Raw genomic sequence first — 57,671 nt, forward strand, 5'->3', positions numbered from 1 at the left:
CGCCGCTCGCCGGATCGCTGCTGATCGGGGGTTCGGGCCGGGTGGTGGAACCGCTGCGCGCCGCCCTCGCCGACGACTATGACGTCGTCTCCGACAACATCGGCGGACGGTGGGCCGACTCGTTCGGCGGGTTGGTGTTCGACGCCACCGGCATCACCGAACCGGCCGACCTCAAAGAGCTGTACAAGTTCTTCACCCCGGTGCTGCGCAACCTCGGCGCCTCCGGCCGGGTCGTGGTCGTCGGGACCGAGCCCTCGGCATCGCTGTCCGCCCACGAGCACATCGTGCAGCGCGCCCTGGAAGGCTTCACCCGGTCGCTGGGCAAGGAACTGCGGCGCGGCGCCACCGTATCGCTGGTCTACCTGGCCGCCGACGCCGACGCCGGTGCCTCCGGCCTGGAATCGACGCTGCGCTTCATCCTGTCCGGCAAGTCCGCATACGTCGACGGGCAGGTGTTCCGGGTCGGCGCGGCCGCCTCGCAGGCGCCCGCCGACTGGGACAAGCCGCTGGCCGGCAAAGTCGCCGTGGTGACCGGTGCCGCCCGCGGTATCGGCGCGACCATCGCCGAGGTCTTCGCCCGCGACGGTGCCGCGGTGGTGGCCGTGGACGTACCGCAGGCCGAAGAGGCGCTGAAGGAGACCGCGGCCAAGGTCGGCGGCACCGCATTGGCACTCGACGTCACCGCCCCCGACGCGGTGGACCAGATCGTCGCGCACCTGGGCGAGCACCATGGCGGCACGGTCGACGTGCTGGTCAACAACGCCGGCATCACCCGCGACAAGCTGCTCGCCAACATGGACGAGCCGCGCTGGGATTCGGTGATCGCGGTGAATCTTGTTGCGCCGCTGACCCTTACCGAAGGCCTGGTGGCCGCCGGCGCCCTGTCCGAAGGCGGCCGGGTGATCGGCCTGTCCTCGATGGCCGGTATCGCGGGCAACCGTGGCCAGACCAACTACGCCGCGACCAAGGCCGGCATGATCGGCATCGTCGAAGCCCTCGGGCCTACCCTGGCCGAGAAGGGCATCACCATCAATGCCGTCGCCCCCGGTTTCATCGAGACCAAGATGACCGAGGCCATCCCGCTGGCCACCCGCGAGGTGGGCCGCCGGCTGAACTCGTTGTTCCAGGGCGGACAGCCCGTCGACGTCGCCGAGACCATCGCCTACTTCGCCAGCCCGGCGTCGAATGCGGTCACCGGCAACACGATCCGGGTCTGCGGCCAAGCCCTGCTGGGGGCGTGATGAGCCAGCCCAACGGTCTGCTGAACATGGCCCGCGCGGTCGCCGGCGCGCTGCCGTTCGTACCGCGTTCCGGCGGCCTCCCCGACCGCACCGTGCACGTGCCCGAACTGCGGATCGACCCCGCCAACGTCGCCGCGTACGCCAACGTCACCGGGTTGCGTTTCGACAATGCCGTGCCCCTGACCTACCCGTTCGCGCTCACCTTCCCGACCATGATGTCGCTGGCCACATCGTTCGATTTCCCCTTCGCGGCAATGGGTTCGGTGCATACCGAGAACCACATCACCGCGCACCGCCCGATCACCGTCAGCGATGCGCTGGACGTGGCCGTGCACGCGGAGAACCTGCGCGAGCACCGCAAGGGTCTACTGGTCGACCTGGTCACCAACATCAAGATCGGCAACGACCTTGCCTGGGAGCAGACCACCACCTTCCTGCACCAACAGCGCACCAGCCTGTCCGATGCGCCACGGCCGGAGCCACCCAAACAGCCGAAGCTGCCGCCACCCAACGCGGTACTCACCTTCACCGCCGGCCAGATCCGCTCGTACGCCTCCATCGGCGGTGACCACAACCCCATTCACACCAGTTCGATCGGCGCCAAGCTGTTCGGCTTCCCGACCGCCATCGCACACGGGATGTTCAGTGCGGCAGCCGTGCTGGCCAATATCGAGGGCCAGCTGCCCGATGCGGTGAAGTACTCGGTGCGGTTCGGCAAGCCGGTACTGCTGCCGGCGCGCGCCGGGCTGTACACCGACCGCGTCGACGGCGGCTGGGAGTTGGCGCTGCGGCACCTGAAGAAGGGATATCCGCACCTTACGGCGTCGGTGACCGCGCTCTAAACTGCGGGGATGGCCGCCACCCGCGTACCTCCCGCCAGCCTCATCCGCGCCGTGGACCGGGTCCGCGACGGCCTCGGCCGGTTGCGCCGGCGCAGCGCTCCCGGGCCCGCGGTACTGCTGGAGCTGATCCTCGGAGCGTGGGTGTCCCAGGGCATCACGGTGGCCGCGGACCTCAAGATCGCCGATGCGCTGGCCGACGGCCCGCTGCGCACAGACGAATTGGCCAAGCGGGTGGGCGCCGACCCGGACGCACTGGCGCGGCTGATGCGCGCGCTGGTCAGCGCCGGGGTGTTCACGGTGCGCCGCGGTCGGTATGCGCTCAATCCGGTCGCCGATGCGCTACGCACCGATGCGCCGGTGTCGATCGCGGCGATGGCCCGGTTCGTGGGTTCGCCCCAGCACCGTGAGCACTGGACCCACTTCACCGAGGCGGTCCGCACCGGGCAGTCGGTGATCCCCACCCTGCGCGGCATGCCGGCGTTCGAATACCTGCACAGCGAGCCGCCATTGGGTGCGGTCTTCAACGACGCGATGACCAGCATGTCGGAATTCGCCATCGACCCGGTGGTCGCCGCCTACGACTTCACCGGGTACGCGACGATCGCCGATGTCGGCGGCGGTCACGGCCGGTTGCTGGCGGCGATCCTCAACGCCGCCCCCGCCGCCCGCGGTGTGCTCTACGACCTGCCGGAGGTCGTGGAGGGTGCACCGGCGGTGTTGGCCCGTTTCGGTGTCACCGAACGGGTGGCGGTGGAGTCGGGATCGTTTTTCGACGCGGTGCCGGCGGGCGCCGACATGTACGTGATGAAGAACGTCATCCACGACTGGGCCGACGCCGAGTCCGTCGCGATCCTCACCAGCGTGCGGGCGGCCGCTCGACCGGGCGCCAAGCTGTTGCTGCTGGAGGCGGTGATCCCCGAACACCACCGCGAGTTCCTGCCCAAGTGGCTGGACATGGAGATGCTGGTGTCGGCCGGTGGGCGCGAACGCACCGAGGCCGAATACCGAGCGCTATATCAGCGGGCCGGGTTCCGGCTGGACCGGGTGGTGCCGACCGTGACACCGTTCAGCCTGATCGAGGGCGTGGCGGTCTAGCGGCTCGGCGGTTCACACCTTGTCACTGGGCTTGCCCTTCAGGCCGCGCCAGAACAGGTTGATCATCAGTTCGGTGGCATCTTGGACGTCGGCGTCACCGGTGCTGACCCGGTCGGCGATGGCCTCACCGGCACCCACCAACGCGACGGCCATCATATTGAAATCGGCGTCCGGTTCCGGGTTTCGGGTACCGGACTGCAACAGCCTGCCGACCAGTTCGATGATCCGCTCGCGACCTTCGCGCACGGTGTGCGCGAAGGCCTGCGAGCTGGTGGCCTGGCTGTACAGCACGATCCACGATGCACGGTTGCTGTCGATATAGCCGAGGAACGCCCCCACGGCGTTGGTCAGCATGTCCTTTGGACTCTGGGTGAAGTCGATCCGGCCGCGCACCTCGTCGACGAACCGGTTCAGCTCACGGTCCAGGCAGGCGCCGAACAGGTCTTCCTTGGAACCGTAGTAGAGGTAGAGCATCGGTTTGGAGATCTGCGCCTCGGCGGCGATCGCATCCATCGACGTCTCGTGATAGCCGTTGATGGAGAACATCTGCACGGCGGCGTCGAGCATCTGCTGCTCGCGCACCGCGCGCGGCAACCGCTTGGTTCCACCGGCCATCGGCACAGAGTACGGGTGATCAGCGACCGCAGTTGGGATTAGGCCCCTTCGAGGCCGCCACCCGCTGCACCGACGCGTCCACCGCGCCCTGGGACAGCTCTCCGGACGCAACCGCCTGCTCGAGGCGGTCCAGCACGGCGGGCACCTCGGCGGTGGTGATCCACAGCGCGATATCGGCGCCGGCTTGCAAGGATTTCAGCACCGCCGCCGCCACTCCGTACTGCTGGTTGATGGCGGCCATGCTGGACAGATCGTCGGTGTACACCACACCGCCGAAGCCGAACTCGGTGCGCAACAGGTTGTAGGCGGCGGGACTCAGGCTGGCCTGCTCACCGCCGGTCAGCCCCGGAACGGCCATATGACCCACCATGACCGCCACCGGCGGCTGGTTGACCAATGTGCGGTAAGGCACCAGATCGCTGGTCTGCAGTTCGGCCAGCGGCGGGGTCGACACGGCGCCGGTATGGGAATCACCCGCTGCGCGACCGTGACCGGGGAAATGCTTGAGCACCGGCAGTACCCCGGCGTCGCGCAGGCCGCGGGCGTAGGCGCCGGCGTACTCGGTCACCGTCTGCGGATCGTCACCGAACGAGCGGTCCCCGATCGCGGCGCTTTCCTGCGTCAGGTCGACGACGGGGGCGAAGTCCACGGTGATACCGAGGCCACGCATGGCCCGGCCACGCTGCAACGCGATCCCGTAGACCTCGTCGGGGGTCTTGGTCTCGGCCAGCTCCCGTGCCGAAGGCTGGCTGCCGATCACACCCGCGAGCCGGGACACCCGGCCACCCTCCTCGTCGACGCTGACCGCCAGCGACAGCGGGCCCGACTGCGCCGCGATATCGGCCAGCGGTGCACCCAGCATCGACTTGTCGGTCCAGCTGCCGATCATGATGCCGCCGACATGCTGATCGGCGACCACCGCGCGCGCGTCGGCCGCGTCGGAGACCCCGACCATCAGCAGCTGCGCGAGCTTGTCCCGGGTCGACATCGTGGCGATATCGCAGGACCGGGGCGCCGGGGCGGCCGGCAGCGGATGGTCGAAGGACGCGTTCGTCGGAACGGCCGGGCCGCTGCTCACCGGAGCCGGTGGGGCGGCCGCTTCCTGCGGCCCGGCCGGCGAGCAGGCCAGCAGGAGACCGGACAGCGCGGTCAGGGCACCGAGTGCGCGCGATATCGACATGGGTCTCGAGACTAGCGGTCCGCGTCCGTCGGGCAGCCGCTCACCAGGTCTGCAGATCGCAGGGAACCCCGCGCGAGCACAGCCAGCTGCGCTCGCCGACGGCCATGATCTCCTCCACCGCGGCGCACAGCGCGTCGAGCACATCGGCGTGCGGGCCGACCCCGAGCGCGGCCCGCACCGCGGGCAGGACCTCCGGTCGGACCGTGACGAGATACTCGTATCCGCCCAGGTGGGCGCGATCGTACCCGGAGAACACCAGCGCACCCGTGCGCTCGTGACGCACCCGCACCGTGCACGTCGCCGAGCGCCAGAACTCCCGCTCCGCTGCACTCACCGCCCCATTCTGACGTGCTAGGTTGGCGGGCATGGAACGGTTCGTCGTGCCCGCAGCGGCCAGCATCGTGGTCGGACTGCTGCTGGGCGCAGCGGCGATCTTCGGCGTGACGCTGATGGTTCAGCAGGACACCAAGCCACCGGTGCAGTCGGGCGACCCCGCGTCCTCGGTGCTCAACCGCGTTGAATACGGCGACCGGGCCTGACCCGGGCGCGCAGTCGGCCGAAGGAACACTCTCACGGCGTTGGCTGTGGCTGGTCGGGTCCGCCGCCCTGATCCTGGCGTTCCTCCAGTCCCCCGGCCTCATCTCGCCGGACACCAAGCTCGATCTCACGGCGAACCCGTTGCGCTTCCTTGCGCGCGCCGCCGACCTGTGGAACAGCGATCTGCCCTTCGGCCAGGCACAGAACCAGGCCTACGGCTATCTGTTCCCGCACGGAGCGTTCTTCCTGGTTGGTGACGCGCTGGGCCTGCCCGGATGGGTGACCCAACGGTTGTGGTGGGCGCTGTTGCTCACCGTCGGGTTCTGGGGTCTGTTGCGGGTGGCTGAAGCGCTCGGTATCGGAAACACCAGCGCACGGGTCATCGCCGCCACCGCGTTCGCGCTGTCCCCGCGGGTACTGACCACGCTGGGCGCCATCTCCTCGGAAACCCTGCCGATGATGCTCGCGCCGTGGGTGCTGCTGCCGGTCATCCGCGCGATGCGCGGCGACGACCGGATCCGCCTGCTGGCCGCCCGCTCGGCGGTTGCCGTCGCCCTGATGGGTGCGGTCAACGCCGTCGCCACCCTGACCGGCTGCCTGGCCGCGATCATCTGGTGGGCCGCCCACCGCCCCAACAAACAGTGGTGGCGCTTCACCGGCTGGTGGGCGCTGTGTACGGCGCTGGCCATCGCGTGGTGGTCGGTGGCCCTGATCATGTTGGGCCGCATCAGCCCTCCTTTCCTGGACTTCATCGAGTCCTCCGGCGTCACCACCCGATGGCTGTCGCTGACCGAGGTGCTGCGCGGCGCGGGCGCCTGGACGCCGTACGTCGCGCCGACCGCCACCGCCGGGTCGACACTGGTCACCAGTTCCGTTGCGGTGCTGGCCACCACACTGGTCGCGGCGGCCGGACTGGCCGGGCTGGCCATGCGCTCCATGCCGTTCCGGGGCCGGCTCATCCTGATCCTCTTCGTCGGCCTGACACTGCTGGCCGTCGGCTACTCGGGCGGGCTGGGTTCCCCGTTCGCCACCGGTGTGCAGTCGTTCCTCGATGCCGACGGCACCCCGCTGCGCAATGTGCACAAGCTTGAGCCGCTGATCCGGCTGCCGCTGGCACTGGGGTTGGCACACCTCCTGAGCCGGATACCGTTACCCGGCAGCGTCTCCCGACCAACCTGGGTGGGTGCCCTCGCGCACCCCGAACGTGACAAGCGGGTCGCCGTCGGTCTCGTCATCCTGACCGCGCTGGCCGCGGGCACCTCGCTGGCCTGGACCGGGCGGCTGACACCGCCGGGCAGTTTCGCGGCGATCCCCGGGTATTGGCACGAGACGGCGGCGTGGCTCGATGCACACAACACCGACCGTGGCCGGGTGCTCGTCGCGCCGGGAGCCCCGTTCGCGACCCAGGTCTGGGGTAACAGTCACGACGAGCCACTGCAGGTGCTGGGCGGCAGCCCGTGGGGGGTGCGCGACTCGATTCCGTTGACCCCACCGGAAACCATCCGCGCCCTCGACGCCGTGCAACGGCTTTTCGCAGCCGGTCAACCCTCGGCGGGCTTGGCCGATACGCTTGCTCAGCAAGGCATTTCGTTTGTCGTGGTACGCAATGACCTGGACCCGGACACCTCCCGGTCGGCACGACCCATCCTGGTACACCGCGCCATCGACGGGTCGCCTGGCCTGACCAGGGTCGCGGAGTTCGGCGATTCCATCGGGCCGGGAACCCTGGACGGGTTCGTCACCGACAGCGGTCTGCGCCCGCGGTATCCGGCGGTCCAGATCTACCGGGTCGACAACGCCCAGCCGGGGCCGTACCTGACCGATCTCGCCGCGATGGCCCGCGTGGACGGCGGCCCGGAAGCCTTGCTGCGCCTTGATGAACGACGTCGGCTCACCGGCCGCGAACCGCTCGGACCGATGCTGCTGACCGCCGATGCGCAACGCGCCGGTGTCGACGCCCCGCTGGTGACGATCACCGACACCCCGCTGGCCCGGGAGACCGACTACGGGCGCGTGGACAACCACTCCTCGGCGGTGCGCACCCCCGACGAACGTCGGCAGACGTTCAACCGGGTGATGGACTACCCCGCCGGCACCGACCCGCTCTACGCACGGTGGACGGGCGGCAAGATCAGTGTGTCCAGCTCGGCGTCGGATTCGACTGCGCTACCCAATGTCTCGCCGTCCTCCGGGCCGGCGGCCGCCATCGATGCCGATTCGTCGACCAGCTGGGTGTCCAATTCGCTGCAGACCGCCGTGGGCCAGTGGATGCAGGTCGACTTCGATCATCCGGTGACCAATGCCGCGGTCACCATCACACCGAGTGCCACCGCCGTCGGGGCGCAGGTGCGCCGTATCGAGGTGTCGACGGTGAACGGAACCACCACCCTGCGTTTCGACGAGCCCGGCAAACCGCTGTCCGCGGCGCTGCCGTTCGGCGAGACACCGTGGATGCGGGTCACCGCCGTGGGCACCGACGACGGCTCACCGGGGGTGCAGTTCGGCATCACCGACCTGTCCGTGACCCAGTACGACGCATCGGGTTTCGCCCACCCGGTCACGCTGCGGCGCACCGTGGACGTGCCCGGCCCGCCGGCGGGATCCGTGGTCGCGCAATGGGATCTCGGCTCCGAGCTGCTGGGCCGCCCGGGGTGCGCGGACGCCCCCGACGGTATCCGCTGCGCGGCCACCATGGCGCTGGCCCCGGAAGAGGCCGTGAACATGAGCCGTACGCTCACCGTGCCGGAGACCACCACCGTGACGCCGACGGTGTGGGTGCGGGCCCGGCAGGGGCCGCGGCTGGCCGATCTGATCAGCACACCCGCGACGGTGCGTTCGGTGGGCGATTCCGATCTGATCGATGTGCTCGGCTCGGCGTACGCCGCCACCGACGGCGACGTACGTACCGCGTGGACGGCGCCGCAAAGCGACGTGCAGTTCAAGAAGCCGCCGACCCTGACGGTGAAACTCCCGGCACCGACCGAGGTCGCCGGAGTGACGCTGACACCGAGTTCCACCGTGCTGCCCGCGCATCCGACGATGGTCGCGGTCGACCTCGGTGCCGGACCGCAGGTCCGCAGGATGAACGGCGACGGCCCGCAGACGCTCGATCTGTTCCCGACCGTGACCGATACGGTGCAATTGTCGATCCTGGACTGGACGGACGTGATCGACCGCACCGCACTGGGTTTCGATCAACTCAAGCCCACCGGTCTGGCCGAGGTGACCGTGCTCGACGGCGCGGCCAACCCGATCGCGGCTGCCCGCCCGAGTGACCGTGACCGACCCGTCACGCTGCCCTGCGGGCGGGGACCGATCATCGGGGTGGCCGGGCAGTTCATCCAGACCTCGGTCACCACCACCGTCGGTGCGCTGCTGGACAACGAGCCGATCGCCGCGAAGCCCTGCCTGCCGGAACCCATCACGTTGCCGGCGGGCCAGCAGGAACTGTTGGTCAGCCCGGGTGAGGCCTTCGTGGTCGACGGTGTGCAGCTGGCCGCTGCCCGTGCCGCAGAACTGCGGCCCGCACCGGTGGTACCGGCGGACATCGGTCAATGGAGCTCGGACCGCCGCGAGGTGCGGGTGGAGTCGGTGGACCACGACCGGGTCATCGTGGTCCCCGAGAGCCGCAACCCCGGCTGGGTCGCCCACACCGCGGACGGCACCGGACTGCGGGCGATCACCGTCAACGGCTGGCAGCAGGGCTGGGTGGTCCCCGCGGGCACCGGCGGCATGGTGAGCCTGACGTTCCCGTCGAACCTGACCTACCGGATCGGGCTGTTCGGGGGGCTGGCCCTGCTGCCGCTACTGGCTTTGCTTGCGCTGCTACCGATCCGGCGGAAGGTCATCGGAGAGCCGGTACGTCCCTGGGCCCCGTCACCGTGGCTCACCGGCGCGGCGGCGCTGGGTGCGGGCGCACTGATCAGCGGTCTCGTCGGTCTGTTGGTGGTGGCGGGGGCGATCGGCGCCCGGCATCTGTCGGCGGGCTGGGGCCTCTCGGAGAAACTCACCATCGGGTTCACCGCAGGTGGGCTGATCGCCGCCGGAGCCGTGCTGTCCCGCGAACCGTGGCGTTCGGTCGACGGCTACGTCGGCCACTCGGCCGGCGTGCAGTTCCTCGCCCTGCTCTCGGTGGCCATGCTGGCCGCCAGCACGGTGGTTACAGATCGAGTACGAGACGCGAAGTGAGCGAACGGGATACACATGTCAGCATCGAGGTTTCGCGTTCCTCGGCGGTGAGCCTGTTCTCGCGATGGTCGGGGGTACCCGCCAACACCGCCACCCGACAGGTCCCGCAGAAACCCTGCCGGCACGAGTAGGCGGTCTCGGGGCGATGCCGTACCAGGGCGTCGAGCACGGACTCGTCGGCGGCCACATCGAGCACGTCGCCGGTGCGCGCCAGCTCGATCTCGAACGGCGTGCCGTCACGCACCGGTGGGGCGCTGAAACGCTCGAAATGCAGCGCGGCGGCGCCGGATCGATCGAAGTTCAGGCGCACCGTCTCGATCATCGGCGGCGGTCCGCACACATAGACCGCTCCCCCGGCCGGCGCCTGCCCCAGCAGGTCGTCGGCCGTCGGCACACCGTGTTCGTCGTCGAGGCGGATGGTGACCCGCGTCGGGTCCCAGGAGGCGATCTCGTCGAGGAACGGGATGGTCTCCGCGCTGCGCCCGCAATACACGAAATGCCAGTCTGCGCCCAGTCGTTGCGCCGCCCGCACCATCGGCAGGATCGGGGTGATGCCGATGCCACCGGCGATGTAGAGCGCCCGTTCGTACGGGATGAACGGGAAGCCGTTACGCGGACCACGGACGGTGACCGTGTCGCCGACCCGCAGGTCGTGCATCTCCAGCGAACCCCCGCCGCCGGCCGGAATCTTGCGCACCGCGATGCGGTATCGATCCGCATCCTGTGGGTCGCCGCACAGCGAGTACTGACGCCGTCGGCCCGAGGGCAGGTGTAGGTCGAGGTGACCGCCGGGCTGCCATCCGGGCAGCACATCGCCATCGGGCGCCGAGAAAGTCAGCGCGACAACATCTTTGTCGCGCGCCACGATTTCGCGCCGGGTCAGCACAAGCGCCATCGGGTCGTGCGGCGTGCGCGTCGCCCGCTCGTCGGCGTAGTCGGCCCGGACCACCCGGCTCAACCAGAACCGCTCCAGCAGCGAGACGACGATATTGGTGGCGCGATCGTCGAGCGGCGCACCCAGCGGCGGTGCGGAGCGCTTCATCTCAGCGCGGCCCGCGCGGCGGGTGAGGCGGCCAGGTACGCGACGGCCTGCGCGGTGTCACCGACATCGCCGGGGTGGTAGCGCGGCGAGAAGTACTGCAGCCCACGCCACGTGGTGTGCAGCACCGACGGCGCCACACCGCGGCGCCCGGACCGGATCAGGCCCCGCCAGATCGCCTTGCGCTTACGGGGCGACATGTCGAGGTTCGGATCCACGCGCATCAGGTACCGGGTGGCCTGCCACAGTAAGTACAGCAGCATCGGCCCGGCGACGACCTGCGCCCAGGCCCGGCGTGCATAGTTCTCGTCGAAGTAGCGCAGCACATCATGGGAGACCATGCGGTGCTCCACCTCTTCGGCGCCGTGCCAGCGCAGCAGGTCCACGATGGTCGGGTGCGCGGTCTGGCCGTTGAGTCGCTTCGCGTTGAGCACCCAGTCACCGAGGAACGAGAAGATGTGTTCCAGCGCGGCCATCACCGCCAACCGCTCCACCAGATAGTTGTGCGCCTTGGCGCCGGTCACCTCACGCGGTCCGAGCAGATTGCCGAACACCCAGTGCGCGCGGTCGAGCACCGGGGTGGGGTCGATGCCGTGGGCCTGCAGGTAGTCGTTGATGCCGGTGTGGGCGTTGGCGTGCATGGCCTCCTGACCCATGAACCCGATGACGTCCTCACGCAGTTTCTCGTCGTCGATGAGCGGCAACGCCTCTTTCAGGATGGCGACGAACCACTCCTCGCCCGCGGGGAGCAGCAGGCTCAGCCCGTTGTACAGGTGCGACGCGTAGGGGTCGTTGTACACGCATTGAGCGGGCACGTCGGTGAGGTCGAACTGCACCGCACGCGCGTGCAGGGCGATCGCCGCACCGTCGGGGGTGTCGCTGTCCAACATGTCCATCGGCCAAACGGTACCCGTGGTACCGGGTAGATGTCGATACCGGAGAACCGGCCCCGGCGCCGAAAACGGCCCCTAGCATCGGCGGGATGGCCGAACTGAACACCGCGGCTGGGGTCATCGATGCCGCTGACCTCGGTGTCACCCTGATGCACGAACACGTCTTCATGATGACCACCGAGATCGCCGAGAACTACCCGGAGGCCTGGGGCGACGAGGACCGGCGCGTTGCCGACGCCATCGACCGGCTCAACGAGCTCAAAGCGCGAGGGGTGGACACCGTCGTCGACCTGACGGTCATCGGCCTGGGGCGCTACATCCCCCGGATCGCGCGGGTCGCCGAGGCCACCGAGATCAACATCGTGGTGGCCACCGGCCTCTACACCTACAACGACGTCCCGTTCCGGTTCCACTTCCAGGGACCGGGCACCCTGCTCGACGGCCCCGAGATCATGACCGAGCTGTTCGTCCGCGATATCACCGAAGGCATCGCCGACACCGGCATCAAGGCGGCCATTCTCAAGTGCGCCACCGACGAACCCGGCGTCACGGCGGGGGTGGAGCGGGTGCTGCGCGCGGTGGCCGCCGCCCACCGCGAGACCGGCGTGCCCATCTCGACGCACACCCACGCCGGCACCCGGCGCGGGTTGGAACAGCAGCGCATCTTCGCCGAGGAAGGGGTGGACCTCAGTCGCGTCGTCATCGGGCACTCCGGGGACAGCACCGACCTGGACTACCTGCAGGAGCTCATCGCCGAGGGTTCCTACCTGGGCATGGACCGGTTCGGCATCGACTCGATCCTGCCGTTCGAGCAGCGCGTGGATACGGTGGCGCGCATGTGCGAGCGTGGCCATGCCGAGCGGATGGTGCTCTCACATGACGCCTTCTGCTATTTCGACGCGCTCCCCGAGGAGGTGGTCTCGGTGGGGATGCCCAACTGGCACTACCTGCACATCCATAACGACGTGATCCCGGCGCTGCAGCGGCGCGGGGTCACCGATGAACAGCTGCACACCATGCTGGTCGACAATCCGCGCCGCATCTTCTCCCACGGCGGCGGTTACTGAGCGAGGGTGTCGACGATCGCACTGTCGCGCGGCGCGGCGCGGTGATGCCGGGTCTCCCAGCGGCGCAACGCTTCCCGACACGGTGACTCGACGAGCGCATAGCTGACCGCGGCGATCGCGAATCCGAACACCAACGTCAGCACCAGCACCACCGGCAGATGCCCGTTGAACGGGAAATACCCCATCACCGGGAACACCATGGCGAGCGCGGCCAGGTGCCAGACGAACAGGCCGTAGGACCAGCGGCCCAACGTCACCATCGCCGGGCTGCCCAGTACCCGGTGCGCGGTGTCGGGGGCGTCGAGCACCAACGGGGCCAGCAGCGCTCCCGCCACGATGGCACCCATGGTGATCTTGACGGCGAACTGGCCGACGGTGCCGGGTGTCAGCCCCTCCGGGCCGGCCAGTGGCGAGGCCGCCACCACAAACGCGCCCAGGGCCAGCACCGCCATCAGCAGCCGCCGCCGTGCCAGCCGGTGCGCCCACCCGACCCGGCTCACCGACAGCTCGGCCAGCACGATGCCGGCGGCGAACCAGGAGAAGAACGCCGGCGGCCAGTTCAGCGGATTGACACCGTAGGGCGGGTCGAACGGGATCAGCCCCCAGGCCAGGCTGGCCACCGCCAGGGCGATGACGGCCGGGATGCGGGCGCCCACCGGCAGCCGCCGGGCCAGCAGTGCCAGCACCGGCAGTGCGAGGTAGAAGCAGACCTCCACCGACAGGCTCCACATCTGGGTGAGCCCGGACGTCAGCGTCAGCGGGACGTAGATCTGGGTGAGTGTCAGATTGGCCAGCCAGACCGTCAGGTTGGCATTGGTGTCCGGCATCAGGATCAGGATGACGATCACGGCCACCAGATAGCCGGGCATGATGCGGACCAGCCGGGAGCGCAGGTAGTGCCCGGTCGGTGGGCGGTGCCGCAGGCCCCGCTCGGCCGCGGCGTGGCCGCGCCAGAGCAGGAACCCGGACAACGCGAAGAACACCGCGACGGCCAGATCGAAGCGGCCCAGCAGCCGGCCGCTGACGCCGCCGGTGTTGCCGGTCTGGAATGCCACATGGGTGATGACGACCCCGATGGCGGCGCAGGCCCGCATACCCTCGACGGCGGGCAGGAAGCCACGGGTGGCACCGCTGGTGGTGCGGTCGCCGGGTGCCGTCATGGCGACCAGTGTGCCCGATCTGGATCGTCACAGTTCTCGCCCTCCCGGAGTGCTGTTAGGGTCGTCAGCGACCGAAGGGAGCACGGGTTGAACCGCGCCGTCGCCCTGCGATATGCCGCATGTGGACTTCTGGGGTTGGGTGCTGCCCTGTTGATCGCAGCCCTGCTGCTGTCTACATACACCCACGGCAAGATCGCCAAGATCCCACTCGATCTCGATACCGACCTGATGAGCGAGGGCACCGGCACCGCGCTCGATCCGGCGTCGTTGTCGTCGCCGGAACGCTTCGTCATCGACGAGAACGTTCCGGTGGCCCTGCAACAGCAGCTCAGCGTCGAGGCCCCGGCCAATGCCGACGTGGTGACCCTGCAGGTCGGTAGCTCGCTGCGACGCACCGACAAGCAGCAGGACGAGGGTCTGCTGCTGGCCATGGTCGACACCGTCACGCTGGACCGCGCCACCGCGCTCGCGGTGTCCAGTGACACCAACCCCGGTGGAGCCGTGCAGAAGCCGCGCACCATCGAGGACGACAATCCGCCCACCAATGTCGCGCTGCCGCACGAGGGGCTGTCCTACCGCTTCCCGTTCGACACCGAGAAGAAGACCTACCCGTACTTCGACCCGATCGCGCAGAAGGCGTTCGACGCGAACTACGACGGCGAGGAAGACGTCAACGGACTGACGACGTTCCGGTTCACCCAGAACATCGGCTACGACGCCGACGGCAAGCTGGTCGAGCCGGTCAAGTACGCGTCGCTCTACGACAACGACGAGGACGCCGAAGTGACCGCGCGGGCCTCGCTGTGGGGCGTGGAAGCCGAGAACCCCGAAGATCCGATCACCATGACGCGGTACTACGCCGCCCAACGCACCTTCTGGGTCGATCCGGTGACCGGGACGATCGTGCGGGCCAAGGAGCACGGGTTCCACTACTACGCACGCGAGGCGCTCAAGCCCGAGGTGACCTTCGCCGATTTCACCGTCACCTCCACCGAGGAGACGGTCGAGTCCCAGGTGGCCGCCGCGCGCGATGAGTCCGACCACCTGGCAATGTGGAGCCGGGTGCTGCCGATCACCTTCACCGCGCTGGGTCTGGTGACCCTGGTGGGTGGCGTACTGCTGGGATCGTTCGCGCTGCGCGCCGAGTCGGCGCTGATCGATCCGGGGATGGACGGAACGGACCGCGGGTTCTTCGGGCGCCGCGACGACGAGTCCGGGCCGATGCCGGCCGCCGAGGCGCAGACCGAGAAGATCCCGACCCGCCGGCCCACCGACCTGCCGCCGGACCGGCCGGTCTGACCGCTCCCGCCGCACCGGCCGCCGCCGCCCGGCGGTGGATCCCGGCGGTCTATTCGCTCGTCCTGGCGCTGGCCGTCACCGGGCCCCTGCTGGCGCCGGGTTACCTGCTGCTGCGCGACGCCGTCTCCACCCCGCGCTCCTACCTGTCCGACGCCGCGCTCGGGCTGACTCAGGCCGCCCCGCGCGCGCTCCCGCAGGACTTCGCGATCGCGTTGCTGTCACGGGTGGTCGACGGCGGCGTGCTGGTGAAGTTGCTGCTGATCGGCGGGCTGTGGCTGGCCGGCTGGGGGGCGGCGCGGCTGGTCGCCGAGGTGCTGCCGGAGGCCGGTGTGGGCGGGCAGTGTGTGGCGGCCACCCTGATCGTCTGGAATCCGTATGTGGCCGAGCGGCTGCTGCAGGGTCACTGGAGCCTGCTGGTCGGCTACGGCTGCCTGCCCTGGGTGGCGGCGATGATGCTGCGGCGCCGGCACTGGCCGGTGGTGTTCTGGATCGCGCTGGCCGGTTTGACGCCGACCGGGCTACTGCTCGCGACCGTCGTGGCGCTGGTGTGCTGCCGGGGATGGCGTGCCGTCGCGATCACGTCGCTGACCGCCGTCGGCGTCGCGTCACCCTGGCTGGTGGCCGCGGCGGTCGCCGAATCCCTGTCGTCGACGGCCGGTGCCGGGGTCTCGGCGTTCGCGGCCCGTGCCGAACCCGGCCTCGGGACGTTGGGCAGCCTTGCCGGCCTGGGCGGGATCTGGAACGGCGAGGCGGTACCCGCCTCCCGCGCGACGCTTTTCGCCCTGGTGGGCACCGTTGTGCTGGTGGCCGTCGTGGGGCTCGGGCTGCCCGCGGCGATCCGTCGGCCGCAGGCACGCCCACTGCTGGTGCTCGCCGTCGCCGCGGTGGTGCTGCCGGCCGCCATGGCCACCGGCCCCGGCATGGCGGCGCTGGATGCGATGATGCGGGCCGTGCCGGGGCTGGGGTTGCTCCGCGACGGACAGAAGTGGGTGGCGCTGGCGGCGCCGGGGTACGCGCTGGCCGCGGCGGGGATCGCCCGGTGGGGCCGCTCGGCGGCGGTGCTGGCGTGCGCGGCCCTGATCGCGGTGCTGCCCGACCTGGCCTGGGGTGTGGGCGGGCAGATGCGTTCGGTGACCTACCCCGCGGGCTGGACGACGGTGGCCGCGATGATCGAGGCCGACCCACGCCCGGTGGCGGTGCTTCCCCCGGACAGCATGCGCCGATTCGACTGGGCCGGTGCGGCGCCGGTGCTCGACCCGCTGCCGCGCTGGGTGTCCGCCGAGGTGCTCAGCAGCGGTGATCTGGTGATCGGCGGGCAGATCGTGCCCGGTGAGGGGGCACGCGGCCGGGAGGCCACCCGGCTGCTACTCGAGGGGGCCTCACGGGAGCAGTTGGCCGAGGCCGGGGTGGGCTGGGTGGTCGTCGAATCAGGTTCGGGCGCCTTGGATTTGCCGGTGGCCTATCGCGACGGCGACATCACCCTCTACGACGTCGGCGGGACGGCGCCGGCGGCCTCAGGACGTGGGCTGCTGATCGCCGCGCACGTGCTGTGGCTGGTGATCCTGGTCGCCGCCGGGGTGGGTGCGCTGGTCACCCGCCGCCGCTGACATGCCGCTGCGCGAAACAGCATTCCAGAAGGCGTCTACTCGGGCAGATTCATACGGTCACTGAAACATCCGGTGGTGTGAGGAGTTGCTGAATGACCAGTGGTCGGCGGTTCGGGTCTGAGGTTCGGCGTGAGTTCTATGACCGGGTCTGTGCCGGTGCGCCGGTCAAGCACGCCGCGGTGGAATTGGGCGTGTCGTTTCAGGCCGGCTATCAATGGTGGCGCAAAGCTGGCGCGATGCGACTGCTCAACGGCAAGGGCAAGTTAGGGCTGGCCGAACCAGGTGATCTGACCCGAGCCGGCGGGCCGGGCCGGCGACTCAGTTTCACCGAACGCGTGGCGATCATGCGGGGCGTCGACGCGGGATTGAGCTATGCCGCGATCGGGGCGCAGCTAGGCCGGGACCGCTCGGTCATCATCTGGCGCGAGGTCACCCGCCACCGCACCGCCGACGGGGACTACCACGCCCAACTGGCCCATGCCCGGGCTGCTCGGGCGGCGCGGCGGCCCAAAGCGTTCAAACTCGCCAATCCTCACCTGTGCGCGGCGGTGGAGGCCTGGATGGACGACGGGTGGAGTCCCAAGCTGATCGCCGAGGTGTTGGCCCGCGATCACCCCGGTGACAAGCTGGCACGAGTGAGCCATGAGACCATCTACCGCAGCCTGTATGTGCAGACTCGTGGCCAACTCCGCGCTGATCTGCACAAATGCTTGTCCACCCGACGCGCGGCGCGCAAACCGCGCGGGCAGGCCGAACGGCGCAGCCGCTTCGACGACGTGCTGCGCATCAGTCAGCGGCCCGCCGAAGCCGCCGACCGGGCCGTGCCCGGGCATTGGGAGGGTGATCTGATCGTCGGCGCCCGGGGAACCAGCGCGATCGGCACCCTGGTCGAACGCAGCACCCGGTTCACCATCTTGTTGCACCTGCCCGTCGACCACAGCGCCGCTGCCGTCGCCGCAGCGATGCTCGCCGCGATGGGCGAGTTGCCCGATCATCTGCGCCGCTCGATCGCCTGGGATCGGGGCAGCGAGATGGCCCACTGGCAAGACATCTCACTGCAGCTGCAAGCCCCGGTGTATTTCTGCGACCCACACTCCCCGTGGCAGCGCGGCAGCAACGAGAACACCAATCGGCTGCTGCGCCACTGGTTCGAAAAGGGCACCGATCTGAGCGGCTACACCAAAGCCGACCTGCAAGCCATCGCCGACAAACTCAACACCCGACCACGCCCCACCCTCGACCTCGACACCCCAGCACAACGCATGGCCGCCCTCATTAGCCAAGCGGCCTAACCGTTGTCATGACCACTTGACTTTGCCCGAGGCAGGGCCTTCTGGAATGCTGTTTCGGCGCGGTTAGACGACGCCGCTGACGAATCGTCCAGCGTGCACCGATTCCAGCACGGTGCGCATCGCGGCGGCGCTCAGTGTCCAGGAGAACTCGGCACTGCGGGCCCGTGCCTTGGCGCCGAGTTCGTCGCGCAGCACCGGGTCGGTGAGCAGTCGGCGCAGGCTGTCGACCAATTCCTCGGGACCGTCCACCAGCAACCCCGTGACGCCGTCGACGATGGAGTCGGTCAACCCACCGGAGCTGCGGTAGCCGATGGTCGGCACGCCGTGCTGAGCGGCCTCGATGACGGCCAGCCCCCATCCTTCCTTGCGGGACGGCATCAGATGCACCCAACTGCGCTGCACCACAAGATGTTTGGCCTCATCCTCGATATGGCCGTGGAAGGTGACGGCATCGGCGATACCCAGGGCCGCGGCATGGGCGACGAGCCGCTGCTCCCACCAGCCGCCGCCGACGATGTCCAGGTGCAGATCCGGGATCCACGGGCGCAGCGCGGCGACAGCGTCCAGCGCGTCTTCGATCTGCTTGTGCGGCACCAACCGGGAGAGCACCGCCACCCGCGGGGTGGCCGAACGTTCCGCGGTCAGCGAGGCCTGCGGCGCCTCGTCGAGCCCGTTGCGCACCACGGCGATCTGGGCGGGTGTGACGCCCAGATCGGTGAGCTCGCGCGCCGAGGGCAGCGACACCGTCACGTACTGGTTGCGGCGATGCAGCGCCGGCGACAGCCGCGATTCGACGAACCAGCCGAAGCGGCCGGTGCGTCGGCCCGCGACGGGCCACTGCTCACGGTGACAGTGGTGTACCAGCAGCACCGAGCGCCGGCCATAGGCGAGCCGGGCCAGGAACGGAATACCGTTCTGGGTGTCGATGACGACGTCGGGCCGCGCGCCGCGCAGTGGTCCCAGCCCCACCCGGGCGGCCACCATGGCCAGGCCCGCCCACACATAGACCGAGTACGGACCGCCGCCCCGGCTGACGGTCACCCCGTCGAGGGTGTCGCGCCGCGCGGCACCGGGGTAGCGCGCGGTGCGCATGGTGACCGCCACACCGGCAGCCGCCAGCTGGGCGCCGATGCGCTGCAGGTAGGCCTCACTGCCGCCCCCCTGCGGGTGGCCCGTGTCGCGCCAGCCCAGCAGCAGCACGCGCTGCACCTGGGGGTCACGGGAGGCTCTGGGCATAACGTCGCCCAGCCTAACCGGCCCGCCGGCAACCCCTAGGCTGACCGGGTGCGGCCCACCCGTGACTTCGCCCGCCGGGCCAGCCTGCGTCGTTCCATCGGCCTGCTGAGTTCCTTCCGATTCGAGCAGTCCGACCCGGTCCGGTTCTACGGCGCCCTGGCCACCGACACCGTCGAGATGGTCGACGACCTGTGGACCGCAGCGACCGGGTCACCCGTCGCGGGCCGCACCGTGCTCGATGTCGGCGGCGGACCCGGCTATTTCGCCGCAGCGTTCGGCGCGGCCGGGATGACCTATATCGGTGTCGAACCCGATCCCCGCGAAATGCACGCGGGCCCAGCAGCCACGCCGGGCGGTTCCGGCACCTTCGTCCGGGCGTCGGGCACCGCGCTGCCGTTCGCCGACGACAGCGTCGACATCTGCCTGTCCTCCAATGTCGCCGAGCACGTGCGCCATCCCTGGCAGCTGGGCAACGAGATGCTGCGCGTCACCCGGCCCGGCGGGCTGGCGGTGCTGTCCTACACCGTGTGGCTGGGGCCGTTCGGCGGGCACGAGATGGGGTTGACGCACTACCTGGGCGGGGCCCGGGCCGCCGCGCGGTACACCCGCAAGCACGGGCACCGACCCAAGAACGACTACGGCTCGTCGTTGTTCGCCGTCTCTGCTGTCGACGGGTTGCGGTGGGCACGCTCGACCGGCGCGCTGGTCGATGCATTCCCCCGCTACCACCCGCGATGGGCCTGGTGGTTGACGGCGGTACCGGGCCTGCGGGAGTTGGCCGTGAGCAATCTGGTGCTGGTGTTGCGGCCCTGAACTGCAACAGGTTCTCGTTTCGCCGGATTCTGGGTAATGTGACGTCCATGACACAGACAGCGTTCAAGACGACGTGGGACAAGCTGTTCATCGGTGGACAGTGGGTCGAACCGTCGACCTCGGAGGTCATCGAGGTCTTCTCCCCCGCCACCGAGCAGAAGGTCGGCCAGGTTCCGTTGGCCGCGAAGGCGGATGTGGACGCCGCGTGCGCCGCAGCCCGCAAGGCGTTCGACGAGGGACCGTGGCCGCGGATGTCCCCGAAGGAACGCGAGGCGGTGCTCGCCAAGGCCGTCGAACTCATCGAGGCCCGCGCCGAGGAGTTCAAGCACCTGCTCAAGCTGGAGACCGGCCAGCCGCAGACCATCGTCGACATGATGCAGTTCGGCGCCGCCATGTCGACCCTGCAGTTCTACGCCTCGGCAGCGGACAAGTTCGCCTGGCAAGACATCCGCGACGGGCTCTACGGCCAGACCCTGGTGCTCAAGGAACCCATCGGTGTCGTCGGCGCCGTCGTCGCCTGGAATGTGCCGTTCTTCCTGGCCGCCAACAAGCTGGGCCCCGCCCTGCTGGCCGGCTGCACCATCGTGCTCAAGCCCGCCGCCGAGACGCCGCTGACCACCAATCTGATGGCCGACGTGTTCGCCGAGGCCGGTCTGCCCGAGGGTGTGCTCTCCGTGGTGCCCGGTGGTGTCGAGACGGGTCGCGCGTTGACCGACAACCCGGCGCTGGACAAGTTCACCTTCACCGGGTCGAGCGCGGTCGGCAAGGAGATCGGCAAGATCGCCGCCGAGAAGCTCAAGCCGTGCACGCTGGAACTCGGCGGCAAGTCCGCGGCGATCATCCTGGAGGACGCCGACCTGGATTCGACGCTGCCGATGCTGATCTTCTCCGGCCTGATGAACTCCGGGCAGGCCTGTGTGGGCCAAACCCGCATCCTGGCCCCGCGGTCGCGTTACGACGAGGTCGTCGAGAAGGTCGCCGCCGCGGCCGCCGGGATGGCGGCCGGCACCCCCGATGACCCGGCCGCCATGATCGGCCCGCTGATCTCGGAAAAGCAGCGCGAACGCGTCGAGGGCTACATCAAGAAGGGTGTCGACGAGGGTGCGCGCATCGTCACCGGCGGCGGACGGCCCGAGGGTCTGGACACCGGCTGGTTCGTGCAGCCGACGGTGTTCGCCGACGTCGACAACTCGATGACCATCGCCCAGGAGGAGATCTTCGGACCCGTCCTGGTCGTCATCCCCTTCGATGACGAGGCGGACGCGGTGCGCATCGCCAACGACTCGGTGTACGGGCTGGCCGGTTCGGTGTACACCACCGACTACGCCAAGGCCGTCGAGATCGCCAAGCAGATCCGCACCGGCACCTACGGGATCAACATGTACGCCTTCGACGCGAGCGCCCCGTTCGGTGGGTACAAGAACTCCGGCATCGGCCGCGAGTGTGGCCCGGAGGGCATCTCGGGCTACTGCGAGTCCAAGAGCGTGCTGCTGCCGTTCGGCTACACCCCGGAGTAGCTCACTCGTTCTGCCGCGAGCAGACGCATATGGCCGCTGAAACCCCGGTTTCGGCGGCCATATGTCGGGGCACCTCCCGCCTGCGGGGACTGCTCGGCGAGGTGGTGGGCGGGGGCGTTGCAGATCACAGTTTCATCGGAGTCGAGGCCGGGTAGACACCGCCGTCAGACTTCGCAATAGAAAGCACCAGCCATGAAACGTGATGTAAGAGCCGAACTCGACGTGGACATCACCGCGCCGACCACGCTCGAATTCCAGATCGCCGTCGCCCCGCACCCCAGCGCCGAGGTCACCGAATCGCTGTCATTCCTGTTGGACGGCAAGGAGATCCAGGCCCGCGAACTGTCCAGCGCACACGGCACCCGGATCCACGTTTTCGACGCGCCGGTGGGCAACCTCAAAGTGGATTACACCGCCACGGTGATCGGTCAGGCCGACCCCGCGCCGGTGGCCGATGTCGACCTGTCCACCTACCTGCGGCCCAGCAGGTACGCCGAGGCGGACAAATTCTTCGGTTTCGCCGCAACCGAATTCGGCCAGTACGCCGACTCGGCGACGCTGTTGGAGAAGGTGTCCTCGTGGGTGGGCACCCGGCTCAGCTACGTGCCGGGCTCCAGCGACCCGATCGACGGAGCCGCGGACACCCTGCTGGCCGGCGCGGGCGTGTGCCGCGACTACGCCCATCTGGTGGTGGCGTTGCTCCGCGCGGTGAACGTGCCGGCGCGCCTGGTCGCGGTGTACGCGCCCGGGTGCTCACCGATGGACTTCCATGCCGTCGCCGAGGCCTTCGTCGAGGGGCAGTGGCGGGTGGTCGACGCGACCTGCCTGGCTCCTCGGCAGACCATGGTGCGGATCGCGACGGGCCGCGATGCCGCCGATACCGCATTCCTGGACAATCACAAGGGCGCCATCACGTTGAACAACGCGACGGTGACCGCCGTCGTCGACGGCGATCTGCCCCAGGATTCGGTGGATCAGCTGGTGTCGATCCGCTGATCCACGTGCGGCGAAACACGCGTACCCGTCGTCTTCGCGCAAATTTTGCGACGGGTACGCGTGTTTCGCCGCAAGATCAGAAGGCTTCCTCCGGCAGGTCCATCGCACCGAGCTGTATCGACTCGATGACGGCACGGTCGGCGGACAGCCGCGGCAGGATGTGCCGGGCGAAGAACTCCGCCGCGCCGACCTTGCCCTGATAGAAGGCGCAGTCGCGATCCGGCGCGCCGTCGTCGAGCGCATCGAGCGCGATCTCGGCGTGCTCCAGCAGCAACCAACCGATCAGTAGATCGCCGATCGCCATGAGGAACGGCACCGAGGCCAGTCCCACCCGGTACAACTCGCGGGGCTCCTGCTGGGAGGCCAGCAGATATCCAGTGAGCGCACCGACCATACCCGACGCATCTGCCACGGCGGACGCCAAAGCCGCTCTGCCGTCGGCGATCTCGGGACGCGGCGAATCCTTGTCCAGAAATGCCTGGATCCGGCCGAGCAGATGGGACAGCGCCGCGCCCTGATCGCGGGCGATCTTGCGGAAGAAGAAGTCCTGCGCCTGGATGGCGGTGGTGCCCTCGTACAACGAGTCGATCTTGGCGTCACGGATGTACTGCTCGATCGGGTAGTCCTGCAGGTAGCCGGATCCTCCGAAGGTCTGCAGCGAATCCGTCAGGTAGCGGTAGGCGGTCTCGGACCCGAACCCCTTCACGATGGGCAGCAACAGATCGTTGACGCGTTCGGCGGTCTGCGGATCCGCGCCGGACACGATGGCGGCCACGGTGGGATCCTGGTGCGCCGCGGTGTACAGGTACAGCGCGCGCAATCCTTCGGCGTAGGCCTTCTGCGTCAGCAAGGACCGTCGCACGTCCGGGTGATGCAGGATCGTCACCCGTGGCGCGGTCTTCTCTGCCATCTGGGTCAGGTCGGCACCCTGCACGCGCGTCTTGGCGTACTCCAGAGCATTCAGGTAGCCCGTGGAAAGTGTGGCAATCGCCTTGGTACCCACCATCATTCGGGCATACTCGATGACCTTGAACATCTGGGCGATGCCGTTGTGCTCGTCGCCCACCAGCCAGCCCACGGCAGGCTTGCCGTGCTGACCGAACGTGAGCTCACAGGTGGCGGACGCCTTGAGCCCCATCTTGTGCTCCAGGTTCGTCACGTAGACACCGTTGCGCTCACCGATCTCACCGGTCTGCGGATCGAACAGGAACTTCGGCACGAAGAACAGCGACAGTCCCTTGGTGCCCGGGCCCGCACCCTCGGGGCGGGCCAGCACTGCGTGCACGATGTTCTCGTAGATGTCGCCGGTATCACCGTTGGTGATGAATCGCTTGACCCCGTCGAGGTGCCATGTGCCATCGGGTTGCTCGACGGCCTTGGTGCGCCCGGCGCCCACGTCGGAGCCCGCATCCGGTTCGGTCAGCACCATGGTGCCGCCCCAGTTGCGCTCGGCCATGAGTGTCGCCCAGTGCCGTTGCTGTTCGTTACCGAGGCCGTAGATGATGTCGGAGAGCACCGGCCCCGAGTGGCAGATGTAGGCGGCGGGCTGGGCGCCGAGAGCGAACTCGCCGATGGCCCAGGTGAGTATGGCCGGCGCCGGGAGACCACCGACAGCCTCATCGAGACCGACCCGGAACCACTCGCCGTCTTGCCAGGCCCGCAGCGCGGCCTTGAACGGTTCGGGGTAGCTGACGGTGTGCGTGGACGGGTCGAAAGTGGGCGGGTTGCGGTCGGTTTCGGCGAAGGCCTCGGCAACCGGCCCCTCGGCCAGCCGGGCTGCTTCGCTGAGCATCTCACGCACCGACTCGCCGTCGAGGTCGCCGAACTCACCGGTGGCCAGCGCTTTGTCGATGTTCAATGCCTCGAACAGGTTGAATTCGACATCGCGGACGTTGGAAATGTAGTGCCCCATGCGGTGAGAATAATCCGGCAATCGGCTCACGTCCCGACGATTCGGATAGCTGTGAGTGCCGCGGCGCGTCGGGTGTTCATCAGTTGTTCACCGGCGACCTGCAGATATGCCGGAATATCAAATGCCGACCTCGGCGTTCATTCCTTATGCTTGAACTCACAGATTAGGAGGGGCACCGATGTTGCTCATCGAGCTCAACGTCGCCGGCCGTCGCTTCACCCGGCAGCTGGGTGATCGCCCGCGCCCCGTGGAGCTGCTCACCCGGCTCAACAAGCAGCTGCGGTTCTCCCGCGCAGCTTAGGCGGCCGTGCGCCAGCGCGCACAGACGAATTCGCCGTTGCGACCCACGTCGATCAGCTCCCACTCCGAGCGTATCGGCAGTAATCGAGCGCCGGCCCCCAGGGTGCATGGCGCGTAGGTGACCACCATCTCGTCGATCAGGCCGGCCGCCACGAACTGTGCGGCGGTCGCACCGCCGCCGACCACCCAGACATCCTTGTCTCCCGCAGCGGCCACCAGCTCGTCGTGCAGGTTGGTGACGTCACCGTCGAAGGTGCGCACCGGGTGCCCGGCCGCCACGATGCCGGGCCTGCTGGTCAGAACCCAGCTGGGCTGTGCGTACATCCATTGGCCCGGTTGATTTTTCACGATCCACTCGTACGTGGACGACCCCATGGCCAGGGCGCCGACCTCGGCGACGAAGGCCTCGTAGCCGAACGGACCGTTCGGGTCGAAATCGCGGGTCACCAGCCAGTCCAAGCTGTCCGTTTCATCGACGATGAAGCCGTCCAGCGTGGCGGCGGTGAAGTAGATCGTCGCCATCTCAGTCCCTTCGCATCCATTCGAGTGGGTCGCCGCGGTGCACCTCGATGCCGTGGCGGATCAGCATGGCGCGCACCACTTCCCGCCGGTGCGCCGAATAGGTGAGGACGTGCGCGATGATGCCGTACAGCTGGAAGGACTCGGGCGGGTCACACAGCGCGTCGATCACGGTGTCGGCCAGCCGGCCCTGCTCGCCGTAGTCGCGCACCATCGCCGTCCAGCGCGCCGAAATCTCCTCGTGGTCCGCCGCCAAGCGCCGGGCCGGTCGGATACCGGGGCGCGCCGGCTGGTCACGCCCCTCGATACTGGCCAGCCATACCTCCTTGGTCCACACCAGCGCATCCAGCACCGCGCCCACGCTGGCTTCCTCACCATCCCAGTCCAGGATCACCTGACCCGGCGAAATCGTTTCTACCCATTGCGATTCCGTCAGCACAGTGGCCGCTCCGATGAGCGTCGCGGTGTCGGCGATATCGTGCGCGATCATCAGCAGCGAGATGTCGGGGCGCTGCGCATCCCCGGGACTGTCCAGCCACAGCGACTCCGGCGGATGGAAATGCACCCCATTGGGCGCGGGCAGCCGGAAACCGACGTCGGCGGCCTGCGACGGGGGCACCCCGAACGCGCGCCGGAACGCGCGGGAGAACACCTCCGGTGCCGACCATCCCTCGTCGAGCGCCACCGCGGCCACCCCTTCCCCGCGTTGCAGCCGCCAGGCCGCCCGCTCCAGCATCACCCGGCGGCGCAACGCGGCCGGTGGTTCGCCGGTGAGCCGGCTGACCTCCCGGGAGAAATGGAACTCCGAGGCGAAACTGCTGCGTGCCATCCCGGCCACATCGGTGTTCGCGCTGTCCACCACCGAGTCGAGGAGCTCACGGAGCCGATCCCGGCGCGGCCCATTCGGCTGAACACTCACAGCTTGGAAGTATCGCGGCAACCCCCGACCGGCGACATGACATTTCCTGCTGGACCGTGGAACTAGACTCCGGACTCGGTGAGTGAATTCGATGCGCTGTGCGCCAACGACGGTGATCTGGCCGACCTCCGGGTGAGGGTGCGGCGGTTCGTGGCCGCCGACCGGGATCGATTCGGCTGGAAACCCGAGATCGATTCGTGGTTGACCAGCTGGGATGCCGGTTTCAGCGAACGGCTGGCCGACGCCGGATTCGTCGGGCTGACCATCCCGACCGAGTACGGGGGGCACGGGCTGGGCTTCCTGCACCGCTACGTCGTCACCGAGGAACTGCTGGGCGCGGGGGCACCGGTGGCCGCGCACTGGTTCGCCGATCGCCAGGTCGCGCCGTCGCTGTTGAGTTACGGCAGCGAGGAGCAGCGCCGGCGGCTGCTGCCCGGCATCGCGGCGGGCCGGCTCTACTCGGCGATCGGGATGAGCGAACACGGCGCCGGCTCCGACCTGGCCGCGACCGCCACCCGCGCCACCCGCACCGGTGATGGCTGGCTGCTCAACGGCACCAAGGTGTGGACGAGCGGTGGGCATCGCGCCCACTTCGCGATCGTGCTGGCGCGCACCAGCCCGCTCGACCCCGAGCACCGGCACGCCGGGTTCAGTCAGTTCATCGTCACGCTGGATGCGCCCGGTGTCACCATCAGCCCGATCGTGACGCTGGACGGGCACCACCACTTCAACGAGGTGACCTTCGACGATGTCGCCGTCGGCGACGCCGACCTCCTGGGCGAGGTCGGCGACGGCTGGCACCAGGTGACCGCCGAACTCGGCTTCGAACGCAGCGGTCCGGAGCGCATCCTGTCGACCGCCATCCTGATCTTCGGGGTGATCAGAGCGCTCGGCACCCAGCACGTCGACGATCGCACCGCTGCCGAGGTCGGCGATCTGATCGGACGGGCGATGGCGCTGCGGCAGTTGTCGGTATCGGTGGCCCGGGCGCTGTCCGATGGCCAGGATGCGGCGACCAGGGCCGCCCTGGTGAAAGACCTCGGGACGCGTTTCGAGCAGCAGTCCGTGGAGCTGTGCGCTGACCTGTTGGACTACGTCGACGACGACGGGGACCTGCGCGCGATCCTGGCCACCGCCCGGCAGCATTCGCCGATGTTCACGCTGCGCGGCGGGACGAACGAGGTGCTGCGCGGTGTGATCGCGCGTGGGCTGGGGGTGCGGTAGTGATGGACGAGCTCAAGCAGCTGGTCGACGATATCGGCCGCCGATCCTATGACGCGCAGTTCGGCAAGCGCCGGCTGCCCGAGGTGTTCGACGCCGACCTGTGGCACACCCTGGACGAGTCCGGGCTGACCCGGCTGATCACAGAGCAGGACGCCGGCCCCCGGGAGTTGGCGGTGGTGCTGGCCGGGCTGGCCCGCCACGCCGCAGCCGTGCCGATCGCCGAGACCGATCTGCTGGCGGGCTGGCTGGCCGCCGAGGCGGGGTTGGAGGTCCCGGCCGGACCGTTGACCGTGGGGATCGGCGCGGGCGGGGTGGCCCGCGATGTGCCATGGCCGACGGACGCCGCGATCGTGCTGGCCGCCCGCGAGGCCGACGGCCTGTACGTCGGACTGCTGCACGATCCGGAGGTGACCGCCGGGCACAACCTGGCCGGCGAGCCGCGCGGCGCCCTGGAGTACGACACCGACGGCTTGACCGGGTTGGACCCGGCCGTCGGGGACGAGCTGGTGCGCCGCGGCGCCTGGGCCAGGTGCGTGCAGATCATCGGCGCGTTCGATGCCGCGTTGGAGCTGACCGTCGCGCACACCAGCGAGCGGGTGCAGTTCGGGCGCGCGCTGAGTAAGTTCCAGGCGGTCCAGCACTCGCTGGCCGCCATGGCCGGCGAGATCGAACAGGCCAGGGCGGCAACCGATCTGGCCACCGCTGCGGTGACCGATTACGGATTCGGCCATGCCAGGGCGGACTACGCGGTGACCGTGGCCAAGGTTGCCGTCGGCCGCGCCGTCACCCCGGTCACCACTATCGCCCATCAACTGCACGGCGCAATCGGGGTCACCATCGAGCATCAGCTGTGGTCGGCCACCATGCGGGCGCGCAGTTGGAGCGATGAGTTCGGCAGCACCGCCGGCTACGCCCGCCGGCTGGGCCGGTGGGCGCTGCAGGCCGAGGACCCGTGGGATGTGCTGATCAGCTCGCCGACGTCATGAGTCCAAGACCTGGCTGATGCGGGCCTCGACGTCCCCGAGGCCGGCCACGTCGATGCCGAACCGACCGGTGATCTGGTCGAGCACGTCGGCCGCGGAGTTCAGCCGGATCTTCTCGGTGCCACCCCCGGCGTGGATGGCGAGGTTGCGGCCGCGCAGATTCCAGCGGGCATCGTCGGTGACCAGGGCAACCGACAGGCCGACGACGAACACCGCATCCGGGTAGGTCGAGGAGTACCAGCTGCCGATGCTGAGGTCGACGAGCGGCTGGGTCCGCAGGCTGAACTGGTAGAGCGGCAGCCAGTCGTCGTGAATCCGGGTCTGCAGTGCCATCCCCTCCGGATGTTCCACCAGCCGGTAGGGCTCGTGGCGGGTCTGTTGCACCGGACCGGCCTGCAGCCGGATCGGTGAGCTCAACGTCTGCCCGCCGAAGCCCACGTCGACGAGGAACCGGCCCTCCTCGCCGGGCACCGTGACGGCCAGCACGTTGTGGGTCAGCCCGGCCTGCGGAGCGCCGGGTGGCTGCATCCAGACGACCCGCCCGGCCAGCCGGTCCACGCCGTAGCCCAGGTCTTCCAGCACGTAGCCGAGCACGCCGTTGTTCTCGTAGCAGTAGCCGCCGCGGCGGCGGTGCACCAGCTTGGCCGTCAACGCCTGCGCGCTCAGATCGTGCACCGGGATGCCCATCAGCGGATCGAGGTTCTCGAACGGGATGGACCGGTTGTGCCCGGCCACCAGCGCATGCAGGGTGTCCAGCGTGGGTTCGACCGTGCTTCGATGATCGATGCGGGCGAGATAAGCGGCGGTATCGGGTGCCATGCACCCATCCAACGGCCTCAACCGCAGTTCAGGTCAAGTTTCTTTGACCGGCGCCCGGGTTTCGTGCAAAACTAGAACACGTTCTAATTTTACTGGAGGGGACCTCATGAGCTCGCCGGATATCGATCCCACCGAGATCACCAAGTTCGATCCCAGCCTGACCGAGAAAGTGATGGGGTGGCTGCGGCCGTTCCTGAAGACCTATCACCGCTCCGAGGTTCGCGGACTGGAGAACTTTCCCCACGGGGGCGCGCTGGTGGTGTGCAACCACTCGGGCGGCCTGTTCCCGATGGACGTCCCCATCTTCGCCGCGGACTTCTACGAGCGGTTCGGCTACGGGCGCCCGGTGTACACGCTGAGCCACGCCATGCTGATGATCGGACCCACCGGAGACTTCTTCAAGAAGACCGGCTTCATTCTCGCCAGCCATGAGAACGCCGACGAGGCGCTGCGCTCCGGCGGCGTCGTCGTGGTCTTCCCCGGGGGTGATTACGACGTCTACCGCCCCAGCACCGATGCCAACAAGATCGACTTCGACGGTCGGCAGGGTTACGTGCGCGCCGCCATCAACGCCGGGGTGCCCATCGTGCCGATGGTCGGCATCGGCGGCCAGGAGACCCAGCTCTACCTGTCCCGCGGCACCTGGCTGGCCAAGCGTCTGGGACCGATCGCCCGACTGGCACGCACCAAGATCGTGCCGCTGTCCTTCGGTTTCCCGTTCGGCCTGTCCGCAGTGGTGCCGATGAATGTGCCGCTGCCATCGAAGATCGTCATGCAGGTGCTGCCCCCGGTCGATATCGAGGCCGAGTTCGGCGACACACCCGATATCGACGAGGTCGACGCGCATGTCCGCCGGGTCATGCAGAGCGCGCTCGACGACCTCGCCGAGGAACGCCGGCTGCCGGTGATCGGCTGATGGGAATCCTCGATCTCCCCCGTCACTTCGCTCGCCCCGCCGTGGACCGCGTCACCGGCACCGCCGGCCTGATCGGCACCATGGTGCGCGCCGGCGTCATCGCCCCGTTGCGGCCCGACAAGTACCTGCGCATCGGGGCCGCCATGGCACGCGAGAACATGGGCATCACATCGGGTTTCGCCAGTGCCGCGCAGCGCTGTGGTGACAGGGTCGGGCTGATCGACGAGCTCGGGGCGCTAACCTGGACCGAAATCGACCAGCGTGCAGATGCTTTGGCCGCCGGATTGCAGGCGCTCCCTTCCGGGGAGCCCCAGGTGGTGGGCATCATGGCCCGCAACCACCGGGGTTTCGTCGAGGCGCTGATCGCCGCCAACCGGATAGGTGCCGACGTACTGCTGCTGAACACCTCCTTCGCCGGCCCCGCGCTCGCCGAGGTATGGGAGCGCGAATCCGCCGGACGGCCCAGCGCGGTCATCTACGACGAGGAGTTCACCCCGACCGTCGACCGCGCCCTGGCAGGGGCACCCGAGGTCGCCCGCGTCGTCGCCTGGACCGACACCGCGCAGGACGGCCTCACCGTGCAGGGACTGATCTCCGCTCACGCCGGCCGGCAGCCGCGTCGCGCCACGGAGAAGTCCAAGGTTGTCCTCCTCACCTCGGGCACCACCGGAACCCCGAAGGGCGCCAAGCATTCCGGCGGTGGGCCCGAGATCCTGAAGGCAATCCTGGACCGCACACCATGGCGCGCCGAGGAGCCGGTGGTGGTGGCCGCGCCGATGTTCCATGCGTGGGGCTTCTCCCAGCTCGCGTTCGCCGCGTCGATGGCGTGCACGATCATCACCCGGCGCAAGTTCGATCCGGAAGCCACCCTGGCACTGGTGGACACCCATCGGGCCACCGGATTGTGCGTGGTGCCGGTGATGTTCGACCGCATCGTCGAATTGCCCGACGAGATCCGAAACCGCTACAGCGGACGCACGCTGCGTTTCGCCGCGGCGTCGGGTTCCCGGATGCGGCCCGATGTCGTCATCAAATTCATGGATCAGTTCGGCGATGTCATCTACAATAACTACAACGCCACCGAGGCCGGCATGATCGCCACCGCGACACCGGCTGATCTGCGCGCCGCCCCCGACACCGCGGGAAAACCGGCCGAAGGCACCGAGATCCGCATTCTCGACCCCGAGCTGCGGCAGCTGCCGACCGGCGAGACGGGCACCATCTACGTGCGCAACTCGACCCAGTTCGACGGCTACACCAATGGCAATACCAAGAACTTCCACGACGGTTTCATGAACTCCGGCGATCTCGGTTACCTGGACGCCGACGGCCGGTTGTTCGTGGTGGGCCGCGACGACGAGATGATCGTCTCCGGCGGCGAGAACGTCTATCCCATCGAGGTGGAGAAGACACTGGTGACCCACGACGCGGTGGCCGAGGCCGCCGTGATCGGAGCCGACGACGAGCAGTATGGTCAGCGACTGGTCGCGTTCGTGGTCCTCAACGCCACCGGGGGCGAGCGAAGCGACGGGGAAAATACCGGGGGCGAGCGAAGCGACGGGGAAAATACCGGGGGCGAGCGAAGCGACGGGGAAAATACCGGGGGCGAGCGAAGCGACGGGGAAAATGACCGGGCCGTGGATGTTTTGAAACAGTTTGTCCGGGACAATCTGGCCAACTACAAGGTGCCGCGAGACATCGTCGTCCTGGATGAACTGCCGCGCAACAGCACCGGAAAGATTCTTCGCCGTGAACTTGAGGACCGCATTCCTGGGTAAACCTCGGCCTCTGCTGGGGGCGACGGCCGAACTGGTCAACGCCGCCAATGCGGTGCGCCCGTTGGGCCGCAAGGGCTACAGCACCATTGCGACCTTCGCCTTCGGGTGGCCGACATCGGAGAACGCCCCATTGCTGTTCACCGGCTCGGTTCTCGACGTGGTCCGGCGAGCGGTGCTGGGACATTACCGGACCCGCAACGGCCGGATCTCGTTGGTGGCCAAGGCTCTCACCTGGGGACTGCTGGCGCTGGTACAGCGTCGCGAGGTCGTCTCGAAGCGGTATTTCGAGGATCCGCTGAAAGCGACGCTCGGCGCGGACTATATGGAGGCCGAAGAACCCGAGCGGCGCCCGCGCGGCGTCTTCGGGACCGGCTGGACCCGGCGGCGCTACGTGCACGAGACCGCGCGGTACGGCCGGCACGCGCCGAACCTCGCCGATATCTGGATGCGACCGGACCTGCCGCGGGACGGTAAGGCGCCGGTACTGCTGCAGATCCCCGGTGGCGCCTGGATGATCGGGATGCGCCGCCCGCAGGCCTACCCGATGCTGAGCCGCTTGGCCGAGCGGGGCTGGGTCTGCGTGTCGATCGGCTACCGGATCAGCCCCAGATACACCTGGCCCGACCACATCGTCGACGTCAAACAGGCGATCGCGTGGGTGAAGGAAAACATCGCCACCTACGGCGGCGACCCCGAGGCGATCCACATCACCGGCGGTTCCGCCGGTGGGCACCTGACGGCGCTGGCCGCCCTCACGCCGAACGACCCCAAGTGGCAACCCGGTTTCGAGGACGCCGACACCTCGGTGGCCGCCGCGGTTCCCATCTACGGCCGCTACGACTGGTTCACCGACACCGGCAATGGCAGGCCGGAATTCATCAAGATTCTGGAGAAGTTCATCGTCAAACTGCCGTTCGCGGCGAACCGGCAGGTCTATCTGGACGCCTCACCGATCACGCTGGTGCACAGCGACGCTCCGCCGTTCTTCATCCTGCACGGTGAGGATGACTCGGTAATCCCGGTACGGGAGGGCCGCGATTTCGCCGACGCGCTGCGCAACGTTTCGAAATCCCCGGTCATCTACGCCGAGATCCCGCACGCCCAACACGCATTCGATTTCTTCGGCTCGGCGCACGGGCACAACACCGCCGCCGCGGTGGAGCGCTTCCTGAACTGGGTGCGCGGCCCGGGATAGCGGCATGTCGTCCGAACAGTCGATTGTTCGCCGGGATTCCCACTATTAGCGTCGGTGACAATTAGGACGAGTGGGAGGTACTGGTGATCGACACCAGGTTCGTCGGCCGCGCCGGCGCCCTCGCTGTCATGTTGGGCATGGGCATCGCCATCACGGCCGCGCCACCAACGGCAACCGCAGACTCCGGCACGACACCTTCAAGCGACACGCCTTCCAGCACCGCAGCACATCCGGAGTCCTCGCCTCACGTCCCCTCGACGGCCACCGCGAGGACCGGCCGGCAAACCGTGGTGTCAGCCGCCCGCACCCGGACGGCATCCCCGCGCGTTTCCAGGCGAGCAGTGGATCCCCGTATCCGCACTCGGGCCACCCCGGGCGAGACCATCAATGCCCGCGAGGACAACCTCGATGGAGACGCCGGCGCGATTCGGGCGACCGCAGCCGATGACGAGCCGAGCGCGGTCGCGTCTGCGCACACGGTTCAGGTCGAGACGCCACGCGCCGACATCGCCGGTGTGGCAACGGCCCCACCACAGCCGCCAGCATCGGTCTCGGTCGTCGTCGGCCCGCTCGGCGCGGATGCCCTGTCAGCCATGGGCTCCGAGCCCGCCGGTTCAGGCCCATCCTCGGCCATCTGGGTGCTGGCCGCTGCCGCCCGCCGAGAGCTGGGCAGCCCCGACACCGAGCCCGGCGAGGCATCGGCGCTCACCACGGCGTCGGCCACCGCGACGGCGTCCGCCGTCCCGTCCACGATCATCAACATCCCGGTCGGGCGCACCCCGGCGGGGCTGGCCATCACCCCCAATGGCAGGCGGGTGTACGTCGCGAACGGCAACGCCGGCACGATATCGGTGATCGATACCGCGACCAACACCACCATCGGAAACCCCATCGTCGTGGGCACCGCGCCGGTGGCGTTGGCCATCAATCCAAGCGGCAGCCGCCTCTACGTCGCCCACAATGCCAACGGCGGCAACAAGATCACCGTGATCAACACCGCGACCAACAAGGTCGTGGGCACGTTCGGTGTCGGCAGCGACCCGTTGAGCCTCGTGGTCAGCCCCAACGGCAAGCGACTCTACGTCGCCAACGCGAATTCGGGCACCGTATCGGTGATCAACACCGCGAACAACAAGGTGGTCGGAAACCCTATTGCCGTTGGTGGCCGGCCACACGGCATCGCCGTCAGCCCCGACGGCACCCGCATCTACGTTGCGAACAACAGCAGCAATTCGGTCTCGGTCATCGACACGGCCACCAACACAACCGTAGGGGCACCGATACCTGTTGGGGCCCAGCCGATGTCGGTAGTCGTAAGCCCCGACGGCGGCCGGGTATACGTGGTGAACAACGTCAGCGGCACCGTATCGGTCATCGACGCCGCCAGCAACTCGACGGTCGGGCCTCCGATCTCCGTGGGCAGCAAACCGACCGCCCTCGCCGTGAGTCCGAATGGCAAGCTGATGTTCGTGGCCGTCAGCGCCAACACCAGCGTCGCTGTGATCAGCACCGTCACGAACACCATCGTCGGCGCCCCGGTCACGGTGGGAATCGCTCCGGGCGGTGCCGTCGTCAGCCCCAGCGGCCGGTACGTCTACGTCAACAACTGGGGTACCAACAACGTGTCCGTCATCGACTTGGGGCTTCCGGCATCGGCCGCCGTCAGCCTCGGGAGCCCGGCTTCCAGCAATGGCAAGATCAGCGGGAAGTTGACCGTCACCGACTCCTTGAGCATCCGCTATTCGACAGGCGCACCCACCAAGGGCATGGTGGTCATCAATCCCAAGTCCGGCTCGTTCAGTTACGTCCCGTTCCAAACGGCGCGCCACGCCGCGGCGGCGGTGACGGCTAGCGCCGCGGACAAGGTGGACAGCTTCACCGTGACCGCGACCAACAGCGTCGGGGTGTCGGTCACAGTGCCGGTTACAGTGCAGATTCTGCCGAAGAACACCGCACCGACCCTCAAAGTCACTGTCAGCAAACCCAATTCCACAACCAGTGTCGTCACCATCAAGTTGACCGCCGGCGACGCGGACAAAGACGTTCTGACCTATTCCATACCGGCAGAGACCGCTCGGGGGACGCTCGTCCGAAACACCGACGGCACGCTGACCTTCACCCCGAATACAACCGCCCTGGCCCAGCCGGGAAAGGACACCTTCGGGATCACCGTCGACGACGGCCACGGCGGCACTCGAACAGTGTCGGTGACCGTCATCGCCAAGGCTCCGCCACTGGCGCTACGCGTGGCCAAATTTGTCAACGACAATCATGGCAATACGGTCGGAGACGGTGAGTGTGTGGCCTTGGTCAAAGAGTTCCTCCGCATACACGGCGTCGTCGCCGACGCGTGGGGTCACGCCGTCAACTACGCCTGGCGCCGCGGCACCGGCGGCACGGAGCTTGAGAACAGAAAGTTCAAGTGGCACACCGACACCAAGTTTCAAGACGGCGACATCATCGTCTACGAGCAGGGCGGTTATAACCTCAGCAGCGCCGGCCATATCGGCATCTGGTTCCAAGGCAAGCTGTACGACCAGAACAGCGGTTGGCACACGACCTTCGACAAATCGCTCCCGGGCCGGACGGTCCAGACCCGCCAGGCGGGCTTCTCACCCTTCTGGAACAACGGAAACGGTCCGCCCTACAAACCCAACGGGAAGAGACCCGTGGGCTACCTGGGCTACTGGCGCAAGTGATTGCGCCTGTCGCCGCCACCTGAGCTGAGACGAGGGTCAGTCAACACAGCGGCGTGTGCTGGCAGACCTCCGGCGGCGGCGGCGGAAGCTGTGGGCGCGGAAGCTGCGGTGGCGGCGGGAGCCGGGGCGGCGGCGGCAGCCGGGGCCCCCGCGGACCACCACCGCCGCCGTTCGTCGCGGGTGGGGCCGGGGCGGGCGCGGGTTCGGGGGGCGCCGGGGGCCTGGCCGGGGGCAACGGCCCGGGCGGCGCCGGCGGTCCGGAGGCTGCGGGCAGCGTCGTCATCGCCCAGATGGCGACCGGCTGCGGGTCCAGCATGTAGTTCGCGGGCGCCGCGGTGAGTTGCAGCTGCGTCGGAGCGACGCCGGGGCGCAGGTGGAAGAACACCCAGCCGGTCGCGTCGGCGACGACCCGCGCGGGCAGGGGCCGCGATTTCAGAACGGCCGGCCGCGACGGCGCGATCTGTTCACCGCCACCGACCAGCAGCCGGAAGCCGCCGTTGGAGCCCGTCGCGTCGATCGGCGCGGACACATCGGCGAACGACACCTCGATACCCAGTTCGAGCTCGTCACTGCCGTCCTGGCGCACCAGCGCCACGGTGTCGGCCCGGGGAGTGACGGTGGCACCCTTCACGGTCAGCGGGGCACCCAGCAAAGCGGTGCCGGGAAGAATCGACACCCCGCCCGCCGCGGCGTCCGAACTCGCCTCGACCGACGAGCTCGCGGGCCGCGAGGGTGCGGCCGGCCCGTACGAGCAGCCGACCGTCACGGCCGCCAGCCCCGCGACGGCAGCCACGGCGCCCAGGAATCTCATGGCGTCATTCTCGCCCATCGTCGATGCCGAGGCGCACCCGTGTCACGTCAGCGCGGTCTCGATGGTGGTGAGTTCCTCGGAAATTCCTGCTGCACGCCGGATCTCGCGCAGCTCCTGCACCATGGCCTCGGTCACCTCGTGCGGATCGTCGACCGTCTCGGTGTCCGACAGCACCGAGATGTTCAGCTGGTCCACATAGCTCCACACCGTGATGTTCAGTCCGCTGGCCGCCGTCAGCGGGCCGACCGAGTAGATCTCGGTGACGGTGGCGCCGCCGACCTTGCCCTGCTGGCGGGGTCCGGGCACATTCGAGATATTGAGGTTGAGCACCTTGTTCTGGCCGTCTTTGTCCGACAGCCTGCGAAACAGCGCCTCGACAGCGGCCGGCGGCATATAGGACGCCCAGCGGGCCACCAGTTCGGGCCCGATCAGCTGGTGGCCCTCCTTGGCCAGATTCGCCGCCGCACTTGCCTTGCGGACCCGCTCCAGCGGATCGGGCTCGTCGACCGGCAGCGCCATCAACACGCCGCTGAACCGGTTGCCGGAAATGCGGTCCGGGGAGAAGTCGAAACTCATCGGCACCGAGGCCAGCAGCGGGTGGGCGGCCTTACCCTCATAGTGCAGTTGCAGTGTGCGCAGGGCACCCGAGGACATCGCCAGCACCATGTCGTTGATGGTGGCGCCCAACTGTTTCCCGGTCGATTTGACATCAGCCAGCGCCAGCGAGGCGGTCGCGAAGCGGCGCCCGGGCGTGAGGACGTGGTTCATGAAGCTCGGGGGCGGGGTGAACGGGCGAGTCAGCTCGGGGCCCAGCTTGCGGCTGCTGCGCCGCACCCGACCCACCCCGTCGGCGGTGTACTTGACCAGGCCGGGGAATCGGCCGATCTGGCGCAGATGGTCGCGGAAAGCCGAACGCACCAACTCCGATTTGGACGGTTCGGGGTCGGTGGCGTACGAATCGCGGTCGCGCTGCGGCCCGTCCTGCAGATCCATCCCCCTGGCGAGCAGGTTCGCCGACGCGACCCCGTCGGCCAGCGCATGGTGGATCTTCCCCACGACCGCGATCCGGTCATCGGCGAGGCCCTCCACGAAGTACATCTCCCACAGCGGCCGGCTGCGATCCAGCGGGGTGCTGGCGATCTCACCGATGGCCTCGTCGAGTTCCCGACGGCCACCAGGCGCGGCGAGCCGCCACGGGCGGACGTGGTACTCCAAGTCGACGTCGGTGTTCTCGCGCCACATCGGGTGGTGAAATTTGAACGGGATGTCGACCAGCTGATAACGGAACGGGTCCAGCTTGTACAGCCGGCCGTGCAACACGTTGCGGAAGTCTTCGACACCGAAGGTGCGTCCACCCAACCCGTGCAGGTCGATGATCGCGATCTTCAAGGTGTGCATGTGCACGTTGGGCGCTTCCGTGTACAGCAGGAACGCATCCCAACCGCTGAGCCTCTTCACCGGCTATTTCCTCCCCTGGCTGGAGGAGTCTATATAACCGCTTTGGCCTTGGCTGCCGTCGAGTTTCGGTGGATCTGGTTGAGGAACAATCCGATTGCCTTCGCCATCGCGCCGGTGCGCGCGCCGTCGGTCATGTCGAAACCGTGACCGGCGCCGGGGAACTCGACGTAGCTGACCGGTCCGGCCGAGGTGGCTTCGAGACGGTCGACGAAGCTGCGTGCCTGCGCCACCGGGATCACGGTATCCCCGGTGCCGTGGATGACCAGGAAGGGCGGCGCGTCGCGGTGCACCCGGGCGATCGGCGACGCCTGCCGGAAGATCTCCGGATGACGGGCGATCTTGCGGCCGACGACGACTCGCTCCAGGAAATCGACGAAACGATCCCGTTCGACGGTGGAGCGGTCCTCCCAGTCGTAACGCCCGTAGATGCCGACGACGGCATCCACCGACGTGTCCGCGTCCTCCGGCAGATCACCCTGCAACTCGGGATCGCCGGCCGTCAGCCCGGCGAGGGCGGCGAGGTGGCCACCGGCCGAACAGCCCGCGATGGCCACGAACTGGCGGTCCCCGCCGAATTTGTCGACATTGGCCCGCGCCCAAGCGATCGCCGCCTTGACATCGGTCATGTGCCGGGGCCAGCGGTGGTGCGGTGCCACGCGATAGTCGATGGACAGGCAGACCCAGCCCTGTTCGGCCAGATGCGAGAGCATCGCGTAGCCCTGCAGCATCCGGCTGCCGTGCACCCACGCGCCACCGGGCACGAACAACAGCACCGGCGCGGGTTCGCTGGGCAGTTCCTCCGGCCGCCAGACGTCCATCAACTGCATCGGGTGATTGCCGTATCGCACCGAGGTGCGGTGGACCTTGCGCCGATAGTCCATGGTGTTCCACAGCGGCGGCAGTTGCTCGGGTGCGGGCCACTCGCCGGCGAGTTCGGCCGCGGGAACCACGCCGCGCAACCCGTCCTTGGCGACGGTCACGGTCTGGTCGCGCTCGGCCTTGCGGAGCGCACCGTTACCCGGCGCGAACCACGCCTTGGCCGTCGCGGACATCATCTCCGGGAACTGCCGGAAGCCCCAGACACCCATGGCGGCCAGCCCGCCGAGGGGCTCGAGCTGCTTGCCGATCACCGGCAGCGACGCCGAGGCGACAGTCAAGGCGAGCATCCGGTCGGCGTGGTTGGCCTTCAGCAACCAACGTGCGCGGCTCATCAGCGTCGGTCCGGGGTACCGGGTGTCCGGTGAGGCCGTCATGGCGCGAGCGTACCCGCGCAGGCCCCTTCCTAAGCAGACATTCTCGCGGAACTGTCTACAAGGTCGTCAAATTGTGACCTGCATCACTTCTGGGTGCTCTGGCGGGGCCGGTAACTTCAGATCACCATGACTAAGTCAGCGCTGGCCATTACCGAAGAACACCAGGACCTCGCCGCCGCGGCAGTCGGCCGACTCCAGCGGTCCGGTAGCCGCGCGGCCGCCCGCGCCACCCTCGATCAGCCTGGCGGCTACTCCCGCGAAATGTGGTCGGCGGGTGCCGAACTGGGCTGGAACGGACTGGCCATCGCCGAGGAATTCGGCGGCTCGGGCTTCGGGTTGGCCGAGCTGGCGATCATCGTCGAGATCACCGGCCGCGAGCTCACCCCCGGCCCCTTCCTACCGTCGGTGGCCGCGGCCGTCGCCATCGACCGGTGCGCGCCCGATTCCGTTCGGGCCCAATTGCTTCCGGGCCTCGCCGAGGGCAGCACCATCGCTGCGGTCGGGCTGAACGTCCAGGTGAACATGGAATCTGACCTGACGGCGACCGCCGAGTGGCCGGCGGTCCTGGGCGCACCGGACGCCGACGTGCTGGTGCTGTCCGCCGGGGAAGACCTCATCGTCGTCGACGCGGGCGCCGAGGGCGTGACCGTCACGGCGCTGCCGACGCTGGACACCACGCGCACCGTCGGCGCCGTCACGATGCGCGGTGCCCAGATCCCGGCCGACCGCGTGTTACGCGGCGCCGCCCGGCATGCGCGCACCGTGTTCCGCATCCTCGCGGCGGCCGAATCCGTCGGCATCAGCTGGGCCTGCCTGGACATGGCCGTCGAGTACGCCAAGGTCCGCGAGCAGTTCGGCCGCACCATCGGCACCTTCCAGGCGGTCAAGCACCACGCGGCGAACATGCTCGTCGACGCCGAGCAGACCACCGCCGCCACCTGGGCGGCTGCCCGGGCCGGCGACCTGGATGCGGCCTGGCTACCCGCGGCGACGGCCGCTGCACATGCCATCCGGGCCCAGGTGTTCAACGCGCAGAACAACATCCAGCTGCACGGCGGCATCGGGTTCACCTGGGAGCACGACGCGCACCTGTACCTGCGCCGGGCCCGCAGCCTGTCCGCGCTGCTGGCCGACGGGAACGATCCGCTGGCCGACCTGGTCGACGCCCAGCGGGCCGGGCTGGCCCACGGCACCTCCTTCGAGGTGCCCCCGGAGGCCGAACGATACCGGGCGGCCGCGGTGCAGGCGGCCACCACGGCCCGCTCGCTGCCCGAGGACGAGCGGCGCGATTTCCTGGTCGATTCGGGTTATCTGGTGGCGCACTGGCCCAAGCCGTGGGGCCGTGCCGCCGACGTGCTGGAACAGCTGGTCATCGAGGAGGAGTTCCGCGATGTGTCGATCCCGGACATGGGCATCACCGGGTGGGTGACCCTGACCATCGTGCAAGCCGGCACCGACGATCAGCGGGCGCGGTGGGTGGAGCCCGTGCTGCGCGGTCAGTCCATGTGGTGCCAGCTGTTCTCCGAGCCCGAGGCTGGTTCGGATGCGGCCGCGGTGCGGACATCGGCGAAACGCGTCGACGGGGGCTGGCGGGTGACCGGCCAGAAGGTGTGGACCAGCCTGGCCCAGCACTGCCAGTGGGGCCTGGCCACCGTGCGCACCGACCCGGACGCACCCAAGCACGCCGGGGTCACGATGATGGCCATCGACATGAAAGCACCTGGCGTACGGGTGAATCCGTTGCGGGGACTGACCGGCGACGCGCATTTCAACGAGGTCTTTCTCGATGACGTCTTCGTGCCGGACGCCGATGTGGTCGGCGACGTGAACGAGGGCTGGTTGGTCGCCAGGGCGACCCTCGGCAACGAGCGCATCTCGATCGGCGGCGGGTCGGGCGCCCCGACCGGATTCACCACCGCCGACCTCGTCGCGCTGCTGGACCAGGCGCCGCCCGCGGTGGCCGCCGCTCACCTGCACGAAGCGGGCGGGGTGATCGCCCAGGCCCTGACCCTGCCGATGCTCAACCTGCGCCGGGTCAGCCGGGCCATCGCCGGCGCCGAACCGGGCCCCGAGGGCAATGTCACCAAACTGCTGGTCGCCGAGCACTCGCAGCGGGTCACCGAGCTGGGCATGGCCCTGGCCGGTGCGGCGGCGGTGACCGGCGGAGCCGACGGACTGGCCCGCGCCTACCTGGGCAATCGCGCCATGACGATCGCCGGCGGTACCTCGGAGATCACCCGCAACACCATCGCCGAACGGATCCTGGGCCTACCGCGCGACCCTCTACTCAAATAGGTTCCGGGTGAACAACATTCGGTGAACATCCGGTGCGCAACCGCACGGTCCGGCGGAGATGGCGCTATATCTGAAGCCATGCCGGAGCACACCGATCTGACCGTGCTGCTGCGCTCACTGCGCGGAGTGTGGGACGAGGTCGCCGTCGACGAACTCGACCATGCGCTGCAGTCCGCCGCCCGCGCACTCGATGACGGCGCCGATGACGAACTGGTGCTGGCCGCCGCGCTGCACGACATCGCGCACAGCCCACTGCTGCCCGCGGGACCGGCACACGATGTGCTGGCGCGGGACTGGCTCACACCGCGCTACGGCGAGCGTGTGGGCTGGCTGGCCGGCGCGCACGTGGCCGCCAAGCGCTATCTCGCGGCCACCTGCGCCGATTACCGGCTCAGTGCGACATCGGAACACTCGTTGCGGCTTCAGGGTGGCGCCGCGGTGGACCCGGCCTTCGTCAACCATCCGTGGTGGCCGGACGCGTTGCGGTTGCGCCGCTACGACGATGCGGCCAAGCAGCCCGGTGCCGCCGCCGTCTCCGTCGCGGAGGTACTCGCCCTCGCCCGGCGCGTGCACACCGCCCGGGAATCGGGCCGCGGACGCGCGCCGTAAGCAATACTGTTGCGGTGTCGACCAGCGCCGCATTCCACGCCGATCTCGCCCGGGTCGCCCGGATCCTGCCCCGCAAGATCGTCACGCCGACGAATCTGGCTCTACTGCAGCGGATGACCGCGCTGACCGCTCGTCGCACCGCGAGCGGGGTGGAGGTCCTCACCCTGCCCTCCGGCATCGGGGTGCGGCTCTACCGGCCCACCGGGGTGAGCACGCCGGCACCCGCGCTGCTGTGGATTCACGGCGGCGGATATGTGATCGGCAGCGCCGCCCAGGATGATGCGCTGTGCCGACGCTTCGCGTCCGCGCTCGGCGTGACGGTGGCCTCGGTGGACTACCGACTGGCGCCGCGGCATCCCTACCCGGCCGGCCTGGAGGACTGCTACGCGGCACTGACCTGGCTGGCCGGGCTGCCCGCGGTGGATCCGGGCCGGGTCGCGATCGGGGGTGCCAGCGCCGGTGGCGGCTTGGCCGCCGCGCTCGCACTGTTGAGCCGCGACCGGGGTGCGGTGTCGCCGGTGGCGCAGCTCCTGGTCTATCCGATGCTCGATGACCGGTCGGTGGGCCCGCAGTTCGATCACCCCGGCCACCGGCTGTGGACCCAGGAGAGCAACCGTTTCGGCTGGTCGGCCTATCTCGGCGACGCCGACCCCGAGATCGCGGTGCCCGCCCGCCGGCAGGACCTGAGCGGGCTGCCGTCCGCCTGGGTGGGCGTGGGCACCCTGGACCTGTTCCACGACGAGGACATCGCCTACGCGCAGCGGTTACGCGCGGCGGGGGTGGCATGTGATCTCGACGTGGTGCCGGGAGCCTTCCACGGTTTCGACGGCATCGCACCGAAGAGCGCAGTCGCACGGCAGTTCTTCGACAGCCAGTGCGCCACGCTGCGCCGGGCGTTCACCGGCGAACCGGTCCCGTCACCCACCTGAGCGGATGACGGGACTCGTGTTCTGTCAGCCGGCCATGAATTCCGAATAGGCGGAAGCCAATTCGGGGGACAGCAGTGAGACGTTGCACTGCCGCTGGGTGTCCCCGATCGGTGCCAGGATCCCGCGGAGCTCGTAGTACTCCTGCGAGTTCGCGGTGAAGTACGCCCGGATATTCGCCGACGCCTCGGCACGCGGCTGCGTGCGCGCGGCCTGCACGACCTGGTTCGCACCGGGGTGGGCATTCAGGTAGGCGCTGGCGGCACCGGTCACCGAGCTGACGGTGCCGGCCACGGCGTCGGGGCTGCAGTTGGGCGCGGCCGACGCGGTGGGGGCAGCTACCAGAGCTGCGGCCGCCGCACCCAGCAAGAATCCGGCAGATCCACGGCGCATGATGGTGTTCTTGAGCTTCATGATTGGTTGGTGTCCTTCGTCTTTGTGACTTGTGTATGCCTCGTCCTAGACATCCCTGGCTTACGGTCCCAGACCCGAAATACACGGTACCCGTGTCTTGTTCGTGCCCCATCGGGTCGGCGGGCAAACATCGGCGGCGCCGGTGGGCGTTACGCCGATGGGGCGTGAGCTTGGTCGCAATCGGACCGCCGGACGACCGCGTGCCCTGATGATTCGGCGTGCTTTCTTATGTCAACCGGCAAATTCTTAGTTGATCGTGATGTGCACTGTGACCGGATTGTTATCCGGTGTGCCGCTCCGGCGGCGTCGTTTCGGGCTTGGACCGGGCGGGTAGCCCGGATGTTCGCGACGCGAGAAGGGAGAGGCGATGCCTCGCGGCAAGGGGTTGTACGTCGACGACGACGATTCCGACGATGGCTCCCGGCGGGCCGTGGATGCGGCCGAGGTCGACGAGCAGACGCCGGACGTGGACAAGCCGGTGGCCGAGCCGCCGGACTGAGGTCACCGGCGATAGGGTTCACCGGCGATAGGCGATCTCGCCGGCGATCACGGTGGCCGCCACGGCCTCGCCGTCGAGTTCGGACAACAGCGTCTCAGGCGGTACCGCAAGCACGCAGAGATCGCCCGGCTGGCCGGGAGCGACCGTGCGCGGCACGGTCGGGGCGGTGGCCGTGCCGAAGAAGAGGTTCAGCGCGGTACGCGCGTCGATGCGCTCGGCCTCGCCCAGCACCGTGCCGGTGGGGGTGCGACGGTGCACCGCGGCGCGCATGCACGCCCACGGATCACCGTTGCCGAACGGCATGTCCGTGGACAGCGCCACCTTCACCCCGGCGGCCACCAGCGACGCCACCCGCCACAGCTGGTGGTGCTCCTCGGCCGGCACGTCGACCAGATACTGCTCGCCGCGTTCGGCCACGAAATTGGGCTGGGTGACCACGGTGACACCGAGCGCGGCGAGGTCGTCCACACAGTCGTCGGGCACCACGGCGGCGTGCTCGATGCGGTCATCGGGGTGGCCACCTGCGGCACGCAGCGCGGCGATGGTGATGACGAGTTGGGCCGCGGTCACGCAGTGCACCGCCACCGGTGCGCCGTCGCGGTGGCGGCGGGCCACCCAGTCGGTGAGGTCGTCGAGGTCGAGACCGTCGTCATGCAGGATGCGTTTTCCCGGTGCCAGGTGGTGCAGTCGTTGCCGCATTCCGCCGTGCCGGTGCACCTCGTCGAGTTTGACCATCTCGCCGATATCGAGGTCCGGGGTGGCATCGGTGATACCGGTGACGCCATGGGCGCTGAGCCGGTTGCTCAGGTCGTCGAGCGCGGTGTCGCGGCGTTGCAGGGCATCCGACCAGGCGCGGTCGGCGCTGCGCAACCGCCCGTCGGGATGATCGGCCAGGCCGACGGCGGCCAGTCCCGCGGAGTTCAGCGTCCACAGGATCCCGCTGCGGTGCTGGACGCGCACCGGCACCGTCGGGGCGAGCGTGTCCAGCCGGTCCCGGTCCAGCGGCCCGGCCACCGCCTCGTGGTACCCCACCGCGCGGATCCACCCGTCCTCACCCGGCTCGGCGGCGGCCAGCACCCGAGCCAAATCCGCCCGGTCACCGACGTCCGCGGGCCCGACCCGTACCGAATGCGCGGCGGCCGCAGCGGAATGCACGTGTACGTGATGGTCGTGCAGGCCGGGGATGACCGCACCACCGGCCGCATCGTGCACCTGTTCACCGGCGTGCGGGGTCAGATGCTCGGCCACCGCGGTGATCTGCGCCTCGACCCGGAGGTCGACCACCCGCCCGTCGAGCAGGGCCGCCCGTTGAATCAACATGACACGGAATGCCTTTCGTCCAGCAGCGCGTGCACCGCGGCGCCGTCGGCGCCCAGCGCGGATGCCGGCGACCCCGTCTGCGGTCTGATGGGTTCCCGTGCGGGGCCACCGACAAACCCGGCATAGCCGGCCGCGGTCGCCGCCATCGAGATCTCGATGAGCTCGCCACCACCGCGGGCCAGCGCGTCGGTCACGGCGGTCGCGGCGTGCAGTCCGGCCAACGGATCCGCGACGGCGTCACCGACGAATACCGGTCCTTCGGTGCCATATTCGACCAGTCCACCGGCGACCGCCGCGTCGTCACCGAAGGCCACCCGGGTGGCCATGTCGCCGTCACTGCCATATCCGGTGAGGCGCAACCAGACCCGCCCGGCCCGCGGTGAGACGTCGGTCGGTCCCAGGCCACGGCGGACCAGTGCCGCCGGCCGGGATGCCTCGATCACGACGTCGGCGGCCTCGAGCAGCCGCCGCATGGCCGTTCGATCGTCGAATTCGACCGCATAGGAGAGCTTTCCGCGGTTCATCCAGTCGAAGAAGGCGGTCGATCCCGTTCGCGTGCCGTCGGGACGTCGCGGGCTTTCCACCTTGACCACGGTGGCACCGGCGCCACGGAGCAGCTGCCCGCACAGCGGTCCCGCCCACATCGACGACAGGTCGGCCACCAGCAGCGGCGCCCGCCGTGTGCCACGTGGCCCGCAGGGCCGGCTCACCGGCGGGGCCGGCGGCACCTCACCGAGGACCGCGGCCGGCATACCGAGCAGGCGGGCGCGCTCCACGGCGTCGGCCGCGGGCCGGGCGGCCACCCACTGCCGCAGCACCCGCCACGGGTCGGCACCGACGTCGTCGGCCTCGATCAGCGCCGGGACTGCGGCGGTGTCGTCGGGGCGGGACAGGGTGAGCGCGCACCAGGTGTCGGCGGCGCGCAGCAGGCGGGTGGCCCCGCCGGCCGAGATCTGGCCGTTGGCGCTCAGCCCGAGCAGCGCCGCTCTGCCGGTGAGCAGCGTGGCGGCATCGACGACGACCCCGGTGCGGCTGGTGTACGCGTCGGCCGTGTCTTGGGCCCGCGCACACAATGCCTGCGGAACGCGCACGGTGCTCACACCGCCATCTTGCCCGCTGTCAGAAATGCAGTGCGGTGAAGCGCCAATCCAGCACCTGTCTGCCGTCCTCGCCCGCGGTGTACACGAGCGAACGAAGCCGCAGCCGGGTGCCCGCGGAGGTGGGCTCGGCGCCCTCGATGTGCAACTCGCTGTGCAGGGTGTCGTTCTCGTGGACGGGTCCGGTGTGATCACAGGATTGCCAGCCCAGCACGACCGCCAGATCGGGCAGGAGCCGGGTGGCCTGGGCCAAGGCCAGCCCGATGGTATGCCCGCCGTACACAAGGCGCTGTCCGCCGACCCGCCAATCGTGGTGGGTGGCAGCGATGTTCAGCGAGAGCCGGGCCAACTCCGGTGCGTTGCTGACGACGTCGGCGGTACTGTGCAGCACGGCGCCGACCAGGTCACTGTCAAAACCTGCTCCGGTGAATGCCGCGGCGTTCCAGGCCGCGGTCGGATCCGGCGGGGCCTTTCGGTCGGCGCCCACCGCGGCCAGGTCATCGCAGTGCCCGGTGTGCACATCATCGGCGGACAGCGGCAGCATCGCGCAGCGGTAGAAGTCCAGGACCGATCGCCCGTCCTGGTCGGCGGTGGTCATCCGCAGGGCCGCCAGTCCGGTCGCGGCCCGGCCCGCCTTGGCGGTGTTCTGCCGCAGGGCGACCACCTCGGTGCGGGTGCTCAGGGTGTCCCCGATGACCGGGAAACGGTGGAAGTCGAGCCCGCGGTAGAACAGGTTGGCCTTCACGCGCTGGGTGACCAGGGTCGACTGCCCGATGGCCACATCGCAGACCAGGGCGGGGTGCGCCAGCGGGCCGGGCTCGCCGGTGACCGCCGCGGCCAGTCCGGCGTCCAGCGCCAGCCGGAGCCGATCGCCGAGAATGCTTTGGTGCGTGGCGGCCGCACCGGAGGTCAGGGTCATCGACGGTGCGGTGTCGAACACCTGCCCGACCTGCAGATCGTCGAAGTAGGGTCCGCCGGCGATCGCAGTCACGGCTGGAACTCTAGTTTCAGCTGTGCGGCGGCTCGCCGGTCACCCGGTGGTCGGCGTGGTTGAGGCCTTCCTGGACCAGCCTGCCCAGGTGCCCGTCGCGCAGCCGGTAGAACACCCGTCGGCCGTCCTTGCGGGTGTCGACCAGCCGGGCGAACCGCAGTTTGGCCAGGTGCTGGCTGACGGCGGTGCGGGACCCTCCGGTCACCTCGGCCAGCGCGCTGACATCGGCCTCGCCCTGGGTCAGCAGCCAGAGCAGATGTAGCCGGGTCGGGTCTGCCAGCATCCGGAAGGTCTCGCTGGCGGCGTCGAGGCGGTCGCGGTCGGGCGAGGCGTCATGGACGAGACTCGGCGACGGGACGGGACGGACTTTCCCGGGCTGCGTCTTGCCCATCTGCCGCACCTCTCCGCGCCATGATCCATGCCGCGGCGAGTGCCGCGATTGATGCGAGGATAGCGAGTGTCACCGCAGCCAGCCCCTGATTGACCGCCGCGCCGACCCAGCCGGCGATCGGATAGGTCAGCAGGAACCCGGCGTGCGACAGCGAGAACTGAGCGGTGAACAGCGCGGTCCGGTTGCGCTCGGTGCTCGCCCGGCGCAGCAGCCGCCCCGCCGGGGTGTTCACCAGCGATGTCGCCGCGCCCAGCAGCACCCAAGCGCCGGCCAGCACGGGCCGGCTCGGGTCGCCGGCCACCAGGACCATCGCAACCACCACGAGTCCGCCCGCGGCCGCACCGGCGCCGGCGAGCATGACCACCCGATCGGTCAGGACGGTGAGCAGACGCGGCACCAGCAGCGCCACCGTCATCGATCCCGCCCCGTAGCCGGCCAGCAGCATCGCCACCTCGGCCGCACTGCCGCCGAGCATGCCGCGCACGTACACCACGGTGTTGACCATCACCAGCGCGGTGGCCGCGGCCACTGCCAGATTCATCGCGACAAGGGCACGTAACTCACGGTGGGTCAGCATGATTCGTAGGCCAGAGAACAATCGACGGCGCCACGGGGCACCGTCGGGGGTGATCTCGGGCACCGCCGTGCGTAGCACCAGCGCGGCCGAGAGCAGGAACCCGACAACCGTTCCGGCGAACAGACTGTTGTAGGACATCACCATGAGCATCGCGGCGGCCAGGACCGGGCTGGCGGCCGCCTCCAGGTCATACGCCAACCGGGACAACGACAGAGCGCGCGTGTAGTCCCGCTCGTCGGTGAGCACGCTGGGGATCACCGCCTGAAAGGCCGGCGTGAACGTCGCCGAAGCCGCCTGCAGGACGAATACCAGCACGAAGACCTGCCAGACCTGCCCGACGAACGGCAGCAGCAGCGCAACCGCGGCCCTGGTCAGATCGGCGCACACCAGCACTGCCCGGCGCGGCAGCCGATCGGTCATCACCGCCATCACCGGCGCAACGAAGACATAGGCCAGCATCTTGATCGCGAGCACGGTGCCGAGCACGGCTCCGGCGGCGGGTCCGGCCAGGTCGTAGGCCAGCAGGCTGAGCGCGACCGTCAGCAGCCCGGTCCCGCCGAGCGCCACGATCTGCGCGGCGAAGAGCCGCCGGAACACCCGGTTGCCCAAGACGCGCGATGCACTCACGGCTCCAGAATGCCATATATGTGCGCACGTGCGCACATATAGTTACCTTCAGCGGCCGGCGGTGGCCCCGAGGCTGCCGAGCAGCGCCAACGCGTCCGCACTGGGGGAACCCGGTTCGGCCTGATAGACCACCAGCTCCTGGCCCGGCGTCGACCGCACCCCGAAGGTCTGCATCTGCAAGGTGATCGTCCCGACGTCCGGATGTCGAAACGTCTTGGTGGACAGCGTTTTCCCCCGGACATCGTGATGCGCCCAGAGATCTGCGAATTCGGGGCTGACCGCCAGCATTTCGGCGAGGACGGTCGCGACCCGCGGGTCCGAGGGTGCTTCCCCGTAGTTGCGGCGGAAGCCCGCGACGGAGTTCGCCGCGATCGAGGGCCAATCGACGTAGAACCGGCGGGCGCGCGCCTCGGTGAACACCAAGGCCAGCAGATTGCCGTGGGCGCCGAAATCACCGAACAGCGTGTCGGCGATCGCGTTGGTGGCCAGCACGTCATAGGCCCGGTTGTAGACCAGTGCCGGATTGTCGGGCCAGGCATCCATCAGCCGCAGCAAGGCGGGGTCGACCCGGTCCTGGGTGCCCGCGACGCGCGGTCGCGGCGCCAGCCCGGCGATCCGGAACAGATGCTGGCGACCGTCGTCATCGAGGCGCAGCGCAACCCCGAGCGCGTCGAGCACCTGCGCGGACGGTGACCGTTCCCGGCCCTGTTCCAGACGGACGTAGTAGTCCACGCTGACCCCGGCCAGCAGGGCCACCTCCTCGCGCCGCAGCCCGGGCACCCGGCGGTGCCCGGTGCTCATCAGCCCCACATCACCCGGGCCGACCAGGGCGCGCCTGCTGCGCAGGTACTCACCCAACTCCGACATACCGCCACAGTAGGACGCACACCGGCCGTCGTGCCTGGGTGCGCTGCACCCAGGCACGTCGCGGCCTGGCTGACCTCGCGGATCGGCCCGACCCTGGAGCCATGACCGCAACCAAGATCGTCCTCGTCACCGGAGCCACCAGCGGTATCGGCGCGGCGGTGGCCCGCAGGCTGGCCACCCAGGGCCACCGGGTGCTCGCCGGCGGACGCCGCGCAGACCGGCTCGCCGAACTCGCCGGCGACAACCTTCAGGTGCGCCGCCTCGACGTCACCGACCGCGCCGACTTCGCCGCGTTCGTCGACCACGCGATCGCCGCCTACGGCCGCATCGATGTCATCGTCAACAATGCCGGCGTGATGCCGCTGTCGCGGATGGACGCACTGCTGGTCGACCAATGGGACGCCATGATCGACGTCAACATTCGGGGATTGCTGAACGGGATCGCCGCCGGGCTGCCACATTTCCAGCGGCAGGGCAGCGGGCATTTCGTGACCGTGGCGTCCGTCGGCGCGCACGAGGTGGTGCCCACCGCGGCGGTGTACTGCGCGACCAAGCACGCGGCCTGGGCGATCACCGAGGGCCTGCGACAGGAACTCGATCCGGCCATCCGGGTCACCACCGTCTCCCCCGGAGTGGTGGAATCCGAACTGGCCGAATCGATCACCGATGCAGGCGCGGCCGCGGCGATGAAGGCCTACCGTGCCGACGCCATCGAGCCGGACGCCATCGCCCGGGCGATCGGCTATGCGATCGACGAACCCGCCGAGGTCGACGTCAACGAGTTGGTGATCCGGCCGGCACGTCAGCGCTGATCTCGTCGACCAGGCCCCACGCCAACGCGGTGTCCGCCCCGATGGTCGCGCCGGAGAGCACGAGATACGCGGTACGCCAACGCCCGATCCGGCGGGTGATGCTCACGGTGCCACCGGCACCCGGGATGAGCCCCAACGCGAGTTCGGGCAGGCCGATCGTGGCATCGGGGTGACACCGGATATGCCCGCAGTAGGCGGCCATCTCCAGACCGCTACCCAGCACCTGGCCGTGCACCTCCGCCCGGCAGTGGGTGCCCAGCCGCTCGGTCAGTTCGGCGAGCACGAGGGCCGGGCTGTGCCGGGTGCGCGCCAGGTGCGCACCGGCCGGGTCGGCGAAGGTACCGAATTCGGCGAGATCGCCTCCGCTGCAAAAGGACTTGCCGTTGCCGGCCAGCACCACTTCGCTCACCGATTCGTCGAGGCGGGCCACCTCGAGGGCCTCCAGCAGGGCGGCGCGCGCATCGGTGGTGAACGCATTGTGTCGCGCGCTCCGGTTGAACCGGATGCGCAGGGTGTCGCCGTCCCGTTCGGCCCGTACCGGGTCTGGCAGCACCGGCAGCCGCGCGGGCCCGCGTTCGCCGAGCCAGCGGGCGAACTCGGGTCCGGACTGCAGCGTCGAGTACGCCAGCGATTCGGTGATGACACCCGCGAACACCGATGCCGTGGCCGCGGCCGCACGCAGTACGTCGTCGCAGATCGCCGCGGCGTGCGGCCAGCGTGCGCACCGTTCGGTGAGTTCGGCGACTGCCTCGTCGACCGAGGCCACCGTGACGGCGCGGCGGTCCGCACCGGCCGTCTGGGTCAGCGTGAACGTCGCGTCGTCCTGCGGATCACCGATCGCGACGCGGATGCCGCCGGGCAGGTCCAGCACGTCACGAATACTTGTTGATCAACTCCTGCTTGTACAGCTTGCCGGTGTCGGTGCGCGGCAGCTGTGCTTCGAACGAGATCGAGCGCGGGCACTTGTAGTGCGACAGCTGATCCCGCAGCCAGGCCAGCAGCTCGTCGGCGAACTCGGGGGTGGCGTCGGCGGGATCGACCGTCTGCACGACACCCTTGACGGTCTGTCCCATCTCGTCATCGGGGATGCCGAACACCGCGGCATCCATCACCTTCGGGTGGATGACGAGCATGTTCTCGGCTTCCTGCGGGTAGATGTTCACCCCGCCGGAGATGATCATGTGGTGGCGCCGGTCGGTCAGGTACAGGTAACCGTCCTCATCGAGATACCCGATGTCCCCCACCGTCTTCCAGCCGTGCGAGTCCCGGGAGGAGGCCGTCTTCGCCGAGTCGTTGAGGTACTCGAAGTCGGCCCCGCCCTCGAAGAAGATCTCGCCGGGCTGGCCGGCGGGCAGCTCGTTGCCGTCCTCGTCGAGGATGTGCACCACCCCGGTCATCGCCTTGCCGACCGAGCCCGGATGGGCCAGCCACTCGTCGGCGCTGATCAGGGTGGCACCGATGGCCTCGGACGACGCGTAGTACTCGTCGACGATCGGTCCCCACCAATCGATCATCTGCTTCTTGATCTCCACCGGACAGGGCGCCGCGGCGTGCATCACCCGCTGCAGGCTCGACACGTCATAGGACGCGCGCACCTGCTCGGGCAGTTTCAGCATGCGGGTGAACATGACCGGGACGAACTGGCCGTGCGTCACGCGGTACTTCTGGATGGCGTCCAGGGCGCCTTCGGCGTCGAACTTCTCCAGCACCACCGTGGTGATGCCGCCGGCTTGGGCCTGCATCGACCACACCGAGGGTGCCGTGTGATACAGCGGTGCCGGGCTCAGATAGATGGCTTCGGGGTTCATCCAGAACGACACCAGGGCGGCCATCATGCCCGGTGTCTCCGAGGGCGGCAGGTGCGGCAGGTCACGTTTGATGCCCTTGGGCCGGCCCGTGGTACCCGACGAGTACTGCAGCAGATCGCCGTCCATCTCGTCGGCGATGGGCGTGCTCGGCTGGTCGGCGACCGCGTCCGGGTAGGTCGCCCAGCCGTCCAGCTGCCCCGTCGTCAGCAGGACCGAGGGCAGGCCGTTGGGCAGATGCTCGGCGAGTCCCTCCAGAACCGGGCGTAGCGCCTCGGAGCCCACGATCGCCTTGGCGGCACTGTTGTCGATGATGTAGGCCGCCTCGGCGGCGGTGAGATGGGTGTTGATCGGCACGTAGTACAGACCGCTGCGGCGCGCGGCCCACATCACGGTGTGCATGTGCTCGTTGTTCTCGATCAGGATGGCGACCGCGTCACCCTCCACCAGGCCATGCTCGCGGAAGTAGTGCGCCAGCTGATTCGCCCGGGCCTCCATCTCGCCGAACGTGACCACCGTGCCGGAGGGGTAGAGGATGACTGCTGGCTTGTCGGGGGTGGCGACGGCCGTTTCGCGGATCTGCATGAGCCGACTTTACGATGCCGTCACCCGGCTCCGGCAGCCAAGTCACCAAAAACTTGACATCCGTCAAGAACGTCCCCGGTGGGCGGCGTGACCGGCGTCTCGGACCACCGCGATTGGCGCCCGGGATGCGCGGGTAGCCAACCGGGCGTGCAAGGACGCACGGGCCATCCGATCCCGACCCGAAAGCACCCATGCCTGAGGAGCTCGAACTCGATTCCGCAACGAACGTGGCCGTCACACTGTCGTGGGTGAGCGGCGCCGTCGCCATCGCCTACGTCGTGGGGGTTGCGGTGTCCTGGGCCCTGCAGCGCGCCGGTCGGCGCAGCCAGTGGCTCAGCGATATCGCCCTGCTCACGCGCAGGCCGCTGCGCGCCGGACTCATGGTGATCGCCGCCTCCGTCGTGCTGCCGCGGGTGTCCGACCCGGGCGAAGGATGGCGGTCGTGGGTCGACCACAGCCTGCGCATCCTGACCATCGCCACCGTCACCTGGCTGATCGCCAAACTGGTGACCGTCGTGGAGCGTCGGATGGTGGCCCGCTTCGGCGGTGGCGACACCGGCCTCACCGATGCCGATCTGCAACGCCGCAAGGTGCGTACCCAGCTGAGCGTGCTGCGCAGGCTGGCGCTCGCGGCCGTGGTGCTGCTGGGGATGGCGGCCGCGCTGATGACGTTCCCGTCCTTCGCCGATATCGGCAAGACGCTGTTCGCCTCCGCGGGCGTGCTCTCCGTGGTGGCCGGCCTGGCCGCGCAGACCTCGCTGGGTTCGGTCTTCGCCGGACTGCAGATCGCCTTCAGCGACGCGATCCGGGTCGGTGACGTCGTCGTGTTGGAGAAGGAGTGGGGGCGTATCGAGGAGATCACCCTCACCTACGTGGTGGTGCAGGTCTGGGACGAGCGTCGACTGGTGTTGCCGTGCACCTACTTCACCACCACACCGTTTCAGAACTGGACGCGCAGTGCGACCGAGATACTCGGCACGGTGCTGCTCGACGTCGACTTCACGGTGCCGCTGGAGGCCATGCGTGCGGAACTGGACCGCCTGCTGGCCCGGACGAGCCTGTGGGACGGACGGACCGGGCTGCTGCAGGTGGTCGACGCGGTCGGTGGGACGGTGCGGGTGCGGATCCTGGTGAGCGCACCGAATGCCGGCGCGCTCTGGGATCTACAGTGCTTCGTCCGCGAAGGCATGGTCGTCTGGTTGCAGCGCGGACACAGCAGCGCCCTGCCCCGCTGGCGCTTCGAGCCGGCCGGCGGAGCGAGCCAGCCCCGGGTTCACCACGAAACATCGACGGGCACAACTGAAACCGGTCTGTTCTCCGGTAGCGACGAGGCGCAGGAGCGTGGCGAGGCTTTCGACGGTCCGGGCGAGAACGCGCGGACGCTCATCGACGAGGAGAGCAGATGATCGAGATGGAACGCGAAGTCACCACGGCGGTGGCGCCGGATCGGGTGTTTGACTACCTGTCCGACTTCACCACCACCGAACAGTGGGAGCCCGCCACGGTGCGCACCGTCCGTATCAGCGGCGACGGCGGTGTCGGCACCCGCTACGCCAATACGTCGCGGTTCGCGGGCCGCACCAGCGACCTGGAGTACGAAGTGCTCGGCGTGACGCCGGGACGGTCCATTCAGCTACGCGGGCACAATGATTCGCTCATCGCGCACGACATCATCACGGTGACCCCGTGCGAGGGTGGCTCGAAGGTCACCTACCGCATCGAGTTCGCCTTCCAAGGCTGGCTGCGCTGGGCCGAGCCGATACTGCGGATCCCGGTCGGCAGCCTGATGGACAACGGTGTGCGGGGACTTCAGCGCGAACTCGCCAAGCTTTGAGTTACGACAACCCGACCGCACCCAGGCAGTAATGCCACACCCGCTGCAATTCGGCATCGCTGTAGCGGGTGCTCGGCAGGTAGTGGACGGGTCGCACGGCGCGGTCGTGCCAGAACCTGCCCGACTCGGGGGTCGGTAGGGTCGCCGTCAACCAGATGGCGGTGTCGGCGGCCTGCTCCGGCGTCCGCAGCGCCGGTCCGGTCAACCTGCGGAAGGCGGGCAGCGAGGTGGCCACACCAGGAGTGTCGGCCCAGCCCGGGTGCATGGCGGCGACCATGACCGACCGGGTGGCCCACCGGTCGGCGAGTAGCGGTGTGAGCGCCACCTGGATCCGCTTGCTCCGCGCGTAGGCCACCGCACCCCGGTAGCGGCCGGAGGTGTACTCGATGTCGTCGGCGGGCAGGCGCTGGGTGTACATGCCACCCGAGGACATCAGCACCACCCGCGGATCCGGCGATGTCGCCAGCGAAGGCAGCAGGAGCTCGGTCAGCAGCACGGGCCCGAGCACATGGGTCGCCAGCGAAAGCTCGTGTCCCTGTTCGGTTCTGGTGCGCTCCGGCGGCATCACCCCGGCGTTGTGGATCACCGCGTCCAGCCGCGGCACCCGGGTCACCAGGTCCGCCGCGAAGGTCCGCACCCCCGGAAGGTCGGAGACATCGCAGCGTTCGACCCGCACATCCGCGCCGGGCACGGCGCCGAGGATGTCCGCGCGAGCGGCTTCACCACGGGCCTTGTCGCGCACCGTCAACAGCACGGTGGCACCGAGTCCGGCCACCCCTGCCGCGATCGCCTTACCGATACCGGAGTTCGCGCCGGTGACCAGAACGGTGGAGCCGGCCAGTGCATCCGGATCCAACGCAGGCCAGAACTTTTCGCGCACCGCGAGTCCCACGCGGGTGTATCCGGCCACGACCGTGCGGTCGAGCAGCCCGTCGAGCACCGTGTGCAACATATCGTTCGAAACTCCCGTCCACCGACTACCGGGTATTCGGAGCCGAAACAGGTCCGGATGGTTCGGCACCCGCAGGGGGCGCACAGACGAACATTGCCCCGCATCCGGCCGGATACGGGGCAATGCGCGTGTGCGCGGTCAGTCGGACTCGGCGAGCCGTGTCTTCAGGGCGTCGAACTCATCCTTGATACCGGTCGGCAGCTTTTCACCGACGAAGGAGAACCACTCCTCGATCAACGGCAGTTCGGCACGCCACTCCTCGGCGTTGACCGCCAGCGCCTCGTCGACGTCGGCCGGATCGACATCCAGCCCCGACAGGTCCAGATCCGCCGCGGTCGGGACGATGCCGATCGGGGTGCTCTTGCCGTCGGCCCGATGCTCGATGCGCTCGATGGCCCATTTCAGCACGCGGCTGTTCTCACCGAATCCGGGCCACAGGAAGCGACCGTCATCGCCGCGGCGGAACCAGTTGACGAAGAACACCTTCGGCAGCTTCGACTCGTCGGCCTGCTTACCGATGTTGATCCAGTGCTGGAAGTAATCGCCCACGTTGTAGCCCAGGAACGGCAGCATGGCCATCGGGTCGCGGCGCACGGTGCCGACCTTGCCCTCGGCCGCCGCGGTCTGCTCGGAACCCAGGGTGGCGCCGATGAACACACCGTGCTGCCAGTCACGGGCCTCGGTGATCAGCGGGACGGTCGTCTTACGCCGACCGCCGAACAGGATCGCCGAGATCGGCACACCCTGCGGGTCGTCCCACTCCGGCGCCAGGGTCGGGCACTGCGAAATGGGGGTGCAGTAGCGCGAATTCGGGTGCGCGGCCTTGGTTTCGGTCTCGCGCAGAACCCAGTCCTGGCCCTTCCAGTCGATCAGGTGATCGGGCTCGCCCTCCAGGCCCTCCCACCACACGTCGCCGTCATCGGTCTTGGCGACGTTGGTGAAGACGGTGTTACCGGCGGCGATCGTCTTCATCGCGTTCGGGTTGGAGTCCCAGTTGGTACCGGGAGCGACCCCGAAGAAGCCGAACTCCGGGTTGACGGCGTAGAGTTGGCCGTCCTTGCCGAAGCGCATCCAGGCGATATCGTCGCCGACGGTCTCGGCACGCCAGCCCGGAATGGTCGGCTGCAGCATCGCGAGGTTGGTCTTGCCGCAGGCCGAGGGGAACGCCGCGGCGATGAAGTAGGACTTGTTCTCCGGCGAGATGAGCTTGACGATCAGCATGTGCTCGGCGAGCCAGCCCTCGTCATGGGCCATCGCCGAGGCGATGCGCAGCGAGTAGCACTTCTTGCCCAGCAGCGCGTTACCGCCGTAGCCCGATCCGTAGCTCCAGATCTCGCGGGTCTCCGGGAAGTGGGTGATGTACTTGGTGTCGTTGCACGGCCACGGCACATCTTTCTGGCCGTCCTCCAGCGGGGCACCGATGGAGTGCAGGGCCTTGACGAAGAAGCCGTCGTCGCCCAACTTGTCCAGCGCTGCCTTGCCCATCCGGGTCATCGTGCGCATGGAGACGACGACGTACTCCGAGTCGGTGATCTCGACGCCGAGTTTCGGGTCTTCGGCGTCCAGGGGGCCCATGCAGAACGGCACCACCCACAGGGTGCGACCGCGCATGGAGCCCCGGTACAGCTCGGTCATGATGCCGCGCATCTCGGCCGGATCCATCCAGT

Annotated in this window: 51 protein-coding genes (2 of these 51 only partly in view); 26 read left to right on the forward strand and 25 right to left on the reverse strand. The window is 68.8% G+C overall.

Annotation, left to right across the window (positions count from 1 at the left end; all coding sequences use genetic code 11):
* The 3 genes in view from A7U43_RS01030 to A7U43_RS01040 are tightly spaced (at most 9 nt apart) and all read left to right on the forward strand, a layout consistent with a single transcriptional unit that may run on beyond the window.
* Positions 1-1,241, forward strand: partial view of a 3-oxoacyl-ACP reductase gene (locus tag A7U43_RS01030; RefSeq protein ID WP_067990105.1) — the 3' portion only. Its footprint begins 112 nt before the window's first position; 1,241 of the gene's 1,353 nt are visible here — the last part of the coding sequence; the start codon falls outside the window, past its left edge; it ends in the stop codon at positions 1,239-1,241.
* Complete coding sequence (locus A7U43_RS01035) at positions 1,241-2,083, forward strand: MaoC/PaaZ C-terminal domain-containing protein (RefSeq protein ID WP_067990108.1); 843 nt, start codon at positions 1,241-1,243, stop codon at positions 2,081-2,083. Before A7U43_RS01030 ends, A7U43_RS01035 begins: the two co-directional genes overlap by 1 nt.
* Before the next feature lie 9 nt (positions 2,084-2,092).
* Positions 2,093-3,178 carry a methyltransferase gene (locus A7U43_RS01040; RefSeq protein WP_067990111.1) on the forward strand — a complete coding sequence of 362 codons (1,086 nt, stop codon included), beginning with the start codon at positions 2,093-2,095 and terminating at the stop codon, positions 3,176-3,178.
* Between the two features lie 12 nt (positions 3,179-3,190).
* Here the strand turns inward: A7U43_RS01040 and A7U43_RS01045 are convergent, their stop codons facing one another.
* Genes A7U43_RS01045 through A7U43_RS01055 form a run of 3 tightly spaced genes read right to left on the reverse strand, consistent with a single transcriptional unit; the run spans position 3,191 to position 5,307 of the window.
* Complete coding sequence (locus tag A7U43_RS01045; RefSeq protein ID WP_067990114.1) at positions 3,191-3,793, reverse strand: TetR/AcrR family transcriptional regulator; 603 nt, start codon at positions 3,791-3,793, stop codon at positions 3,191-3,193.
* A 19-nt stretch (positions 3,794-3,812) separates the two neighbouring features.
* Positions 3,813-4,973, reverse strand: coding sequence for a glycoside hydrolase family 3 N-terminal domain-containing protein (locus tag A7U43_RS01050; protein WP_067990117.1), 1,161 nt, complete (start codon positions 4,971-4,973; stop codon positions 3,813-3,815).
* Positions 4,974-5,013: 40 nt separating this feature from the next.
* A complete protein-coding gene (locus tag A7U43_RS01055) occupies positions 5,014-5,307 on the reverse strand; it encodes a hypothetical protein (protein ID WP_156525803.1) in 294 nt (97 codons plus the stop codon).
* Positions 5,308-5,338: 31 nt separating this feature from the next.
* On the opposite strand from A7U43_RS01055, the gene A7U43_RS01060 reads away from it, so the two are divergent.
* Both A7U43_RS01060 and A7U43_RS01065 read left to right on the forward strand, forming a co-directional pair.
* Positions 5,339-5,512 carry a DUF2613 domain-containing protein gene (locus tag A7U43_RS01060; protein WP_067990124.1) on the forward strand — a complete coding sequence of 58 codons (174 nt, stop codon included), beginning with the start codon at positions 5,339-5,341 and terminating at the stop codon, positions 5,510-5,512.
* Positions 5,490-9,698 (forward strand): alpha-(1->3)-arabinofuranosyltransferase, encoded by a 4,209-nt coding sequence (locus A7U43_RS01065; RefSeq protein WP_197499940.1) that lies wholly within the window; start codon positions 5,490-5,492, stop codon positions 9,696-9,698. Before A7U43_RS01060 ends, A7U43_RS01065 begins: the two co-directional genes overlap by 23 nt.
* On the opposite strand, the gene A7U43_RS01070 is transcribed toward A7U43_RS01065, so the two are convergent.
* Positions 9,670-10,740: a PDR/VanB family oxidoreductase gene (locus A7U43_RS01070; RefSeq protein WP_067990127.1), complete on the reverse strand. Its 1,071-nt coding sequence runs from the start codon at positions 10,738-10,740 to the stop codon at positions 9,670-9,672. The genes A7U43_RS01065 and A7U43_RS01070 overlap by 29 nt on opposite strands.
* On the reverse strand, positions 10,737-11,633 hold the full coding sequence (locus tag A7U43_RS01075; RefSeq protein ID WP_067990129.1) for a metal-dependent hydrolase: 897 nt from the start codon (positions 11,631-11,633) through the stop codon (positions 10,737-10,739). Before A7U43_RS01075 ends, A7U43_RS01070 begins: the two co-directional genes overlap by 4 nt.
* Before the next feature lie 86 nt (positions 11,634-11,719).
* On the opposite strand from A7U43_RS01075, the gene A7U43_RS01080 reads away from it, so the two are divergent.
* Positions 11,720-12,697, forward strand: coding sequence for a phosphotriesterase family protein (locus A7U43_RS01080; protein ID WP_067990132.1), 978 nt, complete (start codon positions 11,720-11,722; stop codon positions 12,695-12,697).
* On the opposite strand, the gene A7U43_RS01085 is transcribed toward A7U43_RS01080, so the two are convergent.
* Positions 12,691-13,857: an acyltransferase family protein gene (locus tag A7U43_RS01085; protein WP_067990135.1), complete on the reverse strand. Its 1,167-nt coding sequence runs from the start codon at positions 13,855-13,857 to the stop codon at positions 12,691-12,693. The two genes, A7U43_RS01080 and A7U43_RS01085, sit on opposite strands and share 7 nt — an antisense overlap.
* Positions 13,858-13,944: 87 nt before the next feature.
* On the opposite strand from A7U43_RS01085, the gene pgfA reads away from it, so the two are divergent.
* The 3 genes from pgfA (at position 13,945) to A7U43_RS01100 (ending at position 18,055) form a co-directional block, all read left to right on the forward strand.
* Positions 13,945-15,156: a cell envelope lipid trafficking protein PgfA gene (pgfA, locus tag A7U43_RS01090; protein ID WP_067990136.1), complete on the forward strand. Its 1,212-nt coding sequence runs from the start codon at positions 13,945-13,947 to the stop codon at positions 15,154-15,156.
* A 38-nt stretch (positions 15,157-15,194) separates the two neighbouring features.
* Positions 15,195-16,763 carry an MmpA family trehalose lipid delivery protein gene (locus A7U43_RS01095; RefSeq protein WP_197500012.1) on the forward strand — a complete coding sequence of 523 codons (1,569 nt, stop codon included), beginning with the start codon at positions 15,195-15,197 and terminating at the stop codon, positions 16,761-16,763.
* A 92-nt stretch (positions 16,764-16,855) separates the two neighbouring features.
* Positions 16,856-18,055, forward strand: a complete 1,200-nt coding sequence (locus A7U43_RS01100) for an IS30 family transposase (RefSeq protein ID WP_067990139.1) — start codon at positions 16,856-16,858, stop codon at positions 18,053-18,055.
* 63 nt (positions 18,056-18,118) lie between these two features.
* Here A7U43_RS01100 and A7U43_RS01105 read toward each other — a convergent pair whose 3' ends face one another.
* Positions 18,119-19,291 (reverse strand): glycosyltransferase family 4 protein, encoded by a 1,173-nt coding sequence (locus A7U43_RS01105; protein WP_067990142.1) that lies wholly within the window; start codon positions 19,289-19,291, stop codon positions 18,119-18,121.
* Between the two features lie 48 nt (positions 19,292-19,339).
* Between A7U43_RS01105 and A7U43_RS01110 the strand changes: the two genes are divergently transcribed.
* The 3 genes from A7U43_RS01110 (at position 19,340) to A7U43_RS01120 (ending at position 22,617) form a co-directional block, all read left to right on the forward strand.
* A complete protein-coding gene (locus A7U43_RS01110; RefSeq protein ID WP_067990145.1) occupies positions 19,340-20,104 on the forward strand; it encodes a class I SAM-dependent methyltransferase in 765 nt (254 codons plus the stop codon).
* A 47-nt stretch (positions 20,105-20,151) separates the two neighbouring features.
* The gene (locus A7U43_RS01115; RefSeq protein ID WP_067990148.1) at positions 20,152-21,621 is read left to right on the forward strand and encodes an aldehyde dehydrogenase; all 1,470 of its coding nucleotides are present in this window, start codon (positions 20,152-20,154) and stop codon (positions 21,619-21,621) included.
* 192 nt (positions 21,622-21,813) lie between these two features.
* Positions 21,814-22,617, forward strand: a complete 804-nt coding sequence (locus A7U43_RS01120) for a transglutaminase-like domain-containing protein (protein ID WP_067990151.1) — start codon at positions 21,814-21,816, stop codon at positions 22,615-22,617.
* Positions 22,618-22,693: 76 nt separating this feature from the next.
* Here A7U43_RS01120 and A7U43_RS01125 read toward each other — a convergent pair whose 3' ends face one another.
* On the reverse strand, positions 22,694-24,529 hold the full coding sequence (locus A7U43_RS01125) for an acyl-CoA dehydrogenase (RefSeq protein WP_067990156.1): 1,836 nt from the start codon (positions 24,527-24,529) through the stop codon (positions 22,694-22,696).
* A 178-nt stretch (positions 24,530-24,707) separates the two neighbouring features.
* Here A7U43_RS01125 and A7U43_RS30530 point away from each other — a divergent pair, with 178 nt between their 5' ends.
* Complete coding sequence (locus A7U43_RS30530) at positions 24,708-24,830, forward strand: hypothetical protein (RefSeq protein WP_257747831.1); 123 nt, start codon at positions 24,708-24,710, stop codon at positions 24,828-24,830.
* Here the strand turns inward: A7U43_RS30530 and A7U43_RS01130 are convergent.
* On the reverse strand, positions 24,827-25,351 hold the full coding sequence (locus tag A7U43_RS01130) for a dihydrofolate reductase family protein (RefSeq protein ID WP_067990159.1): 525 nt from the start codon (positions 25,349-25,351) through the stop codon (positions 24,827-24,829). The two genes, A7U43_RS30530 and A7U43_RS01130, sit on opposite strands and share 4 nt — an antisense overlap.
* Position 25,352: 1 nt before the next feature.
* A complete protein-coding gene (locus A7U43_RS01135) occupies positions 25,353-26,267 on the reverse strand; it encodes a helix-turn-helix domain-containing protein (RefSeq protein ID WP_067990162.1) in 915 nt (304 codons plus the stop codon).
* 78 nt (positions 26,268-26,345) lie between these two features.
* Between A7U43_RS01135 and A7U43_RS01140 the strand changes: the two genes are divergently transcribed.
* Positions 26,346-27,491, forward strand: coding sequence for an acyl-CoA dehydrogenase family protein (locus A7U43_RS01140; RefSeq protein WP_067990165.1), 1,146 nt, complete (start codon positions 26,346-26,348; stop codon positions 27,489-27,491).
* Between the two features lie 2 nt (positions 27,492-27,493).
* Entirely contained in the window at positions 27,494-28,477 is a 984-nt protein-coding gene (locus tag A7U43_RS01145; RefSeq protein WP_067990168.1) for an acyl-CoA dehydrogenase family protein, read from the forward strand.
* On the opposite strand, the gene A7U43_RS01150 is transcribed toward A7U43_RS01145, so the two are convergent.
* Positions 28,472-29,293: an arylamine N-acetyltransferase family protein gene (locus A7U43_RS01150; RefSeq protein WP_067990172.1), complete on the reverse strand. Its 822-nt coding sequence runs from the start codon at positions 29,291-29,293 to the stop codon at positions 28,472-28,474. The genes A7U43_RS01145 and A7U43_RS01150 overlap by 6 nt on opposite strands.
* Before the next feature lie 106 nt (positions 29,294-29,399).
* On the opposite strand from A7U43_RS01150, the gene A7U43_RS01155 reads away from it, so the two are divergent.
* From A7U43_RS01155 to A7U43_RS01170, 4 genes are all read left to right on the forward strand, one after another.
* The gene (locus tag A7U43_RS01155; RefSeq protein ID WP_067990176.1) at positions 29,400-30,209 is read left to right on the forward strand and encodes a 1-acyl-sn-glycerol-3-phosphate acyltransferase; all 810 of its coding nucleotides are present in this window, start codon (positions 29,400-29,402) and stop codon (positions 30,207-30,209) included.
* Between the two features lie 80 nt (positions 30,210-30,289).
* On the forward strand, positions 30,290-31,987 hold the full coding sequence (fadD12, locus tag A7U43_RS01160; RefSeq protein ID WP_231963753.1) for an acyl-CoA ligase FadD12: 1,698 nt from the start codon (positions 30,290-30,292) through the stop codon (positions 31,985-31,987).
* Positions 31,980-33,182 carry an alpha/beta hydrolase gene (locus A7U43_RS01165; protein WP_068001674.1) on the forward strand — a complete coding sequence of 401 codons (1,203 nt, stop codon included), beginning with the start codon at positions 31,980-31,982 and terminating at the stop codon, positions 33,180-33,182. The genes fadD12 and A7U43_RS01165 overlap by 8 nt, the downstream gene beginning before the upstream one ends.
* Before the next feature lie 341 nt (positions 33,183-33,523).
* Entirely contained in the window at positions 33,524-35,881 is a 2,358-nt protein-coding gene (locus tag A7U43_RS01170; RefSeq protein ID WP_067990179.1) for a beta-propeller fold lactonase family protein, read from the forward strand.
* A 40-nt stretch (positions 35,882-35,921) separates the two neighbouring features.
* Here A7U43_RS01170 and A7U43_RS01175 read toward each other — a convergent pair whose 3' ends face one another.
* From A7U43_RS01175 to A7U43_RS01185, 3 genes are read right to left on the reverse strand one after another with little or no spacing between them, the layout of a single operon-like run.
* Positions 35,922-36,692 carry a hypothetical protein gene (locus tag A7U43_RS01175; protein WP_156525807.1) on the reverse strand — a complete coding sequence of 257 codons (771 nt, stop codon included), beginning with the start codon at positions 36,690-36,692 and terminating at the stop codon, positions 35,922-35,924.
* Between the two features lie 42 nt (positions 36,693-36,734).
* Positions 36,735-38,150, reverse strand: a complete 1,416-nt coding sequence (locus A7U43_RS01180) for a WS/DGAT/MGAT family O-acyltransferase (RefSeq protein WP_067990185.1) — start codon at positions 38,148-38,150, stop codon at positions 36,735-36,737.
* A gap of 29 nt (positions 38,151-38,179) precedes the next feature.
* On the reverse strand, positions 38,180-39,403 hold the full coding sequence (locus A7U43_RS01185) for an alpha/beta hydrolase (protein ID WP_067990188.1): 1,224 nt from the start codon (positions 39,401-39,403) through the stop codon (positions 38,180-38,182).
* Positions 39,404-39,529: 126 nt separating this feature from the next.
* On the opposite strand from A7U43_RS01185, the gene A7U43_RS01190 reads away from it, so the two are divergent.
* The 3 genes from A7U43_RS01190 (at position 39,530) to A7U43_RS01200 (ending at position 43,236) form a co-directional block, all read left to right on the forward strand.
* Positions 39,530-41,698: an acyl-CoA dehydrogenase gene (locus tag A7U43_RS01190; protein WP_067990190.1), complete on the forward strand. Its 2,169-nt coding sequence runs from the start codon at positions 39,530-39,532 to the stop codon at positions 41,696-41,698.
* Between the two features lie 78 nt (positions 41,699-41,776).
* Positions 41,777-42,307: an HD family phosphohydrolase gene (locus A7U43_RS01195; RefSeq protein ID WP_067990193.1), complete on the forward strand. Its 531-nt coding sequence runs from the start codon at positions 41,777-41,779 to the stop codon at positions 42,305-42,307.
* 14 nt (positions 42,308-42,321) lie between these two features.
* Positions 42,322-43,236 (forward strand): alpha/beta hydrolase, encoded by a 915-nt coding sequence (locus A7U43_RS01200; protein WP_067990196.1) that lies wholly within the window; start codon positions 42,322-42,324, stop codon positions 43,234-43,236.
* 24 nt (positions 43,237-43,260) lie between these two features.
* Here the strand turns inward: A7U43_RS01200 and A7U43_RS01205 are convergent, their stop codons facing one another.
* Positions 43,261-43,647, reverse strand: coding sequence for a heme-binding protein (locus tag A7U43_RS01205; protein WP_067990199.1), 387 nt, complete (start codon positions 43,645-43,647; stop codon positions 43,261-43,263).
* 367 nt (positions 43,648-44,014) lie between these two features.
* On the opposite strand from A7U43_RS01205, the gene A7U43_RS30535 reads away from it, so the two are divergent.
* Entirely contained in the window at positions 44,015-44,146 is a 132-nt protein-coding gene (locus tag A7U43_RS30535; protein ID WP_257747832.1) for a hypothetical protein, read from the forward strand.
* 18 nt (positions 44,147-44,164) lie between these two features.
* On the opposite strand, the gene A7U43_RS01210 is transcribed toward A7U43_RS30535, so the two are convergent.
* From A7U43_RS01210 to A7U43_RS01235, 6 genes are all read right to left on the reverse strand, one after another.
* On the reverse strand, positions 44,165-45,466 hold the full coding sequence (locus A7U43_RS01210) for an amidohydrolase family protein (protein WP_067990202.1): 1,302 nt from the start codon (positions 45,464-45,466) through the stop codon (positions 44,165-44,167).
* Entirely contained in the window at positions 45,460-46,566 is a 1,107-nt protein-coding gene (locus A7U43_RS01215; RefSeq protein ID WP_067990205.1) for a CoA transferase, read from the reverse strand. The genes A7U43_RS01210 and A7U43_RS01215 overlap by 7 nt, the downstream gene beginning before the upstream one ends.
* A 19-nt stretch (positions 46,567-46,585) precedes the next feature.
* Positions 46,586-47,482, reverse strand: coding sequence for a hotdog family protein (locus A7U43_RS01220; RefSeq protein ID WP_231963755.1), 897 nt, complete (start codon positions 47,480-47,482; stop codon positions 46,586-46,588).
* A gap of 88 nt (positions 47,483-47,570) precedes the next feature.
* Positions 47,571-47,945 carry an ArsR/SmtB family transcription factor gene (locus tag A7U43_RS01225; protein WP_067990210.1) on the reverse strand — a complete coding sequence of 125 codons (375 nt, stop codon included), beginning with the start codon at positions 47,943-47,945 and terminating at the stop codon, positions 47,571-47,573.
* A complete protein-coding gene (locus A7U43_RS01230) occupies positions 47,887-49,149 on the reverse strand; it encodes an MFS transporter (protein ID WP_067990212.1) in 1,263 nt (420 codons plus the stop codon). Before A7U43_RS01230 ends, A7U43_RS01225 begins: the two co-directional genes overlap by 59 nt.
* 48 nt (positions 49,150-49,197) lie before the next feature.
* A complete protein-coding gene (locus tag A7U43_RS01235; RefSeq protein WP_067990215.1) occupies positions 49,198-50,016 on the reverse strand; it encodes a helix-turn-helix transcriptional regulator in 819 nt (272 codons plus the stop codon).
* A 101-nt stretch (positions 50,017-50,117) separates the two neighbouring features.
* On the opposite strand from A7U43_RS01235, the gene A7U43_RS01240 reads away from it, so the two are divergent.
* Positions 50,118-50,828, forward strand: coding sequence for an SDR family oxidoreductase (locus A7U43_RS01240; protein ID WP_067990216.1), 711 nt, complete (start codon positions 50,118-50,120; stop codon positions 50,826-50,828).
* Here the strand turns inward: A7U43_RS01240 and A7U43_RS01245 are convergent.
* Together A7U43_RS01245 and fadD4 are read right to left on the reverse strand one after the other, a co-directional pair.
* Complete coding sequence (locus A7U43_RS01245) at positions 50,791-51,699, reverse strand: enoyl-CoA hydratase/isomerase family protein (RefSeq protein ID WP_067990219.1); 909 nt, start codon at positions 51,697-51,699, stop codon at positions 50,791-50,793. The genes A7U43_RS01240 and A7U43_RS01245 overlap by 38 nt on opposite strands.
* Before the next feature lies 1 nt (position 51,700).
* Positions 51,701-53,218, reverse strand: a complete 1,518-nt coding sequence (fadD4, locus tag A7U43_RS01250) for a fatty-acid--CoA ligase FadD4 (RefSeq protein ID WP_067990222.1) — start codon at positions 53,216-53,218, stop codon at positions 51,701-51,703.
* 191 nt (positions 53,219-53,409) lie between these two features.
* Here fadD4 and A7U43_RS01255 point away from each other — a divergent pair, with 191 nt between their 5' ends.
* Both A7U43_RS01255 and A7U43_RS01260 read left to right on the forward strand, forming a co-directional pair.
* Positions 53,410-54,624, forward strand: coding sequence for a mechanosensitive ion channel family protein (locus A7U43_RS01255; RefSeq protein WP_067990225.1), 1,215 nt, complete (start codon positions 53,410-53,412; stop codon positions 54,622-54,624).
* Positions 54,621-55,052, forward strand: a complete 432-nt coding sequence (locus A7U43_RS01260; protein WP_067990228.1) for an SRPBCC family protein — start codon at positions 54,621-54,623, stop codon at positions 55,050-55,052. The genes A7U43_RS01255 and A7U43_RS01260 overlap by 4 nt, the downstream gene beginning before the upstream one ends.
* A 1-nt stretch (position 55,053) precedes the next feature.
* Here the strand turns inward: A7U43_RS01260 and A7U43_RS01265 are convergent, their stop codons facing one another.
* Positions 55,054-56,004: an SDR family NAD(P)-dependent oxidoreductase gene (locus A7U43_RS01265; RefSeq protein ID WP_067990231.1), complete on the reverse strand. Its 951-nt coding sequence runs from the start codon at positions 56,002-56,004 to the stop codon at positions 55,054-55,056.
* A gap of 138 nt (positions 56,005-56,142) precedes the next feature.
* Positions 56,143-57,671, reverse strand: the 3' portion of a protein-coding gene (locus A7U43_RS01270) for a phosphoenolpyruvate carboxykinase (GTP) (RefSeq protein ID WP_067990235.1). 301 nt of this gene lie beyond the right edge of the window; the window shows 1,529 of its 1,830 coding nt (coding positions 302-1,830); the start codon falls outside the window, past its right edge; its stop codon occupies positions 56,143-56,145.

This window comes from Mycobacterium adipatum, from assembly GCF_001644575.1.
Taxonomy (GTDB): Bacteria; Actinomycetota; Actinomycetes; order Mycobacteriales; family Mycobacteriaceae; genus Mycobacterium; species Mycobacterium adipatum.

Bases quoted from the DNA above. Each gene is read 5' to 3' on its own strand.
- A7U43_RS01145 (WP_067990168.1), top strand. From the start codon at position 27,494: ATGGACGAGCTCAAGCAGCTGGTCGACGATATCGGCCGCCGATCCTAT.
- A7U43_RS01195 (WP_067990193.1), top strand. From the start codon at position 41,777: ATGCCGGAGCACACCGATCTGACCGTGCTGCTGCGCTCACTGCGCGGA.
- A7U43_RS01060 (WP_067990124.1), top strand. From the start codon at position 5,339: ATGGAACGGTTCGTCGTGCCCGCAGCGGCCAGCATCGTGGTCGGACTG.
- A7U43_RS01120 (WP_067990151.1), top strand. From the start codon at position 21,814: ATGAAACGTGATGTAAGAGCCGAACTCGACGTGGACATCACCGCGCCG.
- A7U43_RS01190 (WP_067990190.1), top strand. From the start codon at position 39,530: ATGACTAAGTCAGCGCTGGCCATTACCGAAGAACACCAGGACCTCGCC.
- A7U43_RS01075 (WP_067990129.1), bottom strand. From the start codon at position 11,633: ATGGACATGTTGGACAGCGACACCCCCGACGGTGCGGCGATCGCCCTG.
- A7U43_RS01040 (WP_067990111.1), top strand. From the start codon at position 2,093: ATGGCCGCCACCCGCGTACCTCCCGCCAGCCTCATCCGCGCCGTGGAC.
- fadD12 (WP_231963753.1), top strand. From the start codon at position 30,290: ATGGTGCGCGCCGGCGTCATCGCCCCGTTGCGGCCCGACAAGTACCTG.
- A7U43_RS01185 (WP_067990188.1), bottom strand. From the start codon at position 39,403: ATGACGGCCTCACCGGACACCCGGTACCCCGGACCGACGCTGATGAGC.
- A7U43_RS01205 (WP_067990199.1), bottom strand. From the start codon at position 43,647: ATGAAGCTCAAGAACACCATCATGCGCCGTGGATCTGCCGGATTCTTG.
- A7U43_RS01100 (WP_067990139.1), top strand. From the start codon at position 16,856: ATGACCAGTGGTCGGCGGTTCGGGTCTGAGGTTCGGCGTGAGTTCTAT.
- A7U43_RS01155 (WP_067990176.1), top strand. From the start codon at position 29,400: ATGAGCTCGCCGGATATCGATCCCACCGAGATCACCAAGTTCGATCCC.
- A7U43_RS01115 (WP_067990148.1), top strand. From the start codon at position 20,152: ATGACACAGACAGCGTTCAAGACGACGTGGGACAAGCTGTTCATCGGT.
- A7U43_RS01070 (WP_067990127.1), bottom strand. From the start codon at position 10,740: ATGAAGCGCTCCGCACCGCCGCTGGGTGCGCCGCTCGACGATCGCGCC.
- A7U43_RS30530 (WP_257747831.1), top strand. From the start codon at position 24,708: ATGTTGCTCATCGAGCTCAACGTCGCCGGCCGTCGCTTCACCCGGCAG.
- A7U43_RS01130 (WP_067990159.1), bottom strand. From the start codon at position 25,351: ATGGCGACGATCTACTTCACCGCCGCCACGCTGGACGGCTTCATCGTC.
- A7U43_RS01125 (WP_067990156.1), bottom strand. From the start codon at position 24,529: ATGGGGCACTACATTTCCAACGTCCGCGATGTCGAATTCAACCTGTTC.
- A7U43_RS01265 (WP_067990231.1), bottom strand. From the start codon at position 56,004: ATGTTGCACACGGTGCTCGACGGGCTGCTCGACCGCACGGTCGTGGCC.
- A7U43_RS01080 (WP_067990132.1), top strand. From the start codon at position 11,720: ATGGCCGAACTGAACACCGCGGCTGGGGTCATCGATGCCGCTGACCTC.
- A7U43_RS30535 (WP_257747832.1), top strand. From the start codon at position 44,015: ATGCCTCGCGGCAAGGGGTTGTACGTCGACGACGACGATTCCGACGAT.
- A7U43_RS01150 (WP_067990172.1), bottom strand. From the start codon at position 29,293: ATGGCACCCGATACCGCCGCTTATCTCGCCCGCATCGATCATCGAAGC.
- A7U43_RS01050 (WP_067990117.1), bottom strand. From the start codon at position 4,973: ATGTCGATATCGCGCGCACTCGGTGCCCTGACCGCGCTGTCCGGTCTC.
- A7U43_RS01220 (WP_231963755.1), bottom strand. From the start codon at position 47,482: ATGACCCTGACCTCCGGTGCGGCCGCCACGCACCAAAGCATTCTCGGC.
- fadD4 (WP_067990222.1), bottom strand. From the start codon at position 53,218: ATGCAGATCCGCGAAACGGCCGTCGCCACCCCCGACAAGCCAGCAGTC.
- A7U43_RS01210 (WP_067990202.1), bottom strand. From the start codon at position 45,466: ATGTTGATTCAACGGGCGGCCCTGCTCGACGGGCGGGTGGTCGACCTC.
- A7U43_RS01175 (WP_156525807.1), bottom strand. From the start codon at position 36,692: ATGAGATTCCTGGGCGCCGTGGCTGCCGTCGCGGGGCTGGCGGCCGTG.
- A7U43_RS01045 (WP_067990114.1), bottom strand. From the start codon at position 3,793: ATGGCCGGTGGAACCAAGCGGTTGCCGCGCGCGGTGCGCGAGCAGCAG.
- A7U43_RS01235 (WP_067990215.1), bottom strand. From the start codon at position 50,016: ATGTCGGAGTTGGGTGAGTACCTGCGCAGCAGGCGCGCCCTGGTCGGC.
- A7U43_RS01035 (WP_067990108.1), top strand. From the start codon at position 1,241: ATGAGCCAGCCCAACGGTCTGCTGAACATGGCCCGCGCGGTCGCCGGC.
- A7U43_RS01225 (WP_067990210.1), bottom strand. From the start codon at position 47,945: ATGGGCAAGACGCAGCCCGGGAAAGTCCGTCCCGTCCCGTCGCCGAGT.
- A7U43_RS01085 (WP_067990135.1), bottom strand. From the start codon at position 13,857: ATGACGGCACCCGGCGACCGCACCACCAGCGGTGCCACCCGTGGCTTC.
- A7U43_RS01260 (WP_067990228.1), top strand. From the start codon at position 54,621: ATGATCGAGATGGAACGCGAAGTCACCACGGCGGTGGCGCCGGATCGG.
- A7U43_RS01105 (WP_067990142.1), bottom strand. From the start codon at position 19,291: ATGCCCAGAGCCTCCCGTGACCCCCAGGTGCAGCGCGTGCTGCTGCTG.
- A7U43_RS01255 (WP_067990225.1), top strand. From the start codon at position 53,410: ATGCCTGAGGAGCTCGAACTCGATTCCGCAACGAACGTGGCCGTCACA.
- A7U43_RS01240 (WP_067990216.1), top strand. From the start codon at position 50,118: ATGACCGCAACCAAGATCGTCCTCGTCACCGGAGCCACCAGCGGTATC.